We start from the raw sequence: 40,962 nt of genomic DNA, 5'->3' as shown, positions 1-40,962 counted from the left end.
CCGCCGCCCCCCCCCCCCCCCCCCCCCCCCCCCCCCCCCCCCCCCCCCCCCCCCCCCCCCCCCCCCCCCCCCCCCCCCCCCCCCCCCCCCCCCCCCCCCCCCCCCCCCGGGCCACACCCCCGTTCACCCCTCCGGAAGGACCCCCCGTGACCGAGCAGAGCACCAGCCGCCCCGGCGTCCGCATCTGGATCGCGCTGGCCGTCGCGCTGGCCGTCGTGGCAGCGGTCGCCATCGTGGTGGCGGTGACGGGACAGCAGCAGGCGCCGCAGCCCGCCGCGGCGACCGACCGGTCCGAGTCCACTGCGTCGACCGCGGCACCGACCGCCCCGGCGCCGCCGGCCGCTCCGGAGACGTCCGCCGCCGAGCCGGCCCCCGCTGCGGAGGCCGTGGCCGAGCCGGTCTCGGTCAGCATCCCGAGCATCGACGTCACCAGTGAGCTGCTGCGGCTGGGCCTGAACGACGACGGAACGGTCGAGGTGCCGCCCCTGGGCCCGGACGACCAGGCCGGCTGGTACGAGCGTGGGCCGGCCCCCGGCGCGACCGGACCGGCGATCCTGCTCGGACACGTCGACTCCGCGGAGCACGGTCCCGGGATCTTCTTCGACCTCGGCGGCCTCCGCCCCGGCGACGAGATCACCGTGGCGCGCGAGGACGGCACGACCGCCGTCTTCGCCGTCGACCGCGTGGAGCGGCACCCCAAGGACGATTTCCCGACCCTCGCGGTCTACGGCAACACCACCGACTCCCAGCTCCGGCTCATCACCTGCGGGGGCGACTTCAACTCCTCGGCGCGCAGCTACGAGGACAACGTGATCGCCTTCGCCACCCTGGTGGGGACCCGCACCGCCTGACCCGCGTCCCGGGCCGCCGGGACGGCCCGGCCGGCGTCCCTAGACTTCCGCACGTGGCGATGGCTCCAGCGGACGGACGAGAGCCGGGGACCCCCGGGGAGCTGCGGGCGGTGCTGTTCGACATGGACGGCACGCTCGTGGAGACCGAGGAGTACTGGGGCGAGGCGATGTTCGCCCTCGCCGGCCAGCTGGGCGGCCGGATGTCGGCCGAGGCCCGCGCCGCAACCGTGGGCACCACCATGCGCGTGGCCATGGACGTGCTCTACGCCGATCTCGGCGTGACCCGCACCGAGCCGCAGATCCAGTCGGACGTGGACCAGATCCTCGACGCGGTGGCCCGGATGATGACCGAGCGGCTGATCTGGATGCCCGGCGCGCAGGAGCTGCTGGCCGCCGTCCACGGGGCGGGGTTGCACACCGGCCTGGTGACGACGACGCCTCGTCGGCTGGCCGACCTGGTGATCCGGCACATCGAGGCGGGCTACGCAGACGGCGGCCCCTTCGACGTCACCGTCTGCGGCGACGAGGTGCCCGCGCGCAAGCCCGATCCGGCGCCCTACCGGCAGGCCATGGCGGCACTCGGGGTGTCTCCGGGGGAGTGCGTCGTGATCGAGGACTCGCTGGTCGGCGTCACCTCCGGGCTGGCCGCGGGGGCCGCGGTGCTCGGCGTGGCCGGGTTGCAGGCGGTACCGCCGGCGCCCGGGCTCGTGCAGGTGGACTCCCTGGTCGGCGTCGGGCTGCCTGAGCTGGCAGATGTGCTGGCCCGCAGCGTGTCCGTGGAGACCGCCGGCCGCTGACGCTCCACGGAGTCGGCGTCGGCGTCGGCGTCGGCGTCGGCGTCCGGGGCGGGTCGGCCACCCGGTCAGATGGTGGAGCAGGTGGACGATCGAGCTGACAGCGGTCCGCCGATACGGTTTCCGCCGTGGACGTGCTGCTGGTGATCGTCGGCATCGGTGCCGTGCTGCTCGGCGCTGCCGGCGTGCTCGGGCGGATGGACCACACGAATTTCTCGCTCTATCGAAGGCACAGCACCGCGGACGTCCCGCCCGCCGAACACCGCCGGATGCAGCGCCTCGGCGGTGCCTTCATGGTTGTCGTGGGCGTGGCGTTCGTGGTCGTCGGCCTGACGCGCTGACGAGCCGACCGGCCCGGGCTCAGACCGGCGTGATCGGCAGGGTCTGCCACCCGGCCGCTGCCGCCGCTTCGGTCGGGAACGGCGGGGGAGTGCCACCGAACGCCGGGCAGACCGCCTGGTGGTCGCACCAGCCGCAGAGCCGGGACTTGTTGGGCCGGAAGTCACCGGTGCTGACCGCCCGCTCGATGGCCGACCAGATCGCCTGCAGCGTGCGCTCGAACCGGAGGAGCTCCGCCTCGTCGGGGGAGTAGGTGAGCGCGTCGCCGTCGCCCAGGTAGATGAGCTTGAGCTGGGCGGCCACCACGCCCCGGGTGCGCCACAGCACCAGCGCGTAGAACTTCATCTGGAACAGGGCCTTGCTCTCGAACGCCTCGCGGGGCATCGAGCCGGTCTTGTAGTCGACCACCCGCAGCGCGCCGCTGGGCGCGACGTCGAGCCGGTCGACGAAGCCGCGGAGCAGCAGGCCGTCGGGCAGGGTGACCTCGACCAGCTCCTCGCGGCCGGCGGGCTGGATGCGCGTCGGGTCCTCGATCGTGAAGTAGCGCTCGACCAGCTTCCCGGCCGACGCGAGCCACGCGTCCACCGACTCGGGCGCGTTCACGTCGGTCTCGGCGCCCTCGCCCTGGGCGGTCGCGAACAGCTCCGCCACCTCCGGCTCGGCCTGCAGATCCGCCCAGGCCGGTTCGAGCAGCTCCAGGGCGCCGTCGACGGTGCGCCGCGCCGGCGGCAGGTCGTAGAGCCGCTCGAGCACCGAGTGGACGAGCGTCCCGCGCACCATGGCGAGGCTCTTGCGCTCGGGGAGGCGGTCGATCGTGCGGAACCGGTAGAGCAGCGGACAGGTCTTGAAATCGGCTGCGCGGCTGGGGGAGAGGGAAGGACGGCGGGGGGCCTGCGCCGGCGTGGGGACCGGTTCCCCGGCGGGCTCCGGACCCTGGGCGAGCGTCGCGTTCGTCTCCACCGTCACCGTCATGCGTCCGAGGCTAGGTCGGGGCACCGACAGTTCCGAGTGTCCGCGCCGCACCGGGGACACGGGTCACACCGCCGACCTCCGTACGCTCGGCGCCCGTGGACACCCAGCCCGAGACCGACCTCGACGTCCCCACCGGGACGGTCGGGACGCCCGCCGATGCACCCGACGACGCACGTGACGAGGCGTCCGTCGAGCGGCCGGCGCCGGTACCCGGCGCGTTCGTCGCCGGCGACAGGGTGCAGCTGACCGACCCCAAGGGCCGGCTGCACACCGTCGTGCTGGAGCCGGGCAAGCAGTTCCACACCCACCGCGGGGCGATCGAGCACGACGACCTCATCGGCGCGCCCGAGGGCTCGGTCGTGCACTCGACCGCGAACACCGGGTACCTGGCGCTGCGGCCGCTGCTGGCCGACTACGTGCTCTCCATGCCGCGCGGGGCGCAGGTCATCTACCCCAAGGACGCCGCCCAGATCGTGGGCTTCGGCGACGTCGGCCCCGGCATGCGCGTCCTGGAGGCGGGCGCCGGCTCCGGCGCGCTGAGCTGCTCGCTGCTCCGGGCGGTGGGGTCCGAGGGGTTCCTGACCAGCTACGAGCGCCGGGAGGACTTCCTGGACGTCGCCCGCGGCAACGTGGGCGCCTTCTTCGGCGAGGTGCCGGCCAACTGGAGCCTGCGGCTGGGCGACCTCGCCGACCACCCGGCCGAGGAGATCGTCGACCGGGTGGTCCTGGACATGCTGGAGCCCTGGGCGGTGCTGCCGACGGTGGCGGCCGCACTGCGGCCGGGGGGAGTGCTGGTCGGCTACGTGGCCACGACGACGCAGCTGTCCACCTACGTGGAGGCGCTGCGGGCCCAGGGCGTGTGGACCGAGCCGCACGCCTGGGAGTCGCTGCTGCGGCCGTGGCACGCGGTGGGTCTGGCCGTGCGCCCGGAGCACCGGATGGTGGCCCACACCGCCTTCCTGGTCACCGCCCGGAGACTCGCCGAGGGCACGGTGGCCCCCATCCGCCAGCGGCGCGCGCAGAAGATCTGACTCCCGGCCCGGCCGGTGCGTGCGGGGGTCCGCGACGTTCTGCGCGCCCACGGCGAACTGTCGTCCCGCGTGTATAGATTTGCGTCCTGGCTCCCCCGACCCTGCGGAGGTGCGCGATGGGCCCAGGTCCGATCGATGGTCCCGACGAGTTCAAGGCGCGGCGCGAGCGTGACGTCGCTGCGCTGCTGACCCAGATCGCCTACCTCGAGGAGGAGATCGGTCTCCTCCGTCGCAAGGTGGCCGACAGCCCCCGGCAGACGCGTGCGCTCGAGGAGCGCATCGCCGATGCGGAGGGCCGCGCCGCCTTCCTGTCCGAGCGCAACGACAAGCTCGCCGGCACGCTGCGCGACGCCCGCGAGCAGCTGGTCGCGCTCAAGGAGGAGGTCGACCGGCTCGGGCAGCCCCCGTCCGGCTACGGCGTCTTCCTGGCGCGGCACGAGGACGGGACGGTCGACGTCTTCACCGGTGGCCGCAAGCTGCGGGTGACGCTCTCGCCCAACGTGGACGGTCTGGAGCTGCGCCCCGGCCAGGAGGTCATGCTCAACGAGGCGATGAACGTCGTCGAGGCGCGCGGCTTCGAGCGCGCCGGCGACGTCGTCATGCTCAAGGAGCTGCTCGAGCCGGTCGACGGCGTCACCCAGCGGGCGCTCGTGATCGGGCACACCGACGAGGAGCGGATCGTCTACCTCGCCGACTCGCTCGTCGACCAGCCCATCCGGGCCGGGGACTCGCTGCTGCTGGAGTCGCGCTCGGGGTACGTCTACGAGCGGATCCCGAAGAGCGAGGTCGAGGAACTGGTCCTCGAAGAGGTCCCCGACATCGACTACGAGGACATCGGTGGGCTCTCGCGGCAGATCGAGCAGATCCGCGACGCCGTGGAGCTGCCGTTCCTGCACGCGGACTTGTTCCGCGAGTACCAGCTACGCCCGCCGAAGGGGATCCTGCTCTACGGCCCGCCCGGCTGCGGCAAGACGCTGATCGCCAAGGCCGTCGCCAACTCGCTGGCGAAGAAGGTGTCGGCGCTCAAGGGCGAGGGGCAGGGCAAGTCCTACTTCCTGAACATCAAGGGCCCCGAGCTGCTCAACAAGTACGTCGGCGAGACCGAACGGCACATCCGGCTGGTCTTCCAGCGGGCGCGCGAGAAGGCCAGCGAGGGCACGCCGGTCATCGTCTTCTTCGACGAGATGGACTCGATCTTCCGGACCCGCGGGTCCGGGGTGTCCTCCGACGTCGAGTCGACGATCGTGCCGCAGCTGCTCAGCGAGATCGACGGCGTCGAGGGTCTGGAGAACGTCATCGTCATCGGCGCCTCCAACCGGGAGGACATGATCGACCCGGCGATCCTGCGGCCCGGCCGGCTGGACGTGAAGATCAAGATCGAGCGGCCGGACGCCGAGGCCGCGCGGGACATCTTCAGCAAGTACCTGCTGCCGACGCTGCCGCTGCACCCCGACGACCTCGCCGAGCACGGCGGCAGCCGCGAGGCGACGATCGCCGGGATGATCCAGCGGACCGTCGAGCGGATGTACACCGAGATCGAGGAGAACCGCTTCCTCGAGGTCACCTACGCCAACGGTGACAAGGAGGTCCTGTACTTCAAGGACTTCAACTCCGGTGCGATGCTGCAGAACATCGTCGACCGCGCCAAGAAGATGGCCATCAAGGAGCGCCTGGAGACCGGCACCGGGGGGCTGCGGGTGGGGCACCTCATGCAGGCGTGCATCGACGAGTTCAAGGAGAACGAGGACCTGCCCAACACGACCAACCCCGACGACTGGGCGCGGATCTCGGGCAAGAAGGGCGAGCGAATCGTCTACATCCGCACGCTGATCAGCGGCAAGGGCAACGAGTCCGGCCGCGCGATCGACACGGCCACCAACACCGGCCAGTACCTGTAGGGAACGCCGAACGGCCCGGTCACCTCGCGGTGACCGGGCCGTTCGCGTGTGTTGGGCGGGTCAGCCCAGGTGCAGGACCTGACCGGGGAAGATCAGATCGGGGTCGTCCCCGACGACGTGCCGGTTGGCTGCGTAGACGGCGCGCCACGTCTGGCCGTTGGCCGCTGCGATCTCGGACAGCGTGTCACCGCGCCGCACCGTGTACGACTGCGCCGAGTCGCCCTTCGCGGGCGTGCTGGCCCGCTCGGGAGCAGGTGCGGGAGCCGGGGCGGGAGCGGGAGCCGGGGCCGGGGCGGGCGCAGGGGCCGGGGCCGGGGCGGGCGCAGGGGCCGGGGCCGGGGCCGGGGCGGGCGCAGGGGCCGGGGCCGGTGCCGGTGCCGGTGCCGGGGCGGGAACAGGGGCCGGGGCGGGAGCCTCTGCGGGTGCCGGAGCAGGCGCCGGAGCAGGCGCGGGGGCAGGTGCCGGAGCGGGCGCCGGTGCGGGAGCCTGCGCGCTGCCGACCTTGTCCGCCTCGGTCAGCCCCAGCTTGGCGCTGCACGCGGGCCAGGCATTCCAGCCCTGCCGGGCGAGGGTCCGCTCCGCGATCGCGATCTGCTGCTCACGGGTGGCGAGATCTGCCCGCGGCGCGTACTCGGTGCCGCCGTAGGCCTCCCAGGTGCTCTGGGAGAACTGGAGCCCGCCGTAGTAGCCGTTCCCGGTGTTGATGGACCAGTTGCCGGTGCTCTCGCACTGCGCGAGGCGGTCCCACGTGTCCCCGTCAGCGGCGGACGCCGTCCCCGTGGTCAGGAGGGGGCCGACCAGGACGGCACCGGCGGCGGCGAGGCCGATCGCGCGACCGCGGTAGGAACGGGTGGACGTGGGGGAGGTGGAGCTGTGCTTGGTCATGATCCTCTCGAATGGCGGGCGCCCACGCGGCTCGGCCCGATACGGGCGCGGCACGCTCCACCCACGGAGCCGGGGAGACGGAGGAACACGGCCGCAGGGCGGATCGCGGGGGCGCGCGGCGTGTCCGGAGAGCGCACGGGGCGGCACGACGGCCGGGACTACCCATGGGCGACCCGTGACCGCTCTGCTACGGCCCGGGGAGCTCCGACGGTACGGCGCGATCGGATCGCGTGCCACCGGCTGCGGTCGCCGCGGCGGCGGTCCGGGCGGCCGGAGCGGCCTAGGGTTGGGGCATGAGCGTGCGGCGGGTCATGGGCACCGAGGTCGAGTACGGCGTGTCGGTGCCGGGGCATCCCACGGCCAACCCGACGACGTTGTCCAGCCAGGTGGTCAACGCCTGGGCGGTGGCCGATGCGCCGACGCGGCGCCGTCCCCGCTGGGACTTCGAGGAGGAGTCCCCGCTGCGGGATGCCCGGGGCTTCGACCTCACCCCGGCGCAGGCGCTGGACCACAACGACCTGGACGAGGACACCGGGATGGCCAACGTCATCCTCACCAACGGCGCCCGGCTCTACGTCGACCACGCGCACCCGGAGTACTCGACGCCCGAGGTCACCAACCCGCGCGACATCGTCCTGTGGGACAAGGCGGGGGAGCGGGTGATGGCCGAGGCCAGCCGCCGCGCCGCCCGCGTGCCCGGCACCGACCCCATCCAGCTGTACAAGAACAACACCGATGGCAAGGGCGCGTCCTACGGCGCCCACGAGAACTACCTGATGGACCGCCGGACGCCGTTCGTCGACATCATCCGCGGGCTGGTTCCGTTCTTCGTGACGCGGCAGGTGTTCGCCGGCGCCGGCCGGGTCGGCATCGGCGTGGAGAGCCGGACCCACGGCTTCCAGATCTCCTCGCGGGCGGACTTCTTCGAGGTCGAGGTCGGGCTGGAGACGACGCTCAAGCGCCCGATCATCAACACCCGGGACGAGCCGCACGCCGACGCCGAGAAGTACCGGCGGCTGCACGTGATCATCGGTGACGCCAACCTCGCGGAGCTGTCCACCTACCTGAAGGTCGGGACGACGTCGCTGGTGCTGGCCATGATCGAGGCCCGGTTCCTGCCGCAGGACCTCGCGCTCGAGGAGCCGGTGGAGGCGCTGCGGGCCGTCAGCCACGACCCGTCGCTGACGCACACGGTGCGGCTGCGCGACGGGCGCCGGATGACGGCGCTGGAGATGCAGCAGGCATACCTGGAGCACGCGCAGAAGTTCGTCGCCCAGCGGGGAGAGGACGACGAGCAGACCGACGACGTGCTCCGCCGGTGGGCCGAGGTCCTCGAGGACCTCTCCATCGATCCGATGCGCTGCGCCGACCGGTTGGACTGGCCCGCGAAGCTGCGGCTGCTCGAGGGATACCGCTCCCGCGACGGCCTGGAATGGGGCGATTCGCGCCTGAAGCTGGTCGACCTGCAGTACTCGGACGTGCGCCCGGAGAAGGGCCTCTACAACCGGCTGGTGGCCCGCGGCTCGATGCAGCGGCTGCTGACCGACGCGGAGGTCGACCGGGCCGTCGTGCACGCGCCGGCCGACACCCGCGCGTTCTTCCGCGGCGAGTGCCTGCGCCGGTTCCCCGCCCAGGTGGCGGCGGCGTCCTGGGACTCGGTCGTGTTCGACCTCGGGCGGGAGAACCTGGTGCGCATCCCCACGATGGAGCCGCTCCGGGGCACCAGGGACCACGTCGGTGCGCTGTTCGAGGCCTCCGCGACGGCGCAGGAGCTGGTCGACACCATCACCGGCGGCTGATCCCGGCCGGCTGCCCGGTGGCCGACCGGGCCCGATGGGACGGGGCCCCCAGGCCGTCCGGCGCCCGGCCGGCGGGTGCGAGGGTCCCGTCGTCCGGGCCGGTCAGTTGCCGCCGTCGTCCTGCCCGCCCGAGCTGCCCTGGATGGCCCCGGCCAGGTCCCATCGCTGTGCGGTGTCGCGCAGCCAGTCGGCCCACTCCTCGACGTCCTCGCCGTACTCGCCGTCGACAGCGCCCTCCATGATCTGGCGCAGGTCGTCGCGGGCTTCCTCGGGCTCCTGGCCGAACAGCGACTGGATGTCCTCGCGGAGCTCCCGCGGCAGCGACGCGATCAGCCCGCCGACGCGCTCGGTCCAGTTCTCCACGTCGTCGCCGTAGTTGCCCCTCATGCCCTCCTCGGCGATGTCCTGCAGCTCCTCTGCCCGCTCGTCCGCGGGCAGGTCCTGCAGATCGGCCAGGTCACGCCGCAGGTCGTCCGGCAGCCAGTCGCCCATGCCGATCTTCGGCATGCTGCCGAAGACGTCGGCCGCGTCCTCTCGGGCCTGGTCCGCGGCCTGCTCGGCCTCCTGCCGGGCGTCCTCGAGCGCCTTCTCGGCGTCCTCCACCGCCTGCTGTGCTCGTTCCCGGGCCTCGGCGCTGCCCTCCTCGGCGGCCTGCTCGGCCTCCTCCCGGGCGTCGTCGAGCGCCTCCCGGGCCTCGTCCAGAGCCTGCTCCGACTCCTCCTGCGCCGCCTGCACGGCGTCCTCGATCTCGTCGGCCGGCGCTGCGGCCGCGGCCGGGGCCACGAGGACCGCGGCCGCGGTGAGGACTGCCGCGCCGGCGCCCGTCACAGTTCCTCGTCGTGCTCGAAGTCGCAGGTTCACGTCTGTCTCCTCGTTCATCGACTCTGGTGGTGCCCGCCGCCGTGCCGTGCGGCTCTGCGGCCGGAGGCACCGCCATGTCGTGCCGGGCAGCGGAGCCTCCTGCAGGTGGTGTTCCCCTCCCTGCGCGGATGACGGGGGCGAACCCGTGACCTTCCGATGACAGCCCTGCAACATGCCGACGGGAGGCCGGGCCCGAGCAGTCGTCGCCGGGTCCGAGCGGTCCCGGCGCCGGAGGACGGCCGCGGCGTGCTCGGGAACGAGCCACCGATGTCACACCCGGCGGGTAGCTTCAGCGCCTAGCAGCAGTTCCCACGACGGGAGGGCAGGCCATGGCCACCAAGGACACCGGCGGGCAGCAGAAGGCGACGCGGTCGCGCGAGGAGACCGACGAGGTCGAGGCCTCGGTCGACACCGAGGTCGCCGAACGCCACAAGGAGATGACCGAGGACGTCGACTCCATCCTGGACGAGATCGACGAGGTCCTCGAGGAGAACTCCGAGGACTTCGTGAGGGCCTACGTACAGAAGGGCGGAGAGTGACGCTCTGATTACTGTCAATCAAGGTGAAGCGTTGTCCTGCTTGCCAGCAGAGCAAGCCGGCGTCGGATCTCGGCCGTAACAAGCGACTGAAGGACGGCCTGTCGTTCTACTGCTTGAGCTGCAACCGCGCGCGGAACAGCGCGTGGTATCGCGGCGTGCGGCAGTCCCTGGGGAAGGAAGTCCGCGATCACTCGTGGGTGCCCGAGGGGTTCCGGTGGTGCCCTGCATGCCAGCAAGCGGTCGATCACAAGGCTACGTCCGCAATTCGCGGACCCCATCAGGCTTCGGCAGTCGTTGCAAAGCATGCGCCAAGTCGTCGAGCAGCGAGTCCTACTTCTATCGCCGGTACGGCCTCACCAAGGCACAGGTGGGGGAGATCCGCCAGGCGCAGGGTGACCGCTGCGCGATCTGCGGGGAGCCTGGTCCCCAACATCTCGATCACGATCATCGACTCGGCGGCACACGGCAGCTTCTCTGCCAGCTGTGCAACCAGGGACTGGGCATGTTCCGGGACGACCCCTTCCTGCTGCAGATGGCCGTCTTCTACCTGGAGCACCACAAGCAGCAGCAGGCGATCGCGTACCTGGTGGAGGCATTGGCCGGCGAGCCGGAGGCGGCCAGCCGACCGGGGGAGCCGCCGGTAGGGTCGCAGCGACGTCCGAGCGCGCCCGGCACCAGCACGCGGAGCACCGGGCGGACCAGTGGTGCACGCCGGCGCGAGCAGGCGGGAGAGGCGGATACTTGAGCGAGCTTGCGAGCTCAACAGTGAGCACAGCAGCGTCGGGCACGTGGGCGCCGAGCGCCAGCGAGGCGGACGCGTGAGCGATCAGTCGACTGGCCGGAGCGGGTTCCCGCCCGCCTATCTGGACCGGGTGGGCTCCTCGTTCACCGACTTCCTCTCCAGCACGGCGCCTGACCTGCTGCCCGGCCGCCGCCCCGTTCCCACGACACCCATGGCCGACCTCGCCCCGCACGGCACGACCATCGTCGCGGTCACCTACGAGGGCGGCGTCCTCATGGGCGGCGACCGGCGCGCCACCATGGGCAACCTGATCAGCTCGCGCGACATCGAGAAGGTCTACCCGGCCGACTCGTACAGCGTGATCGGCATCGCGGGCGCGGCGGGCATCGCCATCGAGATGGTGAAGCTCTACCAGGTCGAGCTCGAGCACTACGAGAAGATCGAGGGCCTCACGATGTCCCTCGACGGCAAGGCCAACCGGCTCGCCGCGATGATCCGGGGCAACCTGGGCGCGGCGTTGCAGGGACTGGCCGTGGTCCCGCTGTTCGCCGGGTTCGACCTCGACGCCGCCGAGGGCACCGCGCCCGGGCGCATCTTCAGCTACGACGTCACCGGCGGGAACTACGAGGAGCGCGGCTACGCCGCCGTCGGCTCGGGCTCGCTGTTCGCCAAGAACTCGCTCAAGAAGACCTGGCGCAGCGGTCTCCCGGCCGACGCCGCCACCCGCACCGTCGTCGAGTCGCTCTACGACGCCGCCGACGACGACTCCGCCACCGGCGGCCCCGACCCGGTCCGCCGGCTCTACCCGATCGTCTACCGCGTCGACGCCGAGGGCGCCGTCCGGCTCGCGGACGCCGAGATCGCCGCCGTCGCCGACACGATCGTCGCCGACCGCCGGACCACGGACGGGGAGGGCTGACCCATGACCATGCCGTACTACGCCTCCGCCGAGCAGGTCATGCGGGACCGCTCGGAGTACGCCCGCAAGGGCATCTCCCGCGGTCGCAGCGTCGCCGTCGTCACCTACGCCGACGGCGTGCTGTTCATCGCCGAGAACCCCAGCTCCACGCTGCACAAGGTCGGGGAGATCTACGACCGGATCGGGTTCGCCGCCGTCGGCCGGTACAGCGAGTTCGAGAGCCTGCGGGTGGCGGGCGTGCGGCTGGCAGACGTCCGCGGCTACTCCTACAACCGCCGTGACGTCACCGGCCGGGTGATCGCCAACGCCTACGCGCAGACCCTCGGCGCCATCTTCACCGAGCAGATGAAGCCCTACGAGGTGGAGCTGTGCGTCGCCGAGGTGGGGGACCGCCCGGAGACCGACCAGCTCTACCGGCTCACCTTCGACGGCTCGGTCGTCGACGAGCCCGACTTCGTGGTCATGGGTGGCCAGGCCGAGGCCGTGAGCGGGCATCTCCGCGAGCACTTCCTCCCGGGCATGGGGCTGTCCGACGCCCTGCAGGTGGGGGTCCGGGCGCTGTCCGCGGTCAGCCCTGTCACCGCGGGCGCGGGCAACGGAGGTCCGGCGCAGCTGACGGCGGCACAGCTGGAGGTCGCCGTCCTCGACCGGCGCCGTCCGAAGCGGGCCTTCCGGCGGATCACCGGGTCGGCCCTCCGCACCCTCCTCGGTGACGAGGCCACCCCCGACGCGACGCTCGACGCCCCGGCCACCACCGCCCACGCGCCGAGCGTCCCCGAGCCCGGCACGCCTGCCGGGCTGGGCGACCCCGCCCACCCGGACACCGCCGGTGGCGCGGAGTACGACGGCCGGCACGCCGAGGACGGCGGCGAGGGCTGACGCCGAGCACGCGGACGGCGGCGGTGGGGGCGAGTGAGGCGAGGCTCCCGGGTACGGGGAGCCCATGCCGAACTACGAGCTCAACCAGGCCGCCGTCCGCCATGCCCGGGACCTGATCGACGCCGGGACGTTCGACGACTCCAGCGACTGGTCGGACGCCGCGCCCTCCACCGACGACGGCAACCGGGTGATCGAGGAGAAGGGCTGGGACGCCTTCGCGGCCTGGCACCTCGCCGTCGACCCCGACGCCAACGAGGAGACCAAGAAGCGGTACGCGTTCCCCTACGGGAACTTCGACCGGGTCGTCCGCGCCGCCCTCATCCACGGCAAGCAGCGTGCGTCGCAGAACGACCACGACGAGATCGGGCAGGCCATGGACGGCCTGCTGGAGCGGCTCGACGACAAGCGCGGCGGCTGAGCAACTCCGGGGCGGTCGACGACGAGTCCGCGCGGGACGGGCGCACTGTCCCTCCCGGCGCCTAGGCTCGGATCGTGGAGCGACGGATCTTCGGGATCGAGACCGAGTACGGCGTCACGTGCACCTTCAAGGGGCAGCGACGGCTATCCCCGGACGAGGTCGCCCGCTACCTGTTCCGGCGGGTGGTCTCCTGGGGCCGCAGCTCCAACGTCTTCCTGCGCAACGGCTCCCGGCTCTACCTGGACGTCGGCAGCCACCCCGAGTACGCCACCGCCGAGTGCGACGACCTCACCGAGCTCGTGGTCCACGACAAGGCGGGGGAGCGCATCCTCGAAGGCCTGCTCGTCGACGCCGAGCAGCGGCTGGCCGAGGAAGGCGTCACCGGCGACATCTACCTGTTCAAGAACAACACCGACTCGGCGGGCAACAGCTACGGCTGCCACGAGAACTACCTGGTGGGCCGGCACGGCGAGTTCAGCCGGCTGGCCGACGTCCTCATCCCGTTCCTGGTGAGCAGGCAGATCGTCGTCGGTGCCGGCAAGGTGCTGCAGACCCCGCGCGGCGCCGTCTACTGCGTCAGCCAGCGTGCCGAGCACATCTGGGAGGGCGTCTCCAGCGCCACCACGCGCTCGCGGCCGATCATCAACACCCGGGACGAGCCGCACGCCGACGCCGAGAAGTACCGGCGGCTGCACGTCATCGTCGGCGACTCCAACATGAGCGAGACGACGACGCTGCTCAAGGTCGCCATGACCGACCTCGTCCTGCGCATGATCGAGGCGGGCGTCCCGATCCGGGACATGACGCTGGAGAACCCGATCCGCGCCATCCGCGAGATCAGCCACGACATGACGGGCCGGCGCAAGGTGCGGCTCTCCAACGGCAGGGAGATGTCGGCGCTGGAGATCCAGCGCGAGTACCACGACCGGGCCCTGGAGTTCGCCGACCGCGAGGGCGTCTCGCCGGTGCACCGCCAGATGCTCGAGCTGTGGGGCCGGGTGCTCAAGGCCGTCGACGGGGAGGACCTGAGCCTCATCGACCGCGAGATCGACTGGGCCATCAAGTACCGACTGCTCGAGCGCTACCGGGCCAAGCGCGACCTGCCGCTGTCCTCGCCCCGGATCGCCCAGATGGACCTCGCCTACCACGACATCAGCCGCACCCGCGGCCTGTACTACCTGCTGGAGCGGGCCGGCCAGGTCGAGCGGGTGGCCCACGAACCGCGCATCTTCGAGGCCAAGAACGTGCCGCCGCAGACCACCCGCGCCCGGCTGCGCGGCGAGTTCATCCGCAAGGCCCAGGAGAAGCGCCGCGACTTCACCGTCGACTGGGTCCACCTCAAGCTCAACGACCAGGCCCAGCGCACCGTGCTGTGCAAGGACCCGTTCAAGGCCGTCGACGACCGCGTCGAGAAGCTCATCGCCAGCATGTGAGGTGCGCGGAGTGGAGCCCGGAGGGTTCCGCGAAGGCGTGCCTCGGAGCCGCCCCGCGAGGGACGTGCCGCGCCGCGGGGGCCGGAGGCCTCCCGGCACGGCGCGTCGGACGCGCTCAGCGCAGGAGGGGAACGCCTCCTGGCCGCGGTGTCAGCCGGAGGCTGACGAAAGCCATGGCCGCGGTGTCGGCCGGAGGCCGACGAGAGTCATGGCCGCGGTGTCAGCCGGAGGCTGACGACGGGATGTGTACGGCCAGGGCCGCGTACCGGCCGGCGGCCGCGGCGGCGAGGAAGTAGGCGCGCTCCTCGGGCATGCCGCGCCCCATGGTCCGCAGCGGCACGGGGGAGAGGCCCAGCGCCTCCTCGAGACCGTCGGTGTCCACCCACACGACGGGGTTGCGGGCCGGCTGGCCGGCCAGGTCCTCGTCGACCTGCGACCCGAGCTCGGAGCCCAGCCCGCGCGGGGCCACCAGCGTCACCCCGCCCAGGGCCACCCGGCCGAACGCCGTCAGCGAGTGGTGCGACACCCCGCGGTGCCGCGGACGAGGGTCGGCGTCGGAGATGCGCAGCGCCCCGATGGCCTGGCCGCCGAGCACGGTCACCGCGTTGCACGCCTCGCCGGCCGCGACCCCGGAGAAGCCCCACGGCGTCCCGGTCCCGAGGTTGCCCGGGCCCTGCGTGACGATCGCCAGGTCGGCGCCCAGCACGTGCCGGGCCGCGAGCAGGCCCGTGTGCACGGTCACCGCCTCGAGGTCGCCGCCGAAGGACTGGCCGACCGTGACGACGCCGGCCAGCGACTTGTGCAGCGCGTCGACCGTGCGGGAGAACCCGGCCGCGAGCGCTCCGCCGTCGGTCATGACGTAGGCGACCTTGAGGTCGGGGTCGGTGGCCAGGGCGCCGATGAGCACCGCCGGCAGCGCCGAGTGCAGGTCGGCCACGACCACCGGCATACCGCCGAGGTCGTCGGCCTCGGCCAGCGTCGCGTGGTGCTCGGTGTCCTGCTCGTCGACGCCCTGCACGGTCACCTGCAGCGGCGTGTAGCGGGCCTTGACCAGGTGCCCGGGGCCGGTCGGGTCGGCCGGCAGCCGGTCGGGGACGGCGACGACCAGCGCGTACCCGCCGGTGCCCAGGTTCTGCGCCCACGCCGTGGTGTTCAGCAGCACGGTGTCACCGACCTGCGGCACGCCCACCAGCGAGGGGTACGCCAGGGCACGGACCTCGCCGTCGTCGGGCACCGCGACCGTGAGCTCCAGCGAGTCGTGCCCTGCTCGCCCCAGCGCCGTCACCTCGCCACGCCGCCAGCGGATGCGGGTCGGGACGGGAGAGCTCATGTCCGCAGGCTAACCAGCGTCCCGGGGGACGGCCGGTCGGCCGTTCCCCACTAGCCTGGGCAGCATGGCGGCCAAGCGGGCGGAACGACTGGTGAACCTGGTCATCGCGTTGCTGAGCACCCGCCAGTACGTGACGGCGGCACGCATCCGCGCCACGGTCCCCGGCTACGAGGCCGACGACGGCACCGACCGTGCCGACGAGGCCTTCAAGCGCATGTTCGAACGGGACAAGGCCGAGCTCCGCGAGATGGGCGTGCCTCTGGAGACCGGCCGCACCAGCGCCTTCGACACCGAGGACGGCTACCGCATCGCCCGGGCCGACTACGAGCTGCCCGAGATCCAGCTCACCGGCGAGGAGGCCGCCGCGGTCGGCCTGGCCCTCCGGCTGTGGGAGTCCGCCCAGCTCGCCGGCGCCGCCCAGAGCGCGCTGGTGAAGCTCCGGGCCGCCGGGGTCGACGTCGAGGCCGGGGGAGGCATCCCGCTCCAGCCGCGGCTGGGCGCCGGCGAGCCGGCGTTCGAACCGGTCTACGCCGCCGCCCGCGACCGCCGGACCCTGCAGTTCGACTACCAGCGCCCCGACGAGGACGCCCCCGCCCGCCGCCGGGTGCAGCCCTGGGGCGTCATCGCCTGGCACGGCCGCTGGTACCTGGGCGGGCTGGACCTCGACCGGCAGCAGCCGCGGATGTTCCGGCTCTCCCGGGTCGTCGGCACGCCGAAGGCCACCGGCCCCGCCGGTGCGTTCGAGCCGCCGGCCGACCTCGACCTCGGCGCCATGGTCGCCTCGCAGGTAGGAGGGCAGGAGCAGGTGGTCGTCGTGCGCGCCCGCCCCGGCACGGCGATCGGCCTGCGCCGCTGGGCCACGTCCCTGGGCCCCACGGAGGACGGGACGGAGGACCGGCTCGAGCTGCGCACGACCGAGCCGTGGGGGCTGGCCGGTCAGCTGGCCGCACTGGGTGCCGACGTCGTCGTCGAGTCGCCCGCCGAGGTCCGCGAGGCAGTGATCGCCCGGCTCACCCGCCTGGCCGCGATGGGAGCGTCCGCGTGAGCGTCGCCAGCACGCCCGACCGGATGACGCGCCTGCTGGCGCTCATCCCGTACCTGACCGCACGACCGGACGGCGTCCGCGTCCAGGAGGCGGCCCGCGACTTCGGCGTCACCGAGCGGCAGCTGCAGCGCGACCTCGAACTGCTGTGGATGTGCGGGCTGCCCGGCCACGGCCCGGGCGACCTCATCGACCTCTCCTTCGAGGGCGACCGCGTGCACGTCACCTTCCCCGCGGGCATGGTGCGGCCGCTGCGGCTGACCACCGACGAGGCCGTCGCCCTGGTCGTCGCGCTGAAGACCCTGCTCGAGCTGCCCGGCCTGGCCGAGCGCGAGGCCGTCAGCAGGGCGCTGGCCAAGGTGTCGGCCACGGCCGGGCACGCCGCGGAGTCGACGCCGGTGGCCGTCAGCGTCGACGCGCGCGAGGAGACCCTCGCGGTCGTCCGCGAGGCGCTGCAGCGGAACCGGGCCCTGCACCTGCAGTACTACGTGCCCACCCGCGACGAGCGGACCGAGCGCACCGTCGACCCGATGCGGCTGCTGCTGGTCGACGGGCGCTGGTACCTGGAGGCCTGGTGCCGGCGGGTCGAGGGCGTGCGCCTGTTCCGCCTCGACCGGGTCGACGACGTCGTCGTCCTCGACGAGCCGGCCGCTCCGCCGCCGGAGGCACACGGCCGGGACGTGGAAGCGGGGGTCTACCAGCCCGATCCCGGCTCGCCGGTGGTACGGCTGCGGCTCACCCGCCGTGCCCGCTGGGTGGCGGAGTACTACCCGGTCGAGGCGGCCACGCCCGTGGACGACCCGCCCGGCGGTCTCGCCGTCACCGTGCGCACTGCCGACCTGGCGTGGGCCCGCAACCTGGTGGCCTCGCTCGGCGGGGACGCGCTGGTCGACGAGCCGGCCGGTCTGGCCGACGAGGTCGCCGCCGGAGCGCGGGCCGCGCTGGCCCGCTACGGCGTCGAGGCGCCGACCCCGGCCGGCAGCACCGGCTAGGGTCGCAGCCGTGCTCCTGCTGGTCGTGTGGATCGTCGTCGTGGTGCTGTCCGTCGTCGTCCTGGGCGCGCTCGTCTTCGGCGTCCTGGGGGCCCGCGCCCGGCTGGCGCGGGAGGTCAGCGCCTTCGAGAGCGAGGTGCGGCCGCTGCTGGAGCAGGCCGCCGGCACCGCGGAGCGCGCCGGGCGGACGGACGACGACGGGGCCGGCCGCCGCTGACGCTGCAGGGGCATGACCCCCACCGGGCGTAGCATTCCCAACGAATCGACCTGTGGAGGACCCGTCATGGCCGGACTCGGCGTGCCTGAGCTGCTGATCATCCTCGTGGTGGCTCTGCTGCTCTTCGGCGGTTACAAGAAGCTGCCCGACGCCTCGCGGTCGCTGGGCCGCTCGCTGCGCATCTTCAAGGGCGAGATGAAGGGCATGAAGGACGACGACGTCCAGGCCAAGGACCCGGCGCACGCCACGCCGGTCCGCGGCGAGATCGTCGCGCCCGCGGCCCCGGCGACGCCCGCCGAGGCCGACCTGTCCGCCCAGCTGCAGGACGAGGCCCGCGTCGCCGAGGCGCACGCGGCCGAGCTGCGTGCCCGCGCCGAGCAGGCCCGCACGTCCGACCGCCCCCGCTGACCCCAGCACGGGACCGGACGACGGTGAGCGAGGCGCCGCCGCGGCGGAGGCGCCGGAAGGCCCGTGACCCGCAGGCGACCATGCCGTTGGTCGGCCACCTCACCGAGCTGCGCAACCGGATCGCCAAGGCGCTGCTCGCCCTCGCGCTGGGCACCGTGGCCGGCTTCCTCTGGTACGACAACGGCCTGCTCACGTTCCTCACCGAGCCCTACTGCGCACTGCCGGCCGACTTCCGCGCGCTCCAGGACCAGGAGTGCCGTCTGGTCGTGCTCGACGTCTTCGGCGGCGTGCTGCTGCGGCTCAAGGTCGGCCTGATCGCCGGTGCGGTGCTGTCGGCGCCCTTCTGGCTCTACCAGCTGTGGGCGTTCATCACCCCCGGCTTGCGGCGCAACGAGCGGCGGTACACGGTCGCGTTCGTCGGCTCGGCGACGCTGCTGTTCGCCGCCGGTGCCTTCCTGGCCTGGCTGACCCTGCGCAAGGGCCTGGAGCTGCTGCTCTCGCTGGCCGGCGACGAGGTCGCCTTCCAGCTGACGGCTCCGGACTACCTCGGCTTCGTGATCAGCCTGCTCGTCGCCTTCGGCCTCTCGCTGGAACTGCCGCTGCTCGCGGTGGCGCTGAACCTGGTGGGCATCCTCAGCTACGAGGTGCTGGCGAGGAGCCGGCGCTGGATCTTCTTCCTCACCATCGTCTTCGCGGCCTTCGTGACGCCCACCCAGGACCCGTTCACCATGCTGGCCATGGCCGGGCCGATGATCGCGCTGTTCGAGCTGGCCATCCAGGTCGCCCGGGTCGTCGACAAGCGGCGGGCCAAGCGGGAGGCGATCGAGGCCTTCTCCGACCTCGACGACGACGCGGCCTCGCCGCTGGACGCGCGGCCGTCGTCGCTGGACGAGCCGCAGGGCTCGACGTCCACGTCGTCCCGCGGCTGACCGGGCGCCCCGTGGACGTCGCCGTCCTCGTCAGCGCCGCCGCCGGGCGCGGACGGGCCCGCGCCCTCGGCGAGACGGTGCTCCGGGAACTCCGGACGGCCGGGCTCGATCCCCGGGTGCTGCCGGCCACCACCGGAGCCGAGGCGGAGAGCCGGGCGCGGGAGGCGGTGAGGGCGGGAGCGGACGCGGTCGTGGCGGTCGGCGGGGACGGCACCGCGCACGCCGCGCTGCAGGCGGTCGCGGGCACCGGGACTCCGCTGGGCCTCGTCTCCGCGGGGACGGGCAACGACCTGGCCCTGGCCCTCGGGGTGCCGGCCGATCCCGCCGCGGCCGTCCGGGCCCTCGCCGCGGACCTGAGGGCGGGGGAGACCCGAGCCCTGGACGCCGGGCGGGTGGGCGACCGCTGGTGGGCCACGGTGCTGTGCTGCGGGTTCGACTCCGCGGTCACCGACCGCGCCAACCGGCTGCGCTGGCCGCGCGGACGGCGCCGATACGACCTGGCCGTGCTCGTGGAGCTCGCCCGGCTGCGTCCCTACGAGATCACCCTCGGCCTGGACGGCGAGTCCCGGACGCTGCCGGCCACGATGATCGCCGTCGGCAACACCGCCTGGTACGGGGGCGGCCTGCCGATCTGCCCGGGCGCCGACCCCGCGGACGGCCTCCTGGACGTGACCGTCGTCGGCCCCACCACCCGGCGCGAGCTGGTCCGGACCCGGCCGCTGCTGGCCGACGGCTCGCACGTGGCGCACCCGTCGGTACAGGTGTTCCGGGCCGCGCGCGTCGAGCTGTCCTGCCCCGGCGTCACGACGTACGCCGACGGCGAGGTCATCGCGCCCCTGCCGGTCGCCGTGGACTGCGTGCCCGGCGCGCTGACCGTCGTGGGCGCCGGCCCCGCCACGATCAGCTGACCTGATCGTCGAGCGTCCTCCCTCACCGCGGGACGTGAGGGAGGACGCGCCATGATCAGGGAACCTGATCGTGGCGGCGAGCCGAGAAGCGGTCGCGCGCATAACGTGGGGGCATGTCCAGCCCCGCTGAGCGGTACGCCGCTGCCCGGCGCCGGACGGCTCATCCGGACCTCGCCGACTTCACCGCCGAACTCGGCTTCTCGCTCGACCCGTTCCAGGTCGAGGCGTGCGAGGCGCTCGACCGCGGTTCCGGCGTGCTGGTCTGCGCGCCCACGGGCGCCGGGAAGACCGTCGTCGGCGAGTTCGCCGTCCACAAGGCGCTCTCCGAGGGGCGCAAGGCGTTCTACACGACGCCGATCAAGGCGCTGTCGAACCAGAAGTACAACGACCTCGTCGAGCGCTACGGGCCCGAGCGGGTCGGCCTGCTGACCGGTGACAACGCGATCAACGGCGACGCGCCCGTGGTGGTGATGACCACCGAGGTGCTGCGCAACATGCTCTACGCCGAGTCGCCGGCCCTCCTCGGCCTCGGCTACGTGGTCATGGACGAGGTGCACTACCTCGCCGACCGCTTCCGCGGCGCGGTCTGGGAGGAGGTGATCATCCACCTGCCGCCGTCGGTCACGCTGGTCTCGCTGTCGGCGACGGTCAGCAACGCCGAGGAGTTCGCCGACTGGCTGGTCACGGTGCGCGGCGACACCGAGGTGGTCGTCAGCGAGGTCCGGCCCATCCCGCTGTGGCAGCACATGCTCGTCGGCAACCGGGTGTTCGACCTGTTCTCCCTGCGTCCCGCGGCACACGCCGCCGAGCACGGGGACAGCCCGCGCCCGCTGTCCACCCGGGAACGCGGCGCCTCGGTGGTCGACCCCGAACTGGTCCGGTACGTCCGCGAGCACGAGCGGCGGATCGAGGGCTGGGGTGGTGGCCGGCGGGAGTCCTCGCACAAGCCCCGGTACCGGCCACCGGCGCGCTCCGACGTCATCGAGCGGCTGGACAAGGCCGGCCTGCTGCCGGCGATCACCTTCGTGTTCAGCCGCAACGGCTGCGACGCCGCCGTCCACCAGTGCCTGATGAGCGGCCTGCGGCTCACCGACGAGGTCGAGCGGGCCGAGATCGCCGCGATCATCGACGAGCGCACCGGCTCGCTGCCGGAGGAGGACCTGCACGTCCTCGGCTACTGGGAGTGGCGCGAGGGCCTCCTCGCCGGGCTGGCGGCCCACCACGCCGGCCTGGTCCCGGCGTTCAAGGAGACCGTCGAGGAGTGCTTCGTCCGGGGCCTGGTCAAGGCGGTCTTCGCCACCGAGACCCTGGCGCTCGGCATCAACATGCCGGCGCGCACCGTCGTCCTCGAGCGGCTGGTGAAGTGGAACGGCGAGGCGCACGTCGACGTCACGGCGGGGGAGTACACCCAGCTCACCGGTCGGGCCGGGCGCCGCGGCATCGACGTGGAGGGGCACGCCGTCGTCATCTGGGCGCCGGGCATGGATCCCTCGGTCGTCGCGGGCCTGGCCAGCACCCGCACGTACCCGCTGCGCTCGAGCTTCCGGCCGAGCTACAACATGGCGGTCAACCTGGTCGGCTCCTTCGGCCGCGCGCGGGCCCGGGAGCTGCTGGCGTCGTCGTTCGCCCAGTTCCAGGCCGACCGCTCCGTGGTCGGCCTGGCCCGGGCCGCGGCCCGGCACGAGCGCGAGGCCGAGCGGTTCGCGGCGGACATGCACTCCGACCGCGGGGACGTGGGGGAGTACGCGCAGCTGCGCCGGGACATCTCCGACCGGGAGAAGGACCTCTCCCGCGACTCGCAGGCCAAGCGCCGGATGGAGGCCGCCGACGCGCTCGCCGCGCTCCGCCCCGGCGACGTCATCCGGGTGCCCTCCGGGCGGAGGCAGGGGCTGGCCGTCGTCCTGGACCCCGGGGTGACCGACCTCGCCGACCCCCGACCGCTGGTGCTCACCGAGGACAAGTGGGCCGGCCGGCTGGCCTCGATCGACTTCCCGACGCCGGTCTCCGCGCTGGCCCGGGTCCGGGTGCCGAAGAACTTCAACCACCGCAGCCCGCACGCCCGCCGGGACCTCGCCGCCACCCTGCGCAACGCCCGCGTCGAGCACGACCTGGGCGCCCGCATGGTGCGCAAGGGCCGGTCGGCCGCCGCCGACGACCCGGTGCTCGCCGACCTGCGGGCCGCGCTGCGCCGCCACCCGGTGCACGCGCTGCCCGACCGCGAGGAGCGGGTCCGGGTGGCCGAGCGGTGGCTGCGCTCGGTCCGGGAGGCCGAGTCGCTGCACCGGACCATGGCCGAGCGCACCGGCTCGCTGACCAGGCAGTTCGACGCCACGTGCGATGTCCTGGAGGAGCTGGGCTACCTGGTGCCGGAGCCGGCGCCGCTGGTGCCCGCCGACACCGCCGTGATCGGGATGCAGGACGACGTGCCGGTCGTCACCGACGAGGGCCGACGGCTGGCGCGGATCTGGTCCGAGGCCGACCTGCTGGTCGCCGAGTGCCTGCGCGCGGGGGCGTGGCGCGGGCTGAACGCCGCCGAGCTGGCCGCGGCCGCCTCCACCCTGGTGTTCGAGGCCCGCCGCGACGTGGTGTCCCTGCCCGCCATCCCGTCCGGCAAGGTCACCGCGGCGGTGGCGGAGATGCGGCAGGTCAGGTCCCGGCTGGAGGACGTCGAGGCCGCCCACGGGGTGCGGACCACGCGGGACCTGGACCTCGGTTTCGCGTGGGCCGCCTACCGGTGGGCCGACGGCCAGAGCCTGGACCGCGTGCTGGCCGGCGCGGAGCAGGCGGGCACCGAGCTGTCCGGCGGTGACTTCGTCCGCTGGACGCGCCAGCTGATCGATCTGCTGGACCAGGTGGCCACGGTGGCCGACGGTGCGGTGGCGTCGGTGGCGCGCGCCGCGGTCGGCAAGGTCCGCCGCGGCGTCGTCGCCGTCGCGGTGGGCGGCTGACCGGTGACGAGCTGGACGACCGACAGGAACGGGGGAGGGGCGGGATGAGCGATCCGCAGCTCCCGCCCGCCGAGGCCTCCGCCGCGGGCGACCCGCAGCGGCGGTCCCACCGTCCCCTGTACGGCGGACTGGCGCTCATCGCGCTGCTGCTGATCCTCGCCCTGGCGATCGGCCGGTTCCTCGGCCCGACGCTGCTGGACGCCAACGCCGTCGAGCGCGACATCGCCGAGCAGTTCGAGGAGCGCCACGGCGTCGCCCTCGAGCTGTCCTGCGAGCAGGAGATGCTGGTCGCCTCGGGGGAGGTCTACACCTGCAGCGGCCGGACCGCCGACCGCGAGGAGGTCACGATCGAGGTCCGGATCGCCGACTCCCTGGACGGCGCCTACACCTGGATCGAGGTCTGACCGCGCCGCTCAGCCGAGGGCGTCGGCGGGCCAGCCCAGCGCCGCACCGAGGCGCGTGAGCGAGGACTCCAGCCCGTGCCGGGCGGCCAGCCCGGCGAGCGCGGCCGGGTCGGCGGGCGAGCGGGGGAGGGCGCCCTCCACCGCGGGCATGTCGATGTCCGTCGCCACGGCGACGACCACCGGCGCACGGTCGAGGTAGTCCGTGGCCGCGTGCAGCTTCTTGAGGACGGCGGCGGTCAGCGGCGGCTTGGCGACGACGGTGCGCGCGGCGGCGGCGCGGATGCCGGCCAGGTCGCCGAACTCGTTGATCAGGGCCGCAGCGGTCTTGGCACCGACGCCGGCCACCCCGGGCAGCCCGTCGCTGGGATCGCCGCGGAGCACGGCGAAGTCGGCGTAGGCGCGGCCGGGGATGCCGTACTTCGCGGCGACGGCGGCCTCGTCCACGGACTCGATGTCGGCGATGCCGCGGTTCGTGTAGAGCACCCGGATCCCGCGTTCGTCGTCGACCAGCTGGAACAGGTCCCGGTCCCCGGTGACGATGTCGACGGGACCGCGGGCGCGAGTGGCCAGCGTGCCGATGACGTCGTCGGCCTCGTAGCCGGGGGCGCCGACGCGGTCGAGGCCGGCGGCCGCCAGGACGTCGACGAGGACCGGCACCTGGGGGCTCAGCTCGTCGGGCACCTCCTCGCCCCCCTCGGTGGCCACCCGGTGCGCCTTGTACGAGGGCAGCGCCTCGACCCGGAAGGCCGGCCGCCAGTCGTCGTCCCAGCAGGCGACCAGCTGGTCCGGGCCGTGCGCGGTGAGCAGCCGGGCGGTCATGTCCAGGAAGCCGCGGACGGCGTTGATGGGGCGCCCGTCCGGCGTCGTCACGCTGGTGGGCACGCCGTAGAAGGCCCGGAAGTACAGCGAGGCGGCGTCCAGCAGCATGGTCGGCACGAGCGCCGACGCTAGCGGTTCGGCATCTGCTGCGGAGATCGTCGGGGGCCGTGGATAGTCTGCGCCGGTGGGAACCGCCTCCGTGCCGTCCGGAACCGGCCCGCTCGTGACCCCCGAGCGGGTGCGCGCGGCGCGCTCGCTCGCCGCCGAGGCGGGCACCGACCTCCTCGTGCTCACGCCGGGGTCGGACCTGCGGTACCTCACGGGGTACGACGCCCACGCCATGGAGCGGCTGACGGCGCTGGCCGTGCCGAGCGCGGGGGAGCCCTTCCTCGTCGTGCCCCGGCTCGAGGCCCCCATGGTCGACGTGAGCCCGGCCGGTGCCCTCGGCCTCGAAGTGCTCGCCTGGGACGAGACGGACGACCCGTTCGCGCTGCTCGCCGGCGCCGCGACCGCCCGGCTGGGCGCCGCGCCCTCCCGCGTGGCCGTGGGCGCGCGGACCTGGGCCGAGCACGCCCTCGGCGTCCAGCGCGCGCTGCCGGGGTCGACGCTGGAGCTTGCGGGGCCGGTGCTGGACCGGCTGCGCATGGTGAAGTCGGCCGCCGAGATCGAGGAGCTGGCCCTGGCCGGCGCCGCCATCGACCGGGTGCACGCCCGCATGGCGGAGTTCCTCGCCGTCGGCCGCACCGAGGCCGCCGTCGGCGCCGACATCGCGGCGGCGATCCTCGAGGAGGGGCACGTCGGCGTGGACTTCACGATCGTGGGTTCGGGCCCGAACGGTGCCAGTCCGCACCACGAGCTGTCCGACCGGACCGTGCAGGCCGGCGACGTCGTGGTCGTCGACATCGGCGGGGAGACGGCGACCGGCTACCGCTCGGACTGCACCCGCACCTACGTGGTCGGCGGCAGCGCAGAGCCGGACGTCGCCGAGTGGTACGCCGTCCTGCACGCCGCGCAGCAGGCCGCCGTGGCCGCGGTCCGCCCGGGCGTGACCGCCGAGCAGGTGGACGCCGCCGCACGCGAGGTCATCGCCGGCGCCGGGTGGGGCGACCGGTTCATCCACCGCACCGGGCACGGCATCGGCCTGGACTCGCACGAGGCGCCCTACATCGTGGCGGGCAACGACCTGCCGCTCGAGCCGGGCATGGCGTTCTCGGTGGAGCCGGGCATCTACCTCGCCGGTCGCTGCGGTGCCCGGATCGAGGACATCGTCGTCTGCACCGACGACGGCGTCCGTTCCCTGAACGTCGGTCCCCGTGAGCTCGTCGAACTCCCCGGCTGAGCCAGGAGCCGTCCCGGTCGACGTGGACCGGCTCCTCCTCGCGGCCCTGGCGCGCGACGGGCGGGCCAGCTACACCGACCTCGCCGAGAAGGTCGGGTTGTCCGTCTCGGCGGTGCACCAGCGCGTGCGGCGGCTCGAGCAGCGCGGGCTGATCACCGGCTACCGGGCCACGCTGGACCCGACGCTGCTGGGCCTCCCGCTGACCGCGTTCGTGTCGATCACCCCCATCGGCGCCCAGAACGAGGACGCGCCCGCTCTCCTCGCCCACCTGGCGGCCATCGAGGAGTGCCACGCCGTCGCCGGGCAGGAGAGCTACATCCTCAAGGTGCGGGTCGCCTCACCCGACGCCCTGGAAGGGCTGCTCCGCGAGATCCGGACGTGCGCCAACGTGTCCACGCGGACGACCGTGGTGCTCTCCACCCTCTACGAGGACCGCCCGCCGCTCTGACACCGGCTGGACATCTGTCCGAACACGTGTTCGGATGACGGGCATGCGGTGGCAAGCGCAGCGGCTGGATCTCGACGAGCCCTCGGCACTGCCGGGGATGTCGAGCATCCGCGGGCTGCTGCGCAGCGTGCAGGTGCCGGAGTTCCCGGGCCTGACCTTCCACGAGGTGCGGTCGCGCTCGGCCCTCAACCGCGTGCCCGGCGATTCGGCCATGCCATTCCCCTATACGGTCAATACATACAGGGGATGCAGCCATTCGTGTGTGTATTGCTTTGCTCGGAGAACGCACGAATGGCTCGAATTCGATTCCGGCCGTGACTTCGACACCCAGGTCGTGGTCAAGACCAACCTGGTCGAGGTGCTGCGTCGGGAACTGGCTCGTCCCTCGTGGACGCGCGAGCACGTCGCGCTGGGCACGAACACCGACCCCTACCAGCGCGCCGAGGGCCGCTACGCGCTCATGCCCGGCGTCATCCGCGCACTGGCCGAATCGGGGACACCCTTCTCGATCCTCACCAAGGGCACGCTGCTGCGCCGCGACATCCCGCTGCTCGTGGACGCCGCCCGGCAGGTACCCCTCGGGCTCGGCGTCTCCATGGCCATCTGGGACGACGCCCTGCACCAGTCACTCGAGCCCGGCGTGCCCACGCCCCGGGCCCGGTTGGACCTGGTCCGGGCACTCGCGGACGCCGGGCTGCCCTGCGGGGTCTTCCTCGCCCCCGTGCTGCCCGGGCTGACCGACGACGACGACTCGCTCGACGCGGCGCTCGGCGCGATCGCGAGCGCCGGCGCCACCGGGGTCACGGTCATCCCCCTGCACCTGCGCCCCGGGGCTCGCGAGTGGTTCATGGCCTGGCTCCGTGCCGCGCACCCCGAGCTGGTGCCGCGCTACGAGCGCATGTACGCCCGCCGGGCCTACGTCTCCGCCGAGTACCGCTCCTGGCTGGCGCAGCGGGTCGCGCCGCTCCTCGTGCGGCACGGGCTGGACCGGCAGTCCGGCGGTGCGGCGCGCGGTGCCGACGGGACGCTCCTGAGCGGGGTGCCCGGTGACGAGGAGGTGGGCTTCCCCAGCGGCAGCCTGCCCACCGGAGGGATGCCGGGCGTCCGCCCCAGGAGTCGGAGCGCGCCCGTCGCGGCACCGGAGGGTCCGCCGCCGGCCGGCGAGCAGCTGTCACTGCTCTGACCGGCCGCGCCCGGGGACGGGCCCGCCGGTCAGCCGGCGAGGCGCCCGGCCCGGGCCACCGAGCGCGCCGCCCGCACGGTGCCCCGGGCCGAGACCGGTGGCGCACCGGCGGCCAGCGCGAGGCGGCGGAAGGAGTCGTAGGACAGCTCCCGGTAGACGGCCGCCAGTTCGGCCGCCGCCGCCTGGCGCGACGGGGGAGCGGTGGCCCGCAGGTGGTGAGCCGTGCGGCCGGCATGCTTCGCGAAGGTCACCTGCAGCGCCTGGTTGGACAGCCGCCCGCCGATCCTCGAGTCCAGCCCCGGCCCCCGGCGCAGCGCCGGCAGCACCCACGGGCTCGCCGCCAGGGCGGGGTACCGCTCGCGCACGGACTCCCAGGCGTGCCAGGCGGTCAGTGCGCCGGAGACCGCCCACTCCCCGTCGTCGGTGCGCAGCACCAGGCGGCGCGCGCCGGCATGCACCTGGTCGCGTCGCAGGGACCGGAACATGCCGACCGGGGCGGGCCACGCGAGCGCCAGGGCACACCACGCGACGGCCCGCACGTGCTCGGGGTCCTGATCCCGCAGCTCCGTGAGCGGGCGCAGGTCCAGCTGCACCGGGTCAGGCTCGGGAGTGGGCGCGCGCGGCAGCGCCAGTCCGCCGTAACGGGCGACCTTGCTGTACAGCGCCACGGTGGCGGGCTTCCACTCGCGCGCCGTGGCGAGCGGACCCAGGCCGGTCTGCGCCAGCTCGTCCGGGCCGATGCCCAGTTCCAGGGCGGCCTCGGCCAGCCGTCGCCACTGGGCCTCGTAACCCGGCGGGGGCGGCCACCGGCGCCAGGCTCGCTCCGGCGCAGGGGCGGGCATCTCCGGCAACGGCTGCTGCCACGCGCGCGACATGACGGAACACTACCGTTATCCCCAACAATGATGCGACTTATCGACTGTGGTCATGTGCCGAAGAAATCGCGCGCCGCCCTCCGGGCGGCGTGTCACCGACCCGAACCGTGGCCGCACCGGCCGGGCGACGGTCGCGCGGGTTGGTTAGGGTCCGCCCATGTACACCGCGAGCTGGCGCGACGTCGTCCGGAGAGACCTGTTCGGCGCGTCGCCGAGCCGCCGTGACCGCCCGTACCGGTTCGTGATCCGGCTGTGCCTGGTCGTGTTCCACCTGTTCCGCTTCCGGTTCGACGTGCGTGGTTCCCAGCACGTCCCGGCCAGCGGTGGCGCCATCATCTGCAGCAATCACGTCAGCTTCTTCGACTTCACGTTCCTCGGCCTGGGCGCGATCTCCCAGCACCGGCTGGTGCGGTTCATGGCCAAGTCGGCGGTGTTCGACCACTGGTTCGCCGGGCCGTTCATGCGCGCCATGCGCCACATCCCTGTCGATCGCAAGGCCGGCGCGGCGGCGTTCGACGCCGCCGTCCGTGCACTCAAGGACGGCGAGGTGGTGGGGGTCTTCCCCGAGGCGACCATCAGCCGCAGCTTCACGGTCAAGGATCTGAAGGCCGGCGCCGCCCGGATGGCCATCGACGCCGGTGTCCCGATCATCCCGGCCGCGGTCTGGGGCGGGCACCGGGTGGCGACCAAGGGACACAAGGTGGAGCTGCGCCGCGGAGTGCCCGTCATGGTCTTCCTCGGGGAGCCGATCGTCCCGGAGCCGGGGGAGAAGGTGCAGCCGCTGCTGCGCCGCACCCGTGCGGCGATGGAGGCGCTCCTGGAGGAGGCGCAGCGGGACTATCCCGACCGGCCGGCCGGCCCGGAGGACGGCTGGTGGCTGCCCGCGCGCCTCGGCGGCACCGCCCCCACGCCGGAGGAGGCGGCGGTCGCCGACTCCGCTCGCGCGGCGGGCGACGGGCCCAAGGCGCCGAAGAAGACGCCCCTGGAGCGCGTCACGGGGCTGCTGCGCCGCCGCTGACCCCGCCCGGCCGGGGCCCCGCCCGACCGGTGACCGAGCGCCGTGACCGAGCGCCGTGACCGAGCGCCGTGACCGAGCGCCGTGACCGAGCGCCGTGACCGAGCGCCGTGACCGAGCGCCGTGACCGAGCGCCGTGACCGAGCGCCGTGACCCAGGGCGGGGACTGGCCCGGACCCGGTGAGCCGGTGCGGCCCGGCGTCGCACGGTGCTGCTCGTGTCGGCGCGTGCGGCCCGGCAGCGGGTCCCGGGAGCAGTCCGGGACCGTGTGCCACGGTCGGCAGCCCCGTGGATAACGATCCGGTTACAGTGGCCCACATCGCTACCGTAGGTACCTGATCGGCAGCGGACTGTTCTTACAGTCCCTGCAGTTCCTCACCGGGAGCACCGAGACGTGCCTCCCCGGATCGAGCGTGCGGGCCCTCCGGCCGGCACGGACGGCCTCCGCGCCGCGCCGTGCCACCCGGGTCGAGGGGGCCGGCGTGAGACCCGGGGGAGCGTCCCGTGAATCCGGCGGAGCCCCCGAGGACCGCGTCATCAGACAACGGTCGAGCCGTGCGCAGCCAGCGCCCGGCCGTCCGGCCCGAAGACGCGGCGCCGAGGAGGGCGGTCCGCCGGCGCCCACCCGGTCGCGGGACCTGTCCGGCACCACCGGGGCCCGCGCGACGTGGCCGGTCCCCGGAACCAGCCGGGATGGGATGCTGGGTCAGGGGCCGCGGCGACGAGCGCGGCGGTCCCGACCCCCCGTCCGACCGGACCGGGGGCACGAGGCCGGAGGCCGGGGCACCCCCCGCCTACCCGGACGACGGTTCCCGGGAGGACGAGCGTGGCCGCAGCACCTGGCACGCTGCTCCGTCCTGCGCCCGAGCCGGACGGGCCGCCACCCCGCCGCGCCGGCTCCCGGCTTCCCTGGCGGACCCTGCTCGCGGCCGTCGGGGGACTGGCCATGATGCTGTCCTTCCCCGGGTACGGCCTGGCCCCGCTGGCGGTGCTCGGTCCGACCGCCCTGGCGCTCGCGGTGCACGGCCGCAGCGCCCGCGGTGGCCTGTGGCTCGGGCTGGTCTGCGGCCTGGCCTTCTTCGTGCCGCTGCTGAGCTGGACCGGCATCTACGTGGGTCCGCTGCCCTGGCTGGCCCTGGCGGTCTTCGAGGCGCTGCACCTGGCCCTCCTCGGCGCGGCCACCGCATGGGTGTCCCGCCTGCGGTGGTGGCCGCTGTGGGCGGCCGCGCTGTGGGTCGCCGACGAGGCGCTGCGCGGCCGGCTGATCCTGGGCGGCTTCCCGTGGGGACGGCTGGGCTTCAGCCAGACCGACGGACCGCTGCTGTCCCTCGCGGCCTACGGGGGAGTACCCCTGGTCAGCTTCGCGGTCGCGCTCATCGGCACCCTGCTGGCCGCGGTCGTGCTGGCGCTGGCGCGGGTGCTGCGCTCGGGCCGGGCAGGGCGACGGGAGGCCCTGCGCCCGCTCGTCGGCGCCCTCGTCGGGGCGGTCGCGGTCCCGGTGATCGGTGCGCTGGCGTGGCTGCCGCTCCCTGGCCCGTCGCTCACCGAGGGCGGGCCGACGTCGACCGTCGCGGTGATCCAGGGCAACGTGCCCCGGGCCGGCCTGGACTTCAACGCCCAGCGCCGCGCCGTCCTGGACAACCACGTGCAGCGCACGCTGGAGCTCGCCGAGGCGGTGGAGGCGGGGGACCAGCCGCAGCCCGACCTCGTGCTGTGGCCGGAGAACAGCTCCGACATCGACCCCTACCTGAACGACGACGCCGCCGAGCAGATCGACCGTGCCGCCCGCGCCATCGACGCGCCGGTCCTGGTCGGCGCGATCGTCCAGGGCCCCGGCCGCTTCATCAGCAACACCGCCATCGTCTGGGACCCCGACGACGGCCCGGGGGACACCTACGTGAAGCGGCACCCTGTCCCGCTCGGTGAGTACGTGCCCGCCCGGAGCTTCTTCCGGTTCTTCAGCACCCAGGTCGACCGGGTCACCGACCAGATGGCCGGGGACGAGCCGGGCCTGCTCGAGATCGGCGGGACCACCGTCGGGGACCTCATCTGCTTCGAGGTCGTCTACGACGGGCTGGTCGCCGACGTCGCCGAGGCCGGCATGCTCGTCGTCCAGACCAACAACGCCACGTTCGGCTACACCGCGGAGAGCGAGCAGCAGCTGGCGATGAGCCGGCTGCGGGCGGTCGAGCACGGCCGCAGCGTCGCGGTGGTCGCGACCAGCGGGATCTCGGCGATCGTGGCGCCGGACGGCACGGTCGTCCGGTCCTCCGAGCTGTTCACCCCCGACGTCTTCGTCGAGGAGATCGCCCAGCGCGACTCGCGCAGCCTGGCGAGCCGGCTCGGCGCCGGGCCCGAGTGGCTGCTCACCGCGCTGGGGGTGGCCGCCGTGGCGGTCGCCGTGCGGCAGCGCAGGAACTCCGGCACCGGGCCGGGAGCACCATGACCGCTTCGCGCGTTGGTACCAGCGTGGGACGTCGCATCCGTATCGCTGCCGCACTCCTCGCCCTGGCCGAGGTGGTCGTCTTCGTCCTCGTGGCCCAGTGGATCGGGGCCGGGGCCACCGTGCTCGCCGCTCTGGCCACCAGCGCGCTGGGCTGGGCCCTGCTGGCCCGTCAGGGCACCAGGGCGCTGACCGAGCTGCGGGAGAACGCACGGACCCGCCGGACGGGTACCGGCCGGGACCTGGGCAACGCCGGGCTGGTCGCCGTCGGTGGGCTGCTCATGGTGCTGCCGGGGTTCATCGGCGACGTCCTGGGGCTGCTGTGCCTGCTCCCGGGCACCCGGTCCCTCGTCCGGGCGGCGCTCACCCGGCTGATCACCTCCCGGCTGCCGGTGGGGCTCCGACCGCCGGTCCGCGTGGACAGCGTCCGCACCGCGGAGGTGCCACGGCACGACGGCGCCTCCGCCGCGCCGCTCGTGATCGAGGGAGAGGTGCTCCGGGGCCCGGACGGCCGTCCGCTGAGCTGACGGACCCGGCGGCGAGTATCGCCGGAACGCGATACGGCCCCGGTGGGAGATCCCACCGGGGCCGTGTCGACGTGCGGAGTGTCAGCTCGCGCGGGTCCGCCGACCGCGCAGCACCTCGAGCCGCTCGGCGAGCACCTCTTCGAGGTCCTCGACGGAGCGACGCTCGAGCAGCATGTCCCAGTGGGTGCGCGGCGGCTTGACCTTCTTGGGCGCCGGCTCGGAGCCGCCGACCAGCTTCGCCGCGGCACCGTCGAACTTGCACTCCCAGGTGTCGGGGAGCTCGGCGTCGTCGGCGAACGGCACCGTGAACAGGTGGCCCGAAGGGCACCGGTACTCGGCGTACTGGCGCTCGATGGGCGCAGTGTTCCGTTCGGTCTCGTAGCTGACGCTGCCCAGTCGGCTGCCGCGCAGGGAACGCTCGCCCATTGCACACCGTCCTCTCGTACGTGGTGTCGGTCGGGACTCGACGCCGGTACAGGGGGCATACCCACGTACCGAGGAGTCACGGAGATGAACGACAGATTTGGCGAAGAGATTCCGCCCAAACGGTTGCTCATCATCGCATGGGGTGGTGTTCTGGCCCCTCCCGCCCCCCGGAGGGGTGAGCCGGAGCGCTCAGGGCAGCGCGAGCTGGCCCGGACCGGCTGCTGTGGGCCCCAGCTGGCCCCGCACGTGGTGCCGGCGGCACAGCACCTGGTAGCGCACCGCGGGGGAGGAGCCGGGCTCCTCGCCGGGCAGCCGGGCCGGTGCGGTGTCCGCCACGACGACGGTCTCGCCCGCCCGCACCATCACCCCGTCCACCACGCGGGCGTTGAGCAGGCCCGGGAGGCCGCACCAGCACAGCACCTCCACCTGGACCCGCTGGACGTCGTCGGCGACCTCCAGCAGCCGCCGGGTGCCCGGGAACAGCTGGGTACGGAAATCGGTGGTCAGACCGAAGGCGTAGACGTCGACGTGGAACTCGTCGACCAGTTCGGCCAGCTGGTCGACCTGTTCGTCGGTGAGGAACTGGGCCTCGTCGACGATGAGGTAGTCCACGCGGTCTCCTGCGGCCCAGCGGTCGCGGACCAGCAGCCGCAGATCGGTCCCGGCGTCGAGCTCGATCGCGGCGCGGCACAGGCCGACCCGTGAGCTGATCTGGGGCTCGGCCGACCGGTCGCCCTGCGTCACCAGCAGTCCGTGCCGGCCCTGCCGGCTCTGGTTGTGGTCGACCTGCAGGGCCAGGGTCGACTTGCCGCAGTCCATGGGCCCGTGGAAGAAGCGCAGGTGAGCCGGCGCCGGATGTCGCCTCCGGTCCCCGGACGCCGGGATCACGGACGGTCCGGGCAGCCCGTCCGGCGCGGTGGTGTCGACGGCGCTCACCGCAGGCCGGCGGGGGCCGTGCTGCCGGGCAGTGCGGTCACCGAGACGCCCACAGGCCGCGCTCCTCGAGGACCTCGCGCAGCATCGCCGGGCGGTCGGTCATGATGCCGTCGACGCCGAGATCGAGCATCGTCCTGGCCTCGTCGGGGTCGTCGACCGTCCAGACGTGCACCTGCAGACCGCGGGCGTGCGCGGCGGCCATGAAGCGCTCGTCGACCAGAGCCCGGCCACCCAGCTGCAGCGGCACCTGGGCGCAGCCGGCCTGGATCCGCACGAGGCCGGCCGCGCGGGGGGAGTAGGAGGACAGCCGCAGCGCCGCCACCCCGCGCGGACCCAGCGAGGTGCAGACGGTCGGTCCGAACAGGCGCCGGGCCGCGGCGATGCGGGCGTCGGAGAACGAACCGAGGCAGATGCGGTCGGCGACGTCCATCTTGTCCACCAGGCGCACGAGCGGGGCCAGGACGCCGGCGGCCTTGATGTCGAGGTTGAACCGGACGTCGGGCCACGCGCCGAGCAGGTCCTCGAGACGCATGATCGGCTCGCGGCCACCGATGCGGGCCTGGCTGAGCTCGGACCAGGGGAGGGCGTCCACCCGGCCGGTACGGTCGGTCACCCGCTCCAGGGTGGCGTCGTGGAAGGCCACCAGCGTGCCGTCGGCGGTGATCTGCACGTCGGTCTCGAGGTACCGGTAACCCAGGTCCACGCAGGCCTGGAAGGCCGGCAGGGTGTTCTCCAGGTGCTCGATGGCGCCGCCGCGGTGGGCCATGGCCAGCGGCGTCGGCGCGTCGAGGTAGGCGAACCGCGCGGGGGGCACACGAACACGCTAGTCAGGCGCCCCGACCGTCTGCTGCGGGACCCCCGCGGCGGTGTCGTCCGAGCACGGGAACGACACCGGATCGGGCCGATCGAGACGCTCCGGGCGTGTTCGCCGGGTCCTGTCGCCGGTGACGTCTAGCGTGCCGAGTCGTGGCACAGCACGCGACCGGCACGGTGACGCACGCCCCCATCTCCCCCGCACCCAACCGGGGGAGCGGTGAGGACCGGCGGTGCGGCTGGTGCCGCCGGGTCCTGCCCGAGCAGGGATCGGTCGGCCGCCCGCGCCTGTACTGCGGGCAGGCCTGCCGGCAGCGCGCCTACGAGCAGCGCTCGGCCACGGCCAAGGCCGGCCTGCCCGCCGACGTCGTGCTGGTCTCCAGGGCCGAGCTCGACGGGTTGCAGGACCGGCTGTACCAGCTGCGCTGCGCGCTCGAGGACGTGCAGACGCTGCTGACCGAGAAGCCCACGAAGGCCGAGCTCGAGCGCTCGCTCTCCGACCTCGTGCACTCGACCGGCCGGCTGGACCGGCTCTGGGTCACCGAGCGCGGCTGACGCCGGAACCGTTCCGCGTGCCCGGGCGGATCAGTCGGGATCGGTCGTGTCGTCGTCGAGGTCCTGGCTGTCCTCGGGGTCCGAGTTGTCGGGCAGGTTCTCGTCGGCATCGTCGCCGCTGGTGTTCCCGCTGTCCTCGTCCGTCGTCCCCTCGTTGGGCGTCGTCGGGCCGCCGCAGGCGGTCATCGTGGCGCCGCCGCCGAACAACGCCAGAGCGGTCAGGACAGCGGCGAGCGGGCGTCGGATCTGCATGACCCGACCCTACGAACACCTGCCGCGGATCGCCCGTCGAACCCGGCGGACCGTGCGGCTTCCGTCACTGTGACGTATTGCGGGTGGTGTGGCTGGATGGGGGGGAGCGCCCATCCCTGGGCCGTCCTGCGGGCCCAGACGCGCCTGGCGCCGTCCGGGGCGTCCATGATCATCAGAATGACAAGATCATCCGGCAGGAGAGTCGCCGATCGGGGGTGCCCGGGGATCGAGCGGTCACGCCGGCCGATCCGACCCGGATCGAGCGGTCACGCCGGCCGATCCGACCCGAAGGGTGCCGGCGGTGGCGCCGGGCCGGGACGGCGACCGGCGCGACGGTGGAGACGCCGATGCGCCGGCTGGCGTCCACGCCGCCGACGGAGCGGTCGAAGCGTGAATGTCAGGGACCTGAGCTGCGGGCGTCGGATCCGGTGGCCGAACCGGCTTCCCGCGGCGCCTGGGCCTTGCGCCGATAATGCACATTATGTCAACTAAGCGGAGCAGCACCCGCCCCCGGCCGCGTGCACCCTTCCCCGCCGCTGGGGAACGATGACCCCATGTCGCGCACCTGGACCCACGTCGGCCGCTGCTGGAGCAACGGCGAGCCCTTCCTCGCCCTCGACGGCGATCTGCTGCCCGACTGGTCCGGCGAGACCGACGGCCACTACGAGCGACTCGTGCCGGACCTGGACTTCGACCTCACCAGCATCCCCGTGGGCGCCGGGCGGGCCGCCGTCGTGCTGACCGACGCGGAGGTCGGTGACGAGGGCTGGCTGGAGGTATTCCGGGCCGACGACGGCGCCGTCGCCGTCCTGCAGGTCTCGGCCGGCGACTACCCGGCTGCCGTGGCGGCCGCGCTCGCCCATCCCGAGGACGCAGCAGAGCCGGGCGACCACGTCCCGGTCCCAAGCGGTCGCTTCGCCTTCATCAGTGCCGCCCTCGACGGCGCCGGCGTGGAGGCCGCTCCCCTGCGGCCCGAGTCGCCTCGCCCGGCGCCCGCCTCTGCGGACTACGACGAGCGCCAGGCCGACGCGGGCGGGCCGCTCCTGCGCGCCACCGTCCACGGCTTCCGGATCTGGGTCCAGTGGAGGACCGCACTCGACGGCGACGCCGCCTTCGCCAGGTGGCTCTTCGTCCCCGCGTCGGGTGACATTCCGTCACGGTGACGTATGCCCTCCCGGGCGAGCCCCCTCGGTGACCACCACGCGGCGGCGCCGGTACCGCGATGCACTGCGGTACCGGCGCCGATGAGGGGCCGGCGAGCCGAGGAGGTCAGCCGATCTCGCTCCGCACGATGCGGATCCAGCCGGCCACCATCGGCAGCAGGAGCCAGACGGCCACCGACGTCGCCACCTGGCCCCAGGCCTGACCACCCGCCAGCGACCCGTCGAACATCGGGGCGGTCGTGGTGTTCAGGTCCAGCCAGTCGCGCATCCAGGTCAGGGCGCTGACGGCGCTGGCCACGATGGTCACGACCGTGGGCAGGATGAAGTACAGGACGATCGCCAGCGGCGAGCTCAGCAGGAGCATGCCGAAGGCCAGCCCGACGAGGATGACGATCACCTGGGCGAGCAGCACCTGGCCCACCTGTGTCCCGTCGACGCCCCAGGCCGAGGAGTCCTCGGTGAACACGGGGGTGAGCAGGGTGCCCAGCGCCGACGCCACCGCGGCCGCCGCGACCCCGAGCACGCCGAGGACGACGCCGGCGAGGACCTTGGCCGTGAGCACGCGGGAGCGGGCCGGCACCAGGGCGAACGTGGTCATAGCGGTGCGCTGCGACCACTCGCTGGTCACCAGCAGGATGCCCACCACGGGCAGCAGCAGCGCCACCGGCAGCTGCGTCGTGGCGAAGAACATGTCGAACTGCTTGTCCGGCTCCTCCGCGAAGAACATCTGCAGCGTCACCACGGCCAGCGCCGCCAGCGCGACGACCAGCAGCAGCCAGAAACCGGCTCTCGTGTCGTAGGCCTTGCGGAGCTCGACGCGGGTCAGCCGCAGCAGGGAGGGCGCCGCGGCGGTCTCCCCCGCCCGCGGTGCAGTGGTCGGGTCGACGGTGGCGGTGCTCATGCCCGGGTCTCCTGCATCTGGGGGGCGGCGGGGGCGCCGCCGGCGGACGGGCCGGTCAGCGAACGGAAGAGCTCCTCGAGCCGGTCCCCCCCGGCCGGCCGGAGCTCCAGGAGCGGCACCCCGGCCGTGGCGGCGGCGATGCCGACCGCCTCGGCGGGGCCGTCGGCGATCAGCGCGTCCGCGGGACCGGGGACGACGCCGATGCCCGCGGTGGCCAGCGCACCGGTGAGGGCCTCGCGGTCGCGGGCGCGCACGAGGGTGCCGGTGCTGGCCAGCAGCTCCGCGCTGCTCCCCTGGGCCACGATGCGGCCGCCGGCGATGACCACGAGCTGATCGGCCACCGCCTCGACCTCGCGCAGCAGGTGGGAGGAGAGCAGCACCGTGCCCCCGCGGTCGGCGAAGCCGCGCAGCAGCCCGCGCATCCAGAAGATGCCCTCGGGGTCCAGCCCGTTGGCCGGCTCGTCCAGCACGAGCACCTCCGGGTCGCCCAGCAGCGCCGTGGCCAGGCCGAGCCGCTGCCGCATCCCCAGGGAGTACTTGCCCACCCGCTTCCCGGCCGGCTTGCCCGCGAGCCCGACCAGCTCGAGGACCTCGTCGACGCGCGTGGGTGCGACGCCCATGACGAGGGCCGCGAGCGTGAGGGTCTCCTTCCCGGTCCGGCCCGAGTGCTGGGCGCCGGCGTCGAGCAGCACGCCCACCCGCCGGCCCGCGTTGGGCAGCTCGCCGTAGGGACGCCCGCCGACGGTGGCGGTGCCGCTGGTCGGCAGGGTCAGCCCGCACACGGCGCGCAGCGTGGTGGACTTCCCGGCGCCGTTCGGCCCGAGGAAGCCGGTCACGGTTCCGGGTGCGCAGGAGAAGGAGACGTCGGAGACGGCGAGCTGGGCGCCGTACCGCTTGGTCAGGTGCTCGACGTTGATCACGCGGTCACCCTCTCGCGCCGGCGGGCGTCCGCGCGTCACCCGGACGGCGATTCGGCCCCGACGAAGGTCGACGTCGCAGGCGGTGTCCTAGACCTTCGGCCATGTCCCGGACCTGCCGGCATCCGTAGCCTGCGGTGGTGAGCACCGCTCTGCGCCCACCGGCCCCGCCGCATCCGGGCGTCGACCACCCCTCGCTGGTCCCCGCGCTGCTGCTGGCCGACTCCCTCTCCCCCGCCGCCGAGCCCCGCGGGCGGGTGCGCCGCTCGCTCCGCGACTGGCTGGTCGACGTCGGGCTGTTCCTGTTCGCCGTCGGGCTGGGCCTGCTGTTCGTCGGCGAGGCGGCCAGCCGGCCGGTACCGCCCCCGGACGGGCTGCTCCTCGCCGACCTGGTGGCGGGCACGCTGGGGTGCTTCCTCCTGTGGGGACGGCGGCGCTGGCCGGTGGGCGTGGCCCTCGTGCTGGCCCTCATCGGCACGTTCTCCGACATGGGCAGCATCGCCGTGCTCACCGCGCTGTTCACCGTCGCCGTCCACCGCACCTGGCGCACGGTGCTCCTCGTCGCCGCGGCCGACCTCGCCGCGTTCCTGGTCTACGTCCGGCTCCGGCCGGACCCGGACCTGCCCCCGCTGGTGTTCCTGGGCCTGGGCGTGGCGCTGACCGCCGCCGTCGTCGCCTGGGGCATGTTCGTGCGCGCCCGCCGGCAGCTGGTCGTCTCGCTGCGCGACCGGGCGGTCCGCGCCGAGACCGAGCAGCGGCTCCGGGTGGACCAGGCGCGGCAGCTCGAGCGCACCCGGATCGCCCGGGAGATGCACGACGTGCTGGCCCACCGGCTCTCGCTGCTGAGCATGCACGCCGGGGCGCTGGAGTACCGGCCGGACGCCGCGCCCGCCGAGGTCGCCCGGACCGCCGGGGTGATCCGCGCCAGCGCCCGCGGTGCGCTGGAGGACCTGCGCGAGGTGATCGGCGTGCTGCGCGACACCGGCGACGGGACGCTGACCGACCGCCCCCAGCCCACGCTGGCCGACCTCACCGCGCTGGTCGAGCAGTCCCGCGCCGCCGGCCTGCGCGTGCGCATGGAGTACCGGGTGCCCGACGTCTCCGCCGTGCCCGCGGTGACCGGCCGCACCGTCTACCGGATCGTGCAGGAGGCGCTGACCAACGTCCGCAAGCACGCCTGGGGCACGGTGGCCTGCGTCCGGGTGACGGCCGACCCCGCGACCGGCATCGAGGTCGAGGTGACGAACCCGGCGCCGCTCGGCACCGACCCCGGCGCCCCGCTCCCCGGCTCCGGCACCGGCGCCCCGCTCCCCGGCTCCGGCACCGGGCTGGTCGGCCTCGTCGAGCGCGTCGGGCTGGCCGGTGGCTCGCTCGAGCACGGCTGGACCGACGACGGCGACTTCCGGCTGCGTGCGCGGCTGCCGTGGCCGCAGCCGGCGGTGCAGGGGTGAGCGGTCCGGTCCGTGTCCTCGTCGTGGACGACGACCCGCTGGTCCGGGCGGCGCTGGCGATGGTGCTCGGCGGGTCCGGCGACTGCGTCCTCGTCGCTGAGGCCGCGGACGGCGCCGAGGTGCCGGCCGCCGTCGCCGAGCACGGCCCGGACGTCGTCCTCATGGACATCCGCATGCCACGCGTCGACGGTCTGACGGCCACCGAGCGGCTGCGCGCGATCCCCGGCGGGCCGGAGGTCATCGTGCTCACCACCTTCGACGCCGACGCCTCGGTGCTCCGCGCGCTGCGGGCGGGCGCCAGCGGCTTCCTGCTCAAGGACACCCCGCCGGCCGCCATCGTGGACGCCGTGCGCCGGGTGGCCGCGGGCGAGCCGATGCTCTCCCCCACCGTGACCCGCCAGCTGATGGCCCACGTCGCCGCGGCCGACGGGCCGGCAGCCGGTCCTGACGTCCGGAGGGCCGCCGCGCTGGCGCTGCTGGAGCGGCTCAGCGACCGCGAGCGCGAGGTGGCCCTGTCGGTGGGACGCGGGCTGTCTAACGCGCAGATCGCCGCGGATGCCTACATGAGCGTGGCCACGGTGAAGGCGCACGTCTCCCGGCTGCTCACCAAGCTGGAGGCGGCCAACCGGGTGCAGGTCGCCCTGGTCGTGCACGACGCCGGACTGGTCTGAGCACCGGTGCTCCCCAGCCGCGTCCGGAGCTCAGGGCCATGTCGGCCCGGGTGAACCCGGCCCAGCAGCTTTGAGGTGCCCGCTCGCGGGTAGCCGCCCGGGGACGACGACCGCAGGAGGAACCGTGGCCGACCCACGCCCCGACACCGACGAGCGCGCCGAGCCGGGTGGCTCCCCCACCCACGGGCAGGACGACCTGATCCGCAAGCCGGTCACCCCCGGCACGGACGACGGACCGACGGCCGTGCCCGGCGCCTACGAGGCCGACGACGACGATCGGGAGCGCGGCAAGGCGGTCAAGCCGGGCAACTGACCGGCGGAGGCGCGCCGGCGCTGCCTGGACGCTGCCCCCAGGTCCGTGCGGTTGACTGCCCGGCGTGGACGCAGTGGGCCGGTTCTGGGGCCGGGTCAGCGCTCCCGCCCCCGACCTCTCCCCCGCCGTCCTCCTCGGCACGGTCGCGATCGCGGCCGTGCTGGTGCTGTACCTGCCGTTCTGGCGGGTGACCCGCCACGCGGTGACGATCGCGCACGAGGGCGCGCACGGGATCGTCGCGCTCGCGGTGGGACGGCGGCTGTCGGGCATCCGGCTGCACTCCGACACCTCGGGCGTCACCGTCTCCTCCGGGCGGCCGACCGGCGCGGGCATGGTGCTCACCTGCGCCGCGGGCTACACCGGTCCCGGCCTGTTCG

The 40,962-nt window shown here is 73.9% G+C and carries 44 protein-coding genes (1 of these 44 only partly in view); 32 read left to right on the top strand and 12 right to left on the bottom strand.

All coding sequences use genetic code 11. The features are described from left to right. The first annotated feature begins 146 nt into the window (after nt 1–146). The 3 genes from ACI793_RS15500 (at nt 147) to ACI793_RS15490 (ending at nt 1,986) form a co-directional block, all read left to right on the top strand. Nucleotides 147–851 (top strand): class F sortase, encoded by a 705-nt coding sequence (locus ACI793_RS15500; RefSeq protein WP_456607272.1) that lies wholly within the window; start codon nt 147–149, stop codon nt 849–851. A 59-nt stretch (nt 852–910) separates the two neighbouring features. Beyond that, a complete protein-coding gene (locus tag ACI793_RS15495; RefSeq protein ID WP_456607274.1) occupies nt 911–1,648 on the top strand; it encodes an HAD family hydrolase in 738 nt (245 codons plus the stop codon). A 125-nt stretch (nt 1,649–1,773) separates the two neighbouring features. Then, nucleotides 1,774–1,986, top strand: a complete 213-nt coding sequence (locus ACI793_RS15490; protein ID WP_456607271.1) for a hypothetical protein — start codon at nt 1,774–1,776, stop codon at nt 1,984–1,986. Between the two features lie 19 nt (nt 1,987–2,005). Here the strand turns inward: ACI793_RS15490 and ACI793_RS15485 are convergent, their stop codons facing one another. Next, nucleotides 2,006–2,956 carry a RecB family exonuclease gene (locus ACI793_RS15485; protein ID WP_456607270.1) on the bottom strand — a complete coding sequence of 317 codons (951 nt, stop codon included), beginning with the start codon at nt 2,954–2,956 and terminating at the stop codon, nt 2,006–2,008. 95 nt (nt 2,957–3,051) lie between these two features. On the opposite strand from ACI793_RS15485, the gene ACI793_RS15480 reads away from it, so the two are divergent. Together ACI793_RS15480 and arc are read left to right on the top strand one after the other, a co-directional pair. Continuing rightward, nucleotides 3,052–3,987 (top strand): tRNA (adenine-N1)-methyltransferase, encoded by a 936-nt coding sequence (locus tag ACI793_RS15480; protein WP_456607269.1) that lies wholly within the window; start codon nt 3,052–3,054, stop codon nt 3,985–3,987. Nucleotides 3,988–4,103: 116 nt separating this feature from the next. Next, the gene (arc, locus tag ACI793_RS15475; RefSeq protein ID WP_456607268.1) at nt 4,104–5,885 is read left to right on the top strand and encodes a proteasome ATPase; all 1,782 of its coding nucleotides are present in this window, start codon (nt 4,104–4,106) and stop codon (nt 5,883–5,885) included. Between the two features lie 60 nt (nt 5,886–5,945). Here arc and ACI793_RS15470 read toward each other — a convergent pair whose 3' ends face one another. Further along, on the bottom strand, nt 5,946–6,770 hold the full coding sequence (locus tag ACI793_RS15470; protein ID WP_456607267.1) for a transglycosylase family protein: 825 nt from the start codon (nt 6,768–6,770) through the stop codon (nt 5,946–5,948). A 293-nt stretch (nt 6,771–7,063) separates the two neighbouring features. Here ACI793_RS15470 and dop point away from each other — a divergent pair, with 293 nt between their 5' ends. Then, nucleotides 7,064–8,569: a depupylase/deamidase Dop gene (gene dop / locus ACI793_RS15465; protein ID WP_456607266.1), complete on the top strand. Its 1,506-nt coding sequence runs from the start codon at nt 7,064–7,066 to the stop codon at nt 8,567–8,569. 102 nt (nt 8,570–8,671) lie between these two features. Here dop and ACI793_RS15460 read toward each other — a convergent pair whose 3' ends face one another. Then, nucleotides 8,672–9,397: a hypothetical protein gene (locus ACI793_RS15460; RefSeq protein ID WP_456607265.1), complete on the bottom strand. Its 726-nt coding sequence runs from the start codon at nt 9,395–9,397 to the stop codon at nt 8,672–8,674. A 362-nt stretch (nt 9,398–9,759) separates the two neighbouring features. Between ACI793_RS15460 and ACI793_RS15455 the strand changes: the two genes are divergently transcribed. The 6 genes from ACI793_RS15455 (at nt 9,760) to pafA (ending at nt 14,360) form a co-directional block, all read left to right on the top strand. Continuing rightward, a complete protein-coding gene (locus ACI793_RS15455) occupies nt 9,760–9,969 on the top strand; it encodes a ubiquitin-like protein Pup (RefSeq protein WP_311345844.1) in 210 nt (69 codons plus the stop codon). Nucleotides 9,970–10,195: 226 nt separating this feature from the next. Continuing rightward, complete coding sequence (locus ACI793_RS15450) at nt 10,196–10,714, top strand: endonuclease VII domain-containing protein (protein ID WP_456607264.1); 519 nt, start codon at nt 10,196–10,198, stop codon at nt 10,712–10,714. Between the two features lie 73 nt (nt 10,715–10,787). Further along, nucleotides 10,788–11,630 carry a proteasome subunit beta gene (gene prcB, locus ACI793_RS15445; RefSeq protein ID WP_456607263.1) on the top strand — a complete coding sequence of 281 codons (843 nt, stop codon included), beginning with the start codon at nt 10,788–10,790 and terminating at the stop codon, nt 11,628–11,630. A 3-nt stretch (nt 11,631–11,633) separates the two neighbouring features. Beyond that, on the top strand, nt 11,634–12,509 hold the full coding sequence (gene prcA / locus ACI793_RS15440) for a proteasome subunit alpha (protein ID WP_456607262.1): 876 nt from the start codon (nt 11,634–11,636) through the stop codon (nt 12,507–12,509). A gap of 64 nt (nt 12,510–12,573) precedes the next feature. Continuing rightward, nucleotides 12,574–12,927 (top strand): hypothetical protein, encoded by a 354-nt coding sequence (locus ACI793_RS15435; protein ID WP_456607261.1) that lies wholly within the window; start codon nt 12,574–12,576, stop codon nt 12,925–12,927. Nucleotides 12,928–13,001: 74 nt separating this feature from the next. Then, nucleotides 13,002–14,360 (top strand): Pup--protein ligase, encoded by a 1,359-nt coding sequence (pafA, locus tag ACI793_RS15430; protein WP_456607260.1) that lies wholly within the window; start codon nt 13,002–13,004, stop codon nt 14,358–14,360. Between the two features lie 220 nt (nt 14,361–14,580). Here pafA and ACI793_RS15425 read toward each other — a convergent pair whose 3' ends face one another. Beyond that, on the bottom strand, nt 14,581–15,690 hold the full coding sequence (locus tag ACI793_RS15425) for a DUF3866 family protein (RefSeq protein ID WP_456607259.1): 1,110 nt from the start codon (nt 15,688–15,690) through the stop codon (nt 14,581–14,583). 64 nt (nt 15,691–15,754) lie between these two features. Here ACI793_RS15425 and ACI793_RS15420 point away from each other — a divergent pair, with 64 nt between their 5' ends. The 8 genes from ACI793_RS15420 (at nt 15,755) to ACI793_RS15385 (ending at nt 23,538) form a co-directional block, all read left to right on the top strand. Next, nucleotides 15,755–16,735, top strand: coding sequence for a helix-turn-helix transcriptional regulator (locus ACI793_RS15420; protein WP_456607258.1), 981 nt, complete (start codon nt 15,755–15,757; stop codon nt 16,733–16,735). After that, complete coding sequence (locus tag ACI793_RS15415) at nt 16,732–17,724, top strand: helix-turn-helix transcriptional regulator (protein ID WP_456607257.1); 993 nt, start codon at nt 16,732–16,734, stop codon at nt 17,722–17,724. Before ACI793_RS15420 ends, ACI793_RS15415 begins: the two co-directional genes overlap by 4 nt. Nucleotides 17,725–17,734: 10 nt before the next feature. Continuing rightward, nucleotides 17,735–17,941: a hypothetical protein gene (locus ACI793_RS15410; protein ID WP_456607256.1), complete on the top strand. Its 207-nt coding sequence runs from the start codon at nt 17,735–17,737 to the stop codon at nt 17,939–17,941. Between the two features lie 66 nt (nt 17,942–18,007). Further along, nucleotides 18,008–18,349: a Sec-independent protein translocase subunit TatA gene (gene tatA, locus ACI793_RS15405; RefSeq protein ID WP_456607255.1), complete on the top strand. Its 342-nt coding sequence runs from the start codon at nt 18,008–18,010 to the stop codon at nt 18,347–18,349. An 80-nt stretch (nt 18,350–18,429) separates the two neighbouring features. After that, entirely contained in the window at nt 18,430–19,278 is an 849-nt protein-coding gene (tatC, locus tag ACI793_RS15400) for a twin-arginine translocase subunit TatC (protein WP_456607254.1), read from the top strand. Between the two features lie 11 nt (nt 19,279–19,289). Further along, nucleotides 19,290–20,186 carry a diacylglycerol/lipid kinase family protein gene (locus ACI793_RS15395; protein ID WP_456607253.1) on the top strand — a complete coding sequence of 299 codons (897 nt, stop codon included), beginning with the start codon at nt 19,290–19,292 and terminating at the stop codon, nt 20,184–20,186. Nucleotides 20,187–20,299: 113 nt separating this feature from the next. Next, nucleotides 20,300–23,134, top strand: a complete 2,835-nt coding sequence (locus tag ACI793_RS15390) for a DEAD/DEAH box helicase (protein ID WP_456607252.1) — start codon at nt 20,300–20,302, stop codon at nt 23,132–23,134. A 44-nt stretch (nt 23,135–23,178) separates the two neighbouring features. Continuing rightward, entirely contained in the window at nt 23,179–23,538 is a 360-nt protein-coding gene (locus ACI793_RS15385; protein WP_456607251.1) for a DUF4333 domain-containing protein, read from the top strand. A gap of 9 nt (nt 23,539–23,547) precedes the next feature. Here ACI793_RS15385 and ACI793_RS15380 read toward each other — a convergent pair whose 3' ends face one another. Next, nucleotides 23,548–24,465: a 5'-3' exonuclease gene (locus ACI793_RS15380; protein ID WP_456607273.1), complete on the bottom strand. Its 918-nt coding sequence runs from the start codon at nt 24,463–24,465 to the stop codon at nt 23,548–23,550. Nucleotides 24,466–24,541: 76 nt separating this feature from the next. On the opposite strand from ACI793_RS15380, the gene ACI793_RS15375 reads away from it, so the two are divergent. From ACI793_RS15375 to ACI793_RS15365, 3 genes are read left to right on the top strand one after another with little or no spacing between them, the layout of a single operon-like run. Continuing rightward, entirely contained in the window at nt 24,542–25,696 is a 1,155-nt protein-coding gene (locus ACI793_RS15375; RefSeq protein ID WP_456607250.1) for a M24 family metallopeptidase, read from the top strand. A 22-nt stretch (nt 25,697–25,718) separates the two neighbouring features. Further along, the gene (locus tag ACI793_RS15370) at nt 25,719–26,144 is read left to right on the top strand and encodes an Lrp/AsnC family transcriptional regulator (RefSeq protein ID WP_456607249.1); all 426 of its coding nucleotides are present in this window, start codon (nt 25,719–25,721) and stop codon (nt 26,142–26,144) included. 34 nt (nt 26,145–26,178) lie between these two features. Then, nucleotides 26,179–27,327 (top strand): Rv2578c family radical SAM protein, encoded by a 1,149-nt coding sequence (locus tag ACI793_RS15365; protein WP_456607248.1) that lies wholly within the window; start codon nt 26,179–26,181, stop codon nt 27,325–27,327. A gap of 29 nt (nt 27,328–27,356) precedes the next feature. Here the strand turns inward: ACI793_RS15365 and ACI793_RS15360 are convergent, their stop codons facing one another. Beyond that, nucleotides 27,357–28,202, bottom strand: a complete 846-nt coding sequence (locus ACI793_RS15360; RefSeq protein WP_456607247.1) for a hypothetical protein — start codon at nt 28,200–28,202, stop codon at nt 27,357–27,359. A 157-nt stretch (nt 28,203–28,359) separates the two neighbouring features. On the opposite strand from ACI793_RS15360, the gene ACI793_RS15355 reads away from it, so the two are divergent. From ACI793_RS15355 to ACI793_RS15345, 3 genes are all read left to right on the top strand, one after another. After that, complete coding sequence (locus ACI793_RS15355; protein ID WP_456607246.1) at nt 28,360–29,220, top strand: lysophospholipid acyltransferase family protein; 861 nt, start codon at nt 28,360–28,362, stop codon at nt 29,218–29,220. 823 nt (nt 29,221–30,043) lie between these two features. Then, nucleotides 30,044–31,663 carry an apolipoprotein N-acyltransferase gene (lnt, locus tag ACI793_RS15350; RefSeq protein WP_456607245.1) on the top strand — a complete coding sequence of 540 codons (1,620 nt, stop codon included), beginning with the start codon at nt 30,044–30,046 and terminating at the stop codon, nt 31,661–31,663. Beyond that, on the top strand, nt 31,660–32,187 hold the full coding sequence (locus ACI793_RS15345) for an FxsA family protein (protein ID WP_456607244.1): 528 nt from the start codon (nt 31,660–31,662) through the stop codon (nt 32,185–32,187). Before lnt ends, ACI793_RS15345 begins: the two co-directional genes overlap by 4 nt. Nucleotides 32,188–32,268: 81 nt before the next feature. Here the strand turns inward: ACI793_RS15345 and ACI793_RS15340 are convergent, their stop codons facing one another. The 3 genes from ACI793_RS15340 to ACI793_RS15330 all read right to left on the bottom strand — a co-directional run bounded on the left by ACI793_RS15340 (nt 32,269) and on the right by ACI793_RS15330 (nt 34,363). Then, entirely contained in the window at nt 32,269–32,613 is a 345-nt protein-coding gene (locus ACI793_RS15340) for an RNA polymerase-binding protein RbpA (protein WP_040339339.1), read from the bottom strand. A gap of 189 nt (nt 32,614–32,802) precedes the next feature. Next, nucleotides 32,803–33,549, bottom strand: coding sequence for a thymidine kinase (locus ACI793_RS15335; protein WP_456607243.1), 747 nt, complete (start codon nt 33,547–33,549; stop codon nt 32,803–32,805). A 37-nt stretch (nt 33,550–33,586) separates the two neighbouring features. Next, complete coding sequence (locus ACI793_RS15330) at nt 33,587–34,363, bottom strand: glycerophosphodiester phosphodiesterase (protein WP_456607242.1); 777 nt, start codon at nt 34,361–34,363, stop codon at nt 33,587–33,589. A gap of 152 nt (nt 34,364–34,515) precedes the next feature. Here ACI793_RS15330 and ACI793_RS15325 point away from each other — a divergent pair, with 152 nt between their 5' ends. Then, the gene (locus tag ACI793_RS15325; protein WP_456607241.1) at nt 34,516–34,917 is read left to right on the top strand and encodes a hypothetical protein; all 402 of its coding nucleotides are present in this window, start codon (nt 34,516–34,518) and stop codon (nt 34,915–34,917) included. A 30-nt stretch (nt 34,918–34,947) separates the two neighbouring features. Here the strand turns inward: ACI793_RS15325 and ACI793_RS15320 are convergent, their stop codons facing one another. After that, a complete protein-coding gene (locus ACI793_RS15320) occupies nt 34,948–35,169 on the bottom strand; it encodes a hypothetical protein (RefSeq protein WP_456607240.1) in 222 nt (73 codons plus the stop codon). Between the two features lie 554 nt (nt 35,170–35,723). On the opposite strand from ACI793_RS15320, the gene ACI793_RS15315 reads away from it, so the two are divergent. Next, nucleotides 35,724–36,332, top strand: a complete 609-nt coding sequence (locus ACI793_RS15315) for a hypothetical protein (protein WP_456607239.1) — start codon at nt 35,724–35,726, stop codon at nt 36,330–36,332. Nucleotides 36,333–36,438: 106 nt separating this feature from the next. On the opposite strand, the gene ACI793_RS15310 is transcribed toward ACI793_RS15315, so the two are convergent. Then, on the bottom strand, nt 36,439–37,233 hold the full coding sequence (locus ACI793_RS15310) for a hypothetical protein (RefSeq protein WP_456607238.1): 795 nt from the start codon (nt 37,231–37,233) through the stop codon (nt 36,439–36,441). Continuing rightward, entirely contained in the window at nt 37,230–38,153 is a 924-nt protein-coding gene (locus ACI793_RS15305) for an ATP-binding cassette domain-containing protein (protein ID WP_456607237.1), read from the bottom strand. Before ACI793_RS15305 ends, ACI793_RS15310 begins: the two co-directional genes overlap by 4 nt. A gap of 137 nt (nt 38,154–38,290) precedes the next feature. Here ACI793_RS15305 and ACI793_RS15300 point away from each other — a divergent pair, with 137 nt between their 5' ends. The 4 genes from ACI793_RS15300 to ACI793_RS15285 all read left to right on the top strand — a co-directional run. Then, nucleotides 38,291–39,601: a sensor histidine kinase gene (locus ACI793_RS15300; RefSeq protein ID WP_456607236.1), complete on the top strand. Its 1,311-nt coding sequence runs from the start codon at nt 38,291–38,293 to the stop codon at nt 39,599–39,601. Beyond that, nucleotides 39,598–40,272: a response regulator transcription factor gene (locus ACI793_RS15295; protein ID WP_456607235.1), complete on the top strand. Its 675-nt coding sequence runs from the start codon at nt 39,598–39,600 to the stop codon at nt 40,270–40,272. Before ACI793_RS15300 ends, ACI793_RS15295 begins: the two co-directional genes overlap by 4 nt. A gap of 124 nt (nt 40,273–40,396) precedes the next feature. Beyond that, nucleotides 40,397–40,585: a hypothetical protein gene (locus ACI793_RS15290; RefSeq protein ID WP_456607234.1), complete on the top strand. Its 189-nt coding sequence runs from the start codon at nt 40,397–40,399 to the stop codon at nt 40,583–40,585. Between the two features lie 64 nt (nt 40,586–40,649). Further along, nucleotides 40,650–40,962, top strand: partial view of a M50 family metallopeptidase gene (locus tag ACI793_RS15285; RefSeq protein ID WP_456607233.1) — the beginning only. Its footprint extends 392 nt past the window's final position; the window shows 313 of its 705 coding nt (coding positions 1–313); the start codon lies at nt 40,650–40,652; the stop codon falls past the right edge of the window.

This window comes from Blastococcus sp. SYSU DS0617, from assembly GCF_054051075.1.
This window is presented reverse-complemented; position numbering and strand designations above follow the sequence as displayed.

Coding starts and splice junctions, on each gene's coding strand:
- ACI793_RS15380 (WP_456607273.1), bottom strand. CDS start 24,465: ATGCTGCTGGACGCCGCCTCGCTGTACTTCCGGGCCTTCTACGGCGTG.
- ACI793_RS15425 (WP_456607259.1), bottom strand. CDS start 15,690: ATGAGCTCTCCCGTCCCGACCCGCATCCGCTGGCGGCGTGGCGAGGTG.
- ACI793_RS15485 (WP_456607270.1), bottom strand. CDS start 2,956: ATGACGGTGACGGTGGAGACGAACGCGACGCTCGCCCAGGGTCCGGAG.
- ACI793_RS15365 (WP_456607248.1), top strand. CDS start 26,179: ATGACGGGCATGCGGTGGCAAGCGCAGCGGCTGGATCTCGACGAGCCC.
- ACI793_RS15315 (WP_456607239.1), top strand. CDS start 35,724: ATGTCGCGCACCTGGACCCACGTCGGCCGCTGCTGGAGCAACGGCGAG.
- dop (WP_456607266.1), top strand. CDS start 7,064: ATGAGCGTGCGGCGGGTCATGGGCACCGAGGTCGAGTACGGCGTGTCG.
- tatA (WP_456607255.1), top strand. CDS start 18,008: ATGGCCGGACTCGGCGTGCCTGAGCTGCTGATCATCCTCGTGGTGGCT.
- ACI793_RS15360 (WP_456607247.1), bottom strand. CDS start 28,202: ATGTCGCGCGCGTGGCAGCAGCCGTTGCCGGAGATGCCCGCCCCTGCG.
- ACI793_RS15390 (WP_456607252.1), top strand. CDS start 20,300: ATGTCCAGCCCCGCTGAGCGGTACGCCGCTGCCCGGCGCCGGACGGCT.
- ACI793_RS15320 (WP_456607240.1), bottom strand. CDS start 35,169: ATGCAGATCCGACGCCCGCTCGCCGCTGTCCTGACCGCTCTGGCGTTG.
- prcA (WP_456607262.1), top strand. CDS start 11,634: ATGACCATGCCGTACTACGCCTCCGCCGAGCAGGTCATGCGGGACCGC.
- tatC (WP_456607254.1), top strand. CDS start 18,430: ATGCCGTTGGTCGGCCACCTCACCGAGCTGCGCAACCGGATCGCCAAG.
- ACI793_RS15340 (WP_040339339.1), bottom strand. CDS start 32,613: ATGGGCGAGCGTTCCCTGCGCGGCAGCCGACTGGGCAGCGTCAGCTAC.
- arc (WP_456607268.1), top strand. CDS start 4,104: ATGGGCCCAGGTCCGATCGATGGTCCCGACGAGTTCAAGGCGCGGCGC.
- ACI793_RS15450 (WP_456607264.1), top strand. CDS start 10,196: ATGCCAGCAAGCGGTCGATCACAAGGCTACGTCCGCAATTCGCGGACC.
- ACI793_RS15455 (WP_311345844.1), top strand. CDS start 9,760: ATGGCCACCAAGGACACCGGCGGGCAGCAGAAGGCGACGCGGTCGCGC.
- ACI793_RS15435 (WP_456607261.1), top strand. CDS start 12,574: ATGCCGAACTACGAGCTCAACCAGGCCGCCGTCCGCCATGCCCGGGAC.
- ACI793_RS15495 (WP_456607274.1), top strand. CDS start 911: ATGGCTCCAGCGGACGGACGAGAGCCGGGGACCCCCGGGGAGCTGCGG.
- ACI793_RS15420 (WP_456607258.1), top strand. CDS start 15,755: ATGGCGGCCAAGCGGGCGGAACGACTGGTGAACCTGGTCATCGCGTTG.
- ACI793_RS15310 (WP_456607238.1), bottom strand. CDS start 37,233: ATGAGCACCGCCACCGTCGACCCGACCACTGCACCGCGGGCGGGGGAG.
- ACI793_RS15355 (WP_456607246.1), top strand. CDS start 28,360: ATGTACACCGCGAGCTGGCGCGACGTCGTCCGGAGAGACCTGTTCGGC.
- ACI793_RS15470 (WP_456607267.1), bottom strand. CDS start 6,770: ATGACCAAGCACAGCTCCACCTCCCCCACGTCCACCCGTTCCTACCGC.
- ACI793_RS15345 (WP_456607244.1), top strand. CDS start 31,660: ATGACCGCTTCGCGCGTTGGTACCAGCGTGGGACGTCGCATCCGTATC.
- ACI793_RS15385 (WP_456607251.1), top strand. CDS start 23,179: ATGAGCGATCCGCAGCTCCCGCCCGCCGAGGCCTCCGCCGCGGGCGAC.